Below are 56830 nucleotides of genomic sequence, written 5' to 3' on the forward strand. Positions count from 1 at the left end.
ACGACCATCGGAAATCGGAAATCGGTGCAGCGAGTCCGCCGCGCCGCGCGTGACAGTGGCGAGACCCGCCGACCATCGAGGATCACCATGACCGTACGGCACCGGACCGGGCCGCCCCGGGCCGCCGCGTCACCAGTGGACTTCACCGACTTCTACCAGGCGCACTTCCACCGCCTGGCGGTGCAGCTCTACGCGTATCTGGGGGACCACGCCGAGGCGCAGGACCTGACGCAGGAGGCGTTCTGCCGGCTGCTGGAGCGCTGGAACCGGATCAGCACGTACGACGACCCCTCCGCGTGGGTCCGCCGGGTCGCCTGGAACCTGGCCACCAGCCGGCTGCGCCGGGTCCGCACCGTCGTACGGCACCTGGCCCGGCAGCGGGAGGAACACGTGCCCGGCCCGGAACCGGACCGGGTGGCGCTGAGCCGGGCGCTGGCCTGTCTGCCCACGAGTCAGCGGCGGGCCGTCGTGCTGCGCCACCTGGCGCACCTGAGCATCGCGGAGATCGCCGACCAGATGGGCGCCCCCGAGGGCACCGTCCGCTCCTGGCTGTCCCGGGGGCGGGCGGCGCTGGCCACCTACTTCACCGAGCGGCAGGAGGCCCACGGTGCGTGAGAACGCCCTGGACGAGATGTTCGCCGAGTTCGAGGCCGACGCGAGGACCAGCTTCCGGCCGCCGGGCGTGCCGGCGGTCGAACGCCGGGTCCGCGACCGGCGACGACGTCGCGGGCGGCTGCTGGCGGGCCTGGGCGCGCTCCTCCTGGCCGGGCCGGCCGGGGCGTTCGCCGCCGGCCGGGGTGCCGACCCCGGCCCGCCGATCCCGACGCCCGCCCCCGCGGTGTCGCCGACACCCGCCGGCAAGCTCCCCGAACGGAAGGTCTCCCTGCCCGGCGCGCCCGGCCGGCTGACCGAACTGCGATTCGTCGACGCCCGGAACGGCTGGGTGCTCTTCGACACCTGTGGCACGCCCGATCCAGGCTCGACCGACTGCCGGCGAGCCGTCGGGCGGACCGTCGACGGCGGAGTGACCTGGCATTTGACGACACCGCTCCCCGACGCGAAGGGACCGGTGAACCTGTTGCCGGTCGACGAGCGGAGGCTCACGGTGCGAGTCGGTGACGGGTACCTCGTGACCAACGACGGCGGCGCGGCCTGGTCCCGCCACCCGTTCGACTCGCCGCCGCCGGTCACGCAGGCAAGCAGCGCCACCCGCAGCGGGTTCTTCGTCCGCTGCCCCGAGAGAGACGGACAGGGCGCGAGGGGCATGGAGTGCCCCCGAGGGGAGCTGGTGCGGATCGGCTCCGGTCCCGTCCGGCCGCAGCCCCCGGTGCCCCTGACCGGCGAGACCGACCACCGGGTCGTCGAGGGCGGCGACGGGCGGCTCTGGCTGACCGTACGCGACGGGGGCCGGCTGACTGTCCTGGTCAGCGACGACCAGGCGACCACCTGGCGGAAGCTGCCGACCGGTACGGGGGCGAAAGCCGGACGGCTCCTCGTCTCACCCGACGGTGCCGACGCCTGGTTGGTGACCGTAAGCGAGAGCGAGTTCAGCGTGACGGCGGCAACGCAGGTGTGGCGGTTGGTCGGGGGTCGGTGGGAGCAACGACCGGGCCTGCCCGACAGCACCTCCGACGTCGCCGCCACGAACGGCGGGGTCCTCGCCGTCATCGGGGCGTACGGCAACGCCGGCTTCTGGGCCGACGGACGCTACGTCGACGCGCCCTCGCTGGCCGCCGCGCTACGAACCGGCACCGACGAGAGCCCGTCCGTCGAGGTGCTGCGCGACGACACGGTCGTCGTAACCACGGCCTCCGTCCGTATCGTCGGCATCGGGTCCGGCATCACGCGCACGTGGACCCGGTTCTCCTGACGACGCACCGTCGACGGTCCGCCGACGCCGGCAGGTCTGTCGACGGCGCGGGCCGGGGCTTCAGGCGCGGCGGTGGGCGATCCGGCCGGCGACCACGGTCACCAGGCAGGTGCCATCGGCGTCGAGGACCGCCAGGTCGGCCCGACCGCCGGGTGCCAGCGTCGGCGGTGCGGCGGCGGGCAGCACCAGCAGGTCGCTGCGCTCCACGGCGGCCCGCAGCGCCGGATCGGTCAGGTGACCGGCCAGCACGGCGGTCACCCCGAGGCGCAGCAGCGCGTGCACCCGCTCGCGGGGAGTGTCGGCGGCCGGCAGCGGCCCGTCGTGCACCAGCCCCGGCCCGAGCGTGCCCGGCCAGCGGCGGATCCGGGCTCCGGCGTACGCCTCCGTCAGCTCGGCCAGCGGGCCGACCGCGAGGATCCGGTCGGCCCGGACCGCGACGGCGGCCCCGGCGGTGGGCGGGGCGTCGGGCGCGGTCCGCAGCAGCGGCGCGGTGTGCAGGGTGAGCACGTCTCAGTCGGCGATCGGGCCGAGCAACGGGCGCTTGGCGGTGACGGTGTCGCCGGAGGAGCGGCCGGTGAGCCGGCGCTTGATCCACGGCGCCAGGTGCCGCCCGGCCCAGCGCAGGTCGGCGGCGCGGGCGGCCAGCCAGGGCGTCGGCGCCGGGTGCGGCGGCACCATCAGCCATTCCTCGTCGCAGCCGACGCCCAGCGCGTTGAGCACCTGCGCGGCGACCCGCCGGTGCCCGGCGGCCGACAGGTGCAGCCGGTCGGTGCTCCAGAGCATCGGGTTGAGGTACGCGTCGTCGGCGTACAGGTCGACCAGGATGGCGCCGTGCCGCTCGGCGGTCTCGCCGACGGCCCGGTTGAGCAGTTGCACCCGGGGCGCGACGAGGCGCTGGCCGGGCAGCCGGGCCATCACGTCGGCGAACCGGAAGAGGACCACGTCGGCGCCGCCGGAGCGCAGCCTCCGCACGACGTCGTCGAAGCGGGTGACCAGGGCGTCCGGGTCGAAGGTGCGGCGGAGCACGTCGTTGCCGCCGGCCGCGAAGCTGATCAGGTCGGGCTTCATGGCGAGCGCGGCTGGCACCTGCTCGGCCACCACGCCCGGGAAGAGCCGACCCCGGATGGCCAGGTTCGCGTACCGGAAGTCGGGACCGGCCTCGGCGGCCAGCCGGGTGGCCACCAGGTCCGCCCAGCCCCGGTAGCTGCCGTCCGGGTACGCGTCGTCCATGCCCTCGGTGAAGCTGTCCCCGACCGCCACGAAACTGCGCCAGCGCACCTGATCATCCCTCCGACGTGCGGCAGGGAAGGGCGCCTCGTCGTCGCTTCCGGTGGAGGAAGGGTCCTTCCCGACGCGGGACAGTCTTCACCAGGAGGGCCGGTGCCGGGGGGCACCGACGGACAAACGTGGCGGAGGTCATCGTGGACCGCGGGGCCTGATCTTCGCTCCGCTCGGGATCAAGGAGTTCGATGGGGCTGCCGGCCATCCGTCGGAGCGTTCCATTTGCGGGGACTGCCGGCCGGCCGGCACGGTCCGGTCAGGTGGATGGCGGCGCCAGCAGGTGCGTCACGGCCCCCGGTGTGCGAGCCTCGTCCAGGCCGTCTTTACAAGGTCGTAACAATTGTCACCGTCGGGTCACCCTCTGCTGAGCAGACGGCGACGCCGCCCGTAAGTCCTGGGAGAAACACCGTGCCGAACCTCGACATGGCACTGAAGACCGCGATGAGCATCGACGGCGCGATCGGCGCCGCACTCGTCGACTACAACAGCGGGATGACGCTGGGCGTGGCCGGAGGAACCGGGGAGATCGACCTCACCGTCGCCGCCGCCGGCAACACGGATGTCGTCCGCGCCAAGCTGCGGACCATCGAGATGCTCAAGCTGAACGACGAGATCGAGGACATCCTCATCACGCTCGGCACCCAGTACCACCTGATCCGCCCGGTGACCAGCCGCACCGGCAAGGGGCTCTTCCTCTACCTGATGGTGAGCAAGAGCCGCGCCAACCTGGCGATGGCACGCCACCAGCTGCGCAGCATCGAGGAGAGCCTGGAGTTGTGAGCGGGATCGACGACACCGAGACTCCCCTTCCCCGCCGCAGCGCGCGTACGGGCACCCTGCCGCCACCCCGGCCGTTGCCCCCGTCGCTGGCCGGGAACACGTCGCTGCCGTACCCGGCGATCGGGCACGAGCTGTCGGAGCTGCGCCTCCAGATCCCGGGGGTGCACGGCTGCGTCCTCGGCGGCGTGGACGGCCTGCTCATCACCCACAACCTGCAGACCGACGTCGACCCGAACGACCTGGCGGCGCTCGCCGCCACCACGTACGGGCTGGGCCGGCAGGTCGGGCTGCGGCTGGGGCAGGGCGCCTTCCAGCAGTCCACCGTCCGCAACGCCGGCGGCTACCTGAGCGTCTACGCGGTCAGCTCGCAGGCGCTGCTAGCGGTGGTCGGCGAGGACAGCATCAACGTGGCCCGGCTGCACCTGCACGCCCCGCCGGTGGCCGAGCGGCTCGCCGCCCTGCTGGATCAGTCCGTCCACGCCGGCCAAGGGTCCTGAGGGCAGACCCTCTTCGGTGGCGCGCAGGGCTGCCGCCGTCGACGGTCGGGCGGAACGCGGGGCCGCCCCGCTCCGCCCGACCGGCTCCGGCAGATCTGCGCGGCGGCGCCCCCTCGGCCTGCTGCTCGGCCCGGGCGCCCTGGCCCACCGCCTGGATCGTCGGCCGGGGCGCACGCCGCTTCGACCGGTCAGGTCGCCGACGACCGCCGCCCGCCGCGCAGGCGGACGGCGAGCAGCGCCAGGGTGGCGCCGGCCAGCGCCGCTCCGGCCAGGAACGTGCCGCGTGTCGAGGTGGCCGCCTGGACCGACCCGAGCAGCAGTGGCGAGACGAACAGGCCGGCGAAGGTGGCGCTGGCCAGCAGCGCGGTGGCCTGACCGCGCCGGGCGGGCGGCGAGTGTTCGGCCACCAGCACGGTCAGCGCCGGCACGGCCAGCCCCATGCCGATTCCGAACACGGCCGGCGCGACGAGCATCAGCGCCGGCGAACCGGTCAGCCCGAGGGTGCCCAGCGCGACCGCGAAGACGGCGAGAGTGACCGCGAGCAGCCGCGCCTGGCCCAGGCGGGCCCGGGCCCGCGCGTAGCCGAGACCGACGACGCTCATGGCCAGCGACGGGGCCGCCGTGAACAGCGCCACGGCGGCCGTCTCGGTGATGCCGACCTCGGCCAGCCGCTGCGGCAGGAACACCAGCACCCCGTACAGCAGCAGGCTGGTCACCGCCTGCAGGCCGTAGATCCCGACGAGCGGGGGGTGCTGACGGAGCAGGTTCCACAGCGACCCCGACCGGCCCGGTGGCGCGCCGGACCCGACGGCGGCGCGCCGGGCCGGGAGGACCCGGAGCGTGACCAGGCCCAGGGGCACCCCGACCAGGTAGACGCCGAAGGGGGCGTGCCAGGAGAGCCCGCCCAACACGCCGCCGAGCAGCGGGAAGAGCACCCCGCCGAGGCTGATCGCGGTGGACCGCCAGCCCATCGCCCGGTCGCGTGCCACCCCCGCGTAGAGGTCGAGCAGCCCGAGCGTGGTCCCCGCGAAGACCAGCGCCGCGCCGACGCCGAACAGCAGGCGGGTGGCGATCAGCAGGGGGTAGCTGTCGGTGACCAGACACGCGCCGCCGGCGAGCCCGTACAGGACCAGCCCGAGGGCCAGGGGGGTGCGCACCCCCCATCGGTCGATGGCGCGGCCGACCAGCGGGCCGGCGAGGGCGAGGGAGAGTCCGTGCGCGGTGAGGACGAGCCCGGCGGCGGCGCCGGTGAGCCGGAGTTCGCCGCGGATCAGCTCGACCACCGGGGTCAGCACCGCGCCCGCGAGCACGGTCAGCAGGGAGCCGGCGAGCAGGACGACAGTCGCCGCCCGGCGACCGGCGACGGGGGCGGTGGCGGCGGGAGCCGCGGCGACGCCCGTCACGAGCGGGCCGCCTGTTCCGCCCCCAGCCGGGCGGCGTCGGCCGCCGGCGGCCGGGCCGGATTCACCGTCACCGGCGGGGCCGGGGCCTCCGCCGCCGGCCGGCGGATCGGGGCCAGGGCCGCCGCCCAGGTGAGCAGTTCGTCGAGCATCGCGGCCAGGCTGCGTTCCTGGTGCGCGGCGGGGTTCGGGCGCTCCCCGGTGAAGTCGGTGGGCAGGGACAGCCCGACGGCGGTACGGACTCCGGCGACCCGGACCTCCGCCAGCACCAGGCGCAGCGCCTCGACGGCCCGCCAGCCCCCGGTCACGCCGTACCCGACGAAGCCAGCCGCCTTGTGGTGCCACTCGGCGCACAGGTAGTCGATCGCGTTCTTGCAGGCGGCCGAGGTGGAGTGGTTGTACTCCGGGGTGACGAAGACGAACCCGTCGCACGGCTCGACGGCGGCGGCCCAGGCCCGGGTGTGCGGGTGGCGGTAGTCGCCGAACGCCGCCGGGACCGGCTCGTCCAGCAGGGGCAGGTTGAAGTCGGCGAGGTCGAGCATCCCGAACGCGACACCGGGGTGTCGCTCGCGGGCGAGGTGGTGCACCCAGTCGGCCACCGCCCTGCCCCGCCGTCCGGGCCGCGTCGACCCCACGACGATTCCGATCCGTATCGGCTCCATGGCGCGAGTCTTCAACCTCGACCATGGTCGAGGTCAAGCCGTTAGCATGCCGACATGGCGAGCCTCCCGCCCCACCACACCGAGCTGACCGTCGGCCAGGTCGCGGCCCGCACCGGCGTCGCCGTCACGGCACTGCACTTCTACGAGGCCAAGGGGCTGATCCACAGTCGACGCACCAGCGGCGGACAGCGCCGCTACCCCCGCGACGTGATCCGGCGGGTGTCCTTCATCCGGGTCGCCCAACGGGTCGGCATCCCGCTCCGGCTCGTCGCCGAGGCGTTGGCCGGTCTGCCGGACGGGCGTACCCCGACCCGGGAGGACTGGGCCCTGCTCTCCACCACCTGGCAGGCCAAACTCGACCAGCGCATCGCCCAGCTCCAGCACCTGCGCGACGACCTGACCGACTGCATCGGGTGCGGCTGCCTCTCCATCGACCGCTGCCTCCTGCGCAACGCGAACGACCACCTCGGCGAGACCGGTCAGGGCCCGCGCCGCCTGCTCGGCCCCGCCCCGGCGACGCCGCCCGGCCCGGAACCCGGCTGACCGCCCTACCCGAAATGGATCGTCGCCCCGCCGCCGGCCGCCGTACGCTGCGCCAATGCTGCTACGCATGTCGACCCTGCTGCTCCGGACCCTGCGCGAGGACCCGGCGGACGCGGAGGTGCCGAGCCACCGGCTCCTGCTACGCGCCGGCTACATCCGTCGCGCCGCACCGGGCGGCTACACCTGGCTGCCGCTGGGCAAGCTGGTGCTGGACCGGGTCACCGAGGTGGTCCGGCAGGAGATGACGGCGATCGGCGACCAGGAGGTGCACTTCCCGGCGCTGCTGCCGGCCGAGCCCTACCGGACCAGCGGCCGGTGGACGGAGTACGGCGACGACATCTTCACCCTCGCCGACCGGCGCGGCGCGGAGCACCTGCTCGCGCCCACCCACGAGGAACTGGCCGCGCTGCTGGTCAAGGACCTGTTCAGCTCGTACCGGGACTTCCCGGTGACGCTCTTCCAGATCCAGACGAAGTTCCGGGACGAGGCCCGGCCGCGCGCCGGACTGCTGCGCGGGCGCGAGTTCCTGATGAAGGACGCCTACTCGTTCGACCTCGACGAGGCGGGCCTCGCGGCGGCGTACGAGCGGCACCGCGGGGCGTACCGGCGGATCTTCGACCGGCTCGGGCTGGAGCACACCGTCGTGCGCGCGACCTCCGGGGCGATGGGCGGTTCGGCCTCGGAGGAGTTCCTGGCGGCGACGCCCGTCGGCGAGGACACCTTCGTCGGCTGCACCGCCTGCGACTACGCGGCCAACACCGAGGCGGTGACCACGCCCGCCCCGCCGGCCGGCGACCCGGACGCGCAGCCGGCGGCCGAGGTGCACGACACCCCCGAGACCCCGACCATCGCCAGCCTGGTCGAGCTGGCCAACGCCCGGCGCTTGGGCGGCCGGGACGACTGGACCGCCGCCGACACCCTGAAGAACGTGGTGCTCGCCCTGCGCCGTCCTGGGGCGGAGGAGACCGAGCTGCTGGTGGTCGGGCTGCCCGGCGACCGGGAGGTCGACCTGAAGCGACTCGGCGCGGCGGTCGCCCCGGCCGCCGTGGACGTCTTCGACGGCTGGGACACCCGGCCGGAGCTGGTCCGTGGTTACATCGGCCCGCAGGTCATGGCGAAGCTGGGCATCCGCTACCTGGCCGATCCCCGGGTGGTGCCGGGCAGCGCGTGGCTGACCGGCGCCAACGAGCCGGGCCGGCACGCGACGGGGGTGGTCTGCGGCCGGGACTTCGTGCCGGACGGCACGATCGAGGCGGCCGAGGTGCGGCCCGGTGACCCCTGCCCGGCCTGCGGCACGGGCGAGCTGACCTTGCGGCGGGGCATCGAGATCGGGCACATCTTCCAGCTCGGTCGCCGCTACACCGACGCCTTCGCCGTCGACGTGCTCGGCCCCGCCGGCAAGCCCGTCCGGCCCACCATGGGCTGCTACGGGATCGGGGTGTCCCGCGCGGTCGCCGCGATCGTCGAGCAGCACCACGACGATCGGGGACTGGTCTGGCCGGAGGCGGTCGCGCCCTGCGACGTACACCTGGTGGCTGCCGGGAAGGGGCCGCAGCTGGACGCGGCGCTGGAGCTCGGCGGGCGGCTCGCCGCCGCCGGCCTGCGGGTGCTGGTCGACGACCGGACGCACGTCTCCGCCGGGGTGAAGTTCACCGACGCCGAGCTGATCGGCATCCCGCGCGCCGTCGTGGTCGGCCGACGTCTCGCCGAGGGATACGTGGAACTGCGCGACCGGGCGTCCGGGGAGCGCGTCGAACTGCCGGTCGACGGGGTGGCGGACCGGCTCGTCGAACGGGTACACCGGGAGCGCGGGAACGTGGTGTAGCGAACGTGTCACGGGGTACCGCAGTCCGATCGACTGAATGCGTTCTGGAGGCTCTCATGACCGGTTACCGGGTCAGCGACGTGATGACGAAGCAGGTCATCTACCTGCCCGCCGAGACCACCCTGGATGAGGCGGCCAGGGTGATGAAGGAGGCGGACATCGGCGACGTGGTGGTCACCGACGGCGCCACCCTCGCCGGCATGCTCACCGACCGCGACATCGTCGTCCGGGCGGTGGCCGAGCGCAGCGACCCGGCCACCACCACGATCGGCTCGATCATCACCCGCGAGGTGGTGATGATCGAGCAGCATTCGACCGCGGCCGAGGCGGCGGCCCTGATGCGGGAGCGGGGCATCCGGCGGGTGCTGGTCTGCGACGCCGAGCGCAAGCTGGTCGGCATCGTCTCCCTCGGCGACCTCGCGATGCAGCTCGACCCCAACTCGGCGTTGAGCGAGATCAGCGAGCAGGCGCCCACCGTCTGAGGTACGCGGAAGGGCCCTTCCTGACGCCCGTGGCGCAGGAGGGGTCCCCTGCCGACGGCGGTAGCCTCGGAGTCATGTCATCCATGCCGGCCAGGCTTTCCGAGATCGTCGACGAGTTCGCCGCCGCGCCCCGCGACGTGGTGCTGGAGATGCTGCTGGAGTACGCCGACGTCATCCCGCCGCTGCCCGCCGACGCCGCCGACCGGGAGGGCATGGAGCAGGTGCCGGAGTGCCAGACGGCGTTCTTCCTGCGCGCCCGGGTGACCCTGGAGAAGACGGTGGAGACGCTCTTCGACTGCCCGCCGGAGGCGCCCACCACGCGTGCGTTCGCCGGCATCCTCGCCGAGGGGCTGGCCGGGGCGAGCGCGGACGAGGTGCTCGCCGTGCCCGACGACCTCTACCAGCGGATGGGGCTGGCGCAGGCGATCAGCCCGCTGCGGGTGCGCGGCGGCACGGCCATCCTGGCCCGGCTCAAGCGGCAGGTCCGGGAACAGACCAGCTAGACGGAGGGTTGTCACCCGACATGGAGATCGAGATCTACGCCGACGTCGTGTGCCCCTGGTGCTACATCGGCAAGCGTCGGCTGGAGCAGGCCCTGGAGTCGTACGACGGCGAGGTGACCGTCCGCTACCGGCCGTTCCAGCTCGATCCGTCGCCGGTGCCGGAGCCGCGCCCGCTGGTCGACGCGATGGCCGCGAAGTTCGGCGGGCCGGACCGCGTCCGGCAGATGTTCGGTCAGGTGACGGAGGTGGCGGGCCAGGTCGGCCTGAAGCTCGACTTCGACCGTGCGGTCGCGGCGAACACCTTCGACGCGCACCGCCTGGTCGCCTGGGCCACCGACCGGGGCCGCGCCGCCGAGATGGTCGACGCGCTCTACCGCGCCCACTTCACCGACGGCGTCGACGTCGGCTCCCGGGACGCGCTCGCCGCGCTCGCCGCCGAGGTGGGTCTGGACGCGGCCGAGGCGCGCCGCTTCCTCGACTCGGGCGAGCGGGCGGCGGAACTCTCCGAAGAGCTGGCCACCGCCCGGCAGATCGGGGTGACCAGCGTGCCCACCTTCGTGCTGGCCGGCAGGTACGCGGTCACCGGCGCCCAGGAGCCGGAGACGCTGCTCGCCGCCCTGGCCGAGGTGAACCGCCGCGAGGCCGAGGCCGACTGACCCGCCGACGGCGGTGAGGCCGACCTCCGACGGCAGACATCGATGGGCGTGATGTTTCACGTGCAACGACATCGACGTCCGTGATCAGTCAGGCCGGCCTGGCCAGCCCTTCCACCACGCGCGCGCCGGGCAGCGCGCCGAGCGCCGGCCCGGGCAGCGCGATCTTGCTGTGCCGTACGCCCGACCCGATGATCACGTGCGGGGCGGCGATCACCCGCGCGTCGACCAGGATCGGCCACTGCTCCGGCAGGCCGATCGGGGTGATGCCGCCGTACTCCATGCCGGTCAGCTCCACCGCGTCGGCCATCGGCGCGAAGCTCGCCTTCCGCACGTCGAGCGCCCGGCGGGCCACCCCGTTGACATCCACGCGGGTGGTGGCGAGCACGACGCAGGCCGCGTAGCGCACGACCCCCTCACGCTTGCCGGCCACCACCACGCAGTTGGCCGACTCGTCCAGCCCCACCTCGTACGCGGCGCAGAAGGCGGCGGTGTCGGCGAGCTCGGCGTCGATCGGCGCCACCAGCACGTCGTCGACGTCCACCGGCGCCTCGGCGGGCCACTGCCCGACAGCGGCGGCGACCGGCGGAGCAAGCAGGTCGAGCCGGCTGCGGGCGGGTTCGGTCTTCAGCGTCCCCATCACGCCTGCGATCCTCGCACCCGCCTGCGCCCGGGGTTCCACCACACCAGCAGCGACCGGAACCGTCGCCGACAGGGGGTCACCCCTATCGATCCGCAGACGGGCCCCGGTGGCGTGTGGGAGCGGGTGATGCCGGGTACCGGAGATCGGCATGAGTGAACTTCCGCTGCACATCCTGACCGACGCAGGCTTCACCACCGACGAGGCGAACTCCATCGTGGATCACCTCCTCAAGGGTGTCGACACCCACGACGGGAGGGGCGAGACCGACCGGATCGACGTCGAGGCGCTCCCGGAGGAGAAGAAGGCGGCCATCGACAAGTTCAACCTGGCCGTGGCCGCCGACTTCTAGTCAACCCGGGCACCGACCCGTCCCGGAGCACCGGTTCCGTCCCCGGGACCGCCGGGGCGGGCCGGCCGGGACGGGAAGACCCGGGCCTGCCGGGACGGCACCGGTCAGTTGCCGGTGAGGAAGCCGTTGTCGCGGAGCAGCGCGCGGTCCCGGACGGAGGCCAGTTCCTCCGCCCGCTCGGCCTGGACCCGGCGCACCTCCATCTCCTCCAGGGCGTGGCGGATGGCGAGCCGGATCACGCCGTAGAGGAAGACGAAACCGGCGACGTACAGGATGACGGTGGCGACCATGGCGAACATGGCGTCACGGTAGGCCGGACGTGAATGCGCGGGCCGTTCATCTTGCGCCGGTTCCCCCGTACGTGTCGGCGAGGTGGTCGGCCCAGGTCCGGACGCCCTTCGGGGTCGCCCCGGTGACCAGGCCGCCCGAGCGCAGGGCGCGGCCGAGCCCGCCCGGTATCCGGACCGGGAGCAGCGGGCGGCGGGACCGCCGGGCGGCCGTCCACGCGCGGGCCGCGTCGTCGAAGCGGAGCACCTCCGGGCCGCCGTACTCCTCGACGTTGCGCAGCGGGCCGGCGGTGAGCCGCCGGACGAGGCGGTCCGCGACCTCGCCGGGGTCGACCGGCTGGGCGAGTACGGCCGGATCGCCGATCACCGGACCGAGGCGGCTCGCCCCGCGCAGCATCCCGTCGAGGAACTCCGGGAACTGGGTCGCCCGCAGCACCGTCCACGGCACCGTCCCGGCCGCCACGACCTGCTCGGCGGCGAGCTTGTGCCGGTAGTAGGGGATCGGCACCCGGTCCACCCCGACGATCGAGACGTAGACCAGGTGCCGTACGCCCGCCTGGCCGGCGGCGACGACCAGCCGGCGGGTGCCGAGCACGTCGACCCGGTGGGTCTGCCGCCCGCGGTTCGGTGCCGAGGCCAGGTGCAGTACGGCGTCCACGCCGTCCACCGCCTCGACCACCCCTTCCCCGGTGGCCAGGTCGGCGACCATCCACGGCACCGACGAGCCGGTACGCGCCCGCCGGCTCGTCGCCCGGACGTCCCAACCCTCGGCGCGCAGCCGGGGCAGCACCACCCGCCCGAGCCGACCGCCCGCCCCGGTGACCAGCACCCGCATGGTTCCCTCCCTCTCCGGCCGTCGCGCGCCCGCCGCGCGACAGTGGTGGTGACGGCGTCCGGCCCACGCGTGTGACCGGCTGCGCGTCGGCCCACCGCGACAGGCCGGCCCACCGGAGCAGGGCGGCCCACCCGCGACAGGCCGGCTCACCGGAGCAGGTCGACCGCCGTCAGCATCACGAAGAACCCGATGACGATCTCGCTGACCACCCAGGAGTGCCGTCCGGCCCAGTCCCGGATCCGGGGCAACACGGCCTCGGCCCGGTGACCGAGCAGCAGCAGCGCCAGCAGCGGCAGGGCCAGCAACGCCAGGGTGAGCAGGACGAACGGCAGCAGGTGCCACCAGGACAGGTCGTGCCGGGCGGCGCTCGCCCCGACGGTGAGCATGGTGAGGTCGTCCGTCGGCATGGCCAGGAAGAGCAGCACGCCGAGCCGCAGCGCGTACGTCGGGCTCGCCCGCTGGAGGCCGCTCATCCACTTCGGCGGGCCGGCGGTGTGGCGACGCAGGAGGACGACCACCGCCAGGACGACCAGCAGCGCCAGTACGACCACGTCGATCCGGCTCTCGACCGCGCGCCGCCCGAGCCCGGCACCGACGTCGACCTTGACGGCCCGGGTGACCAGCCAGCTCGCCGTCACTCCGCCCGCCACCACGAGCCCCGCCCCGCTCAGGTAGCCCAGCGACGCGGCACGCGGCCGGTCCGCCGAGGCGAGGAAGACCGCCGCGACCAGCTGCGTCCCGGCGACCATCACCACGGCCATCGGCAGGATGGTCAGGAAGTTCATCGCCCGCCCATCCTCCCGGGCCGGCGGTCGCCACCGGACCGGATCGGGCACATCGCCGCCGGCCGGACCGGGTCGGGAACGTGGCGGGCGGTCGACCGGATCGGGCCCGGCGAACGGTCAGCCGGATCGGTACCCGGGCGGGCGGTCAGCCGGCGCGCATCCCGGCCGCGCCGGGCACCACCCGGCCGGCGAGCACCACACCCAGCAGGGCCAGCCCGCAGGCCACCGCGAGCGTGCCGGCGTAGCTGGCCGGTCCCGGGGCCGCACCGGCCGCGAGCACCGCGCCGGTGAGCGCCAGCACCGTCGCCGCGAAGAGCGAGTCGCCCAGTTGCAGCGAGGAGCTGTTGCGGCCCTGCTCGCCGGGGGCGGACAGCTCCAGCGTGAGCACCGACAACGAGGGGTAGAGCAGCCCCATGCCAAGGCCCGCGCCGGCCCAGCCCAGCACGCCGACCCAGACCGGCACCGCCGGCGCGACCGCGAGCGTGACCACGGCCGTACCGGCGGCGATGCAGGTCAGCCCCGCCCTCGGCAGGGTGGCCCGGGAGCGCGGCGCGGGCATCCGCCCCTGCAACCAGGAGCCCGCCGACCAGGCGAGCGCGCCCGTGGTCAGGACCAGGCCGGCGGCGGTCGGCGACAGTCCCCGCTCCCGGGAGAGCATCAGCGGGATCACCACCTCCGCGCCGACGAACGCGGCCGAGGCGAGACCGCGCAGCCCGATCACGGTGGGCAGGCCCCGGCCGGCACGCAGGAACCCGGCGGGCAGCAGCCGGGGCGCGCAGACCAGCAGCCCGACCAGCGCCAGGGCCACCAGCCCGACGGCGGCGGCGCCGCGCTGCTGCCCCCCGATGTGCAACAGTGCGGCGCTCACCCCCGCCCCGCAGGCCCAGCCGATCCGGGCCGCCGCGCCGGACGGCAACCTGGTCACCGTGGCCGCGCCGATCGTCCGCAGGCCGGGGTGGATCAGCAGCACCGCCGGCACCGCCACGGCCGGCACCGCCAGGAAGACCCAGCGCCAGCCGAGGTGTTCCACGATCAGGCCGGCCAACGCCGGCCCGACCAGCGACGGTACGACCCACGCGGCGGCGAACGCCGCGAAGATCCGCCGGTGCAGCGCCTCCGGGTACGCCTGCCCGACGATCACGTAGAGCGCCACCGAGAGCAGGCCGGAGCCGAGGCCCTGCACGATCCGGCCCGCGACCAGGACGCCCATGGTGGTGGCGCCGCCGGCGAGCACCAGCCCCAGCACGAACCAGCCGAGCCCGTGCCACATCGGCGCGCGGGGGCCCCGGGAGTCGCACCAGATGCCGGAGGCGACCATGGCCAGCACGCCGGCGGCGAACGGGCCCCCGAAGGCGATTCCGTAGAGGGCCAGCCCGTCGAGGCTGCGGGCGACGGTCGGCATGGCGGTGCCCACCGCCAGCGCCTCGAAGGCGAGCAGCGAGATCAGCGCGACGCTGCCCACCGTCATCGCGCGCAGCCGCGGCCCGAAGAGCCCGGCCTCGTCGGCGACCGGGGCGGCCGGCGCCGCCGTCCCGGTCACCTCCGGCCCACCGGGCGCGGCAGCCACAACGGCCGGTGGCCGAGGCGGGCCCGTGGGTCGGACGGACCCGCCTCGTGGCGGAGCAGTTCGATCGGCATGCGACCAGCCTCGGACCTCAACCCGGATTGAGGTCAAGGGTGAGCCGACTCTCTCCGGCCCACCCGGGGAACTTCCGCCGCTCGGAGGGCATGACGGACGATCAACCGGGAAGGCAGGCCGCCGGAGCGCGAGGCGTGGGAGGCGAGATGGCGTACGGCGGCAGCAGCGGCAGCGAGGGGCCCGACGGGCGCCTGTCCGGTCGTACGCCTCGATGATCTCGCTGGTCCGCACGGCCGGCCGACTCCTTCCGCCGGTCACGGTGCCGCCGGTCGTCGGCGAGGCGTCCCGGAACGTCGGTGCCGCCGCGGCCCGGCTGGTGCGGGCGGCCGGGCTGAGCCGCCGTCGGGTCTGGTCCCGCCCCGGCCGGCACCACATCGAGGTGCTCGGGGTCTGCCAGGACGGCGGCGACGTCCTCGCGCGTCAGGTCGAGGCGGCGCTGGAGCGGATGCCCGGCGTCCAGTGGGCACGGGTCAACGCCCCGTCCGGTCGGGTGGTCGTCGCCGTCGGTACGCCGGAGCCCGCCCTGCGGGACCTCATCGCGACCGTCGCCCGCACCGAACGCACCTGCCCGCACGAGCCGGACCCGCAGATCCCGCCGCCGCACCCGCCCGAGGAGGGACCGCGCACGCCGCGCACCCTCGGCGCGCTGGCCTCCGACGCTCTCGGCCTGACCCTCTCCGCCGCCACCCGGATCCTGCCGTTCACGCCGGTGCCCGGGGAGGTCGCCGGGCTGCTCGGCGCGGTCGACCTGCACCCGAAGCTGCACGCGCTGGCGGACCGGGGGCTACGCGCCGACCCCCGCGCCGATCTGCTCTTCCCGCTCGCCGAGGCGGTGGTGCAGGGCCTGACGGGCAGTTGGACCGGGCTCGTGCTCGACGGCGCGCACCGGGTGGTGCAGTGGGGCGAGGCGCGCGCCCAGCTCCGCGCGTGGGCACAGGCCGAACCCCGGCTGACCGGGCATCCGGAGCGGGCCGCCGCCCCCGCGCCGAAGATCGAGCGCCCCCGGCCGAAGCCGGACGGCCCCGTCGAGAAGTACGTGTCCCGGACGCTCGACGCGGGCGCCGTCGCGGTGGCCGCCGCGACGCCGGTCGTGGGTTGGAAGCGGGCCGCCGCGCTGGGCCTCTCCACGCTGCCGAAGGCCCCCGGCAGCGGACGCGAGGGGTACGCCGCGCAGCTCGGCCGGATCCTCGCCCGGCGGGGGGTGATCGCGATGGACCGCAACGTGCTGCGCGAACTCGACCGGATCGACACCCTGGTGCTGGACGCCGCCGTGCTCGGCTCCGACCGGGGCGTGCTGGCGGACCTGGCGCCGCTGGCCGGTGCGGACACCGGGCGGGTGGCGGCGCGCGCGTTCGCCCTCTTCGACCCCGCCGCGCCCCGAGAGCCGCGGCACGCCGACGGCTGGCGGCTCGGGCCGCTGGACGCGCTGAACGTCGAGGACCCGGGCGACACCGCCGACAGCCGGCGGCTGCGCGACGCGGGCGGCCCCCTGCTCGGCCTGTCCGACGGCGGCACCCTCCTCGCCGTACTGCGGGTCGAGCCGGAGCCGGCGCCGGGCGTCGACGCCCTGCCGGCCGCCGCCCGCCAGGCCGGCCTGCGGCTGGTCGTGGCCGGCGACGACGAGCGGCGGTACGACTTCGCCGACGCCCACCTGCCCGGGCGCGACCGGCTGGCCGAGTCCGTGCGGGAGCTGCAACGCGACGGGGCCGTGGTGATGGTGGTCTCCGGCGACCGCGCCGCGCTCGGGGCCGCCGACTGCGGGCTGGGGCTCTCCGCCGACGAGGACCTGCCGCCCTGGGGCGCGCACCTGCTGGTCGGCGCCGACCTGCGGGTGGCCGCGCTGGTGGTCGAGGCGGCCGGGGTGGCCCGCCGGATGGCACGGCAGAACATCGGCCTGGCCATGGCCGGCACCGGCCTCGGCGTCCTGGGGGCGCTCACCGCCTCGCCCGCACGGCTGCCCGGCCGCGCCGTCGCGGCCGTCAACGGGGCGGCGGCGCTGGCCTTCGCCCACGGGGTCCTGCGGGCGCACCGGCTGCCCGGCCCGGCGGACTCCCCGGCGCCGGCCACCACCGCGTGGCACCTGATGCCGTCCTCGACCGTGCTGGACCAGCTCGACACCGGCCCGGACGGGCTCCCCACCGACGAGGCCGAGCGCCGCCGGGGCGACGGGAGCGCACGGCCGTCGGGGCCGACGGGGCTGCTCCACGCCTTCGTCGACGAGCTGACCAACCCGCTCACCCCGGTGCTGGCCGCCGGGGCGGTGCTCTCCGCCACCCTCGGCTCGCCCGTTGACGCCGCCCTGGTCGGCGGCGTGGTCGGCGGGTCGGCGCTGCTCGGTGCGGTGCACCAGCACAACACCGAGCGGTCGCTGGCCGAGCTGCTGTCCCGCTCGGCGGTGACCGCCCGGGTACGCCGGGATGGCGCGGAGCGGATCCTGTCGGCCGAGGACCTGGTGCCCGGGGACGTCGTCCTCCTCGAATCGGGGGACGCCGTCCCGGCCGACTGCCGGGTGCTGGAGTCGGCCGGGCTGGAGATGGACGAGTCCTCGCTCACCGGCGAGTCGCTGCCGGTCGGCAAGACCGACCAGCCGGTGGTCGCCGCCGCCGTCGCCGACCGGCGCTCGATGCTCTACGAGGGCACCAGCGTCGCCGCCGGCCACGGGACGGCGGTGGTGGTGGCGACCGGCGCGGGCACCGAGGCGGGGCGGAGCCTGGCGATGGCCCGGCAGGCCCCGCCGGCGAGCGGCGTGGAGGCGCGGCTGGGCCGGTTGACCCGGGCGGCGATCCCGCTGGCCGCCGGCTCGGCGGTGGCGGTGGCCGGCGCGGGGTTGCTGCGGGGCGTACCCCTGGCCCAGACCGCCGCGACCGCCGCGAACCTGGCCGTCGCGTCCGTGCCCGAAGGGCTGCCCTTCCTGGTCAGCGCCGCACAGCTCGCCGCCGCCCGGCGGCTGGCGGAGCACGGCGCGCTGGTCCGCAACCCGCGCACCATCGAGGCGCTCGGGCGGGTGGACGTGCTCTGCTTCGACAAGACCGGCACCCTCACCGAGGGGCAGCTGATGCTCGCCGGGGTCGGCGACGACGGCCGGTACGCACCGATGGACCGCCTCGACGACGGCCTTCGACTCACCCTCTCGGCCGCGCTGCGCGCCACTCCGGGCGCCGACGCCCTCCACGACCTGACCCAGCAGACCGACCGGGCGGTCCGGTCCGGCGCGCAGGCCGCCGGGGTGACCGAGCAGACCGGCGCCCAGGGGTGGCAGCCGGTGGGTGGGCTGCCGTTCGAGCCGTCCCGTGGCTACCACGCCACCGTCGGCCGGGCCGGGGACCGGCTGCTGCTCAGCGTGAAGGGAGCGCCGGAGTCGGTGCTGCCCCGGTGCTCGGGCTGGCGTACGCCGGGGGGACGCGACGAGCCGCTCGACGACTCGGGCCGCGACGGGCTGCACGCCATGCTCGCCGACCGGGCGGGGGCGGGACACCGGATCCTCGCCGTGGCCGAGTGCCGGGTCTCCTCGCCCGACGTCACCGACGATCAGGTGCACGACCTGACCTTCGTCGGCTTCCTGGCCCTCGCCGACGGGGTACGCGAGAGTGCAGCCCCCGCCGTGCGCCGGATCCGTCAGGCCGGCGTGCACACCATCATGATCACCGGTGACCATCCGGCGACCGCCGAGGCGATCGCGGCCACCATCAGCGACCACGAGGACCAGCGGGTGGTCACCGCGACGGAACTCGACCAGCTCGACGACGAGGCCCTCGCCGCGCGGCTCGCCGTCACGGACGTGGTGGCCCGGTGCACCCCGGCGCACAAGGTCCGGATCATCCAGGCGTTGCAGAGGTGTGGACGTACGGTGGCGATGACCGGCGACGGTGCCAACGACGCCGCGGCGATCCGGCTGGCCGACGTGGGCATCGCCCTCGGTCAGCGGGGCACCCCGGCGGCCCGGGCGGCGGCCGACCTGGTGGTCACCGACGACCGGCTGGAGACCATCATCGCCACCCTGGTCGAGGGCCGGGCGATGTGGTCCTCGGTACGCCACGCGCTCAGCATCCTGGTCGGCGGGAACCTCGGCGAGATCGCGTTCAGCGTGCTGACCGCCGCCGCTACCGGCCGCTCGGCGCTCACCGGCCGGCAACTGCTCCTGGTCAACCTGCTCACCGACCTGGCACCGGCGTTGGCGATCGCCGTCCGGCCGCCCGGCGCGGACCGTGCCGACGGCCTGCTCCGGGAGGGCCCCGACACCTCGCTGGGCGAGACGATGACCCGGGAGATCGGGCTGCGCGCCGCCGCCACGACGCTGGGCGCCACCGCCGGCTGGACCTTGGCCCGCTACACCGGGCGACGCAGGCGCGCGGGCACCGTCGCGCTGGTCTCGCTGGTCGGCACCCAGCTCGGACAGACGGTGCTGGCCGGCGGCACCAGCCCGGCCGTACTGGCCTCCACCGCCGCGTCGCTCGGGGTGCTGGTGATGGTCGTCCAGACGCCGGGGGTCAGCCACTTCTTCGGCTGTACGCCGCTCGGCCCGGTCGGCTGGACCATCGCGACGGGCTCCGCGCTCGGCGCCACCTTCGCGAACGGCGCGCTCACCCGCCTGGTGGAACGCCTGCCCCAGTCGGGATCCCCGCCGGCGGACCGCCCGGACCCCGACGGACGAACCTCGGCCGACGGGCCGGCGCGGGCGTGACCGCCGCCGATCGGCATGACCGTGCCGATCACGGGTACGGCTGCGAAGGGAGGTACGCATGTTGACGACGCAGCCGGAGGTCACGTTCGTCGGCACCGCCACCACGGTGCTGCGGATCGGCGGGTTCACCCTGCTCACCGACCCGAACTTCCTGCACCGGGGCCAACGCGCGTACCTGGGCAAAGGGCTCTGGTCGCGGCGGCGCACCGATCCCGCGTTGCGGATCGCCCAACTGCCGTCGCTGGACGCGGTCGTCCTCTCCCACCTGCACGGCGACCACTTCGACCGCGTGGCCCGCCGCGAACTCGACCGGGAGCTGCCGATCGTCACCACCCCCGCCGCCGAACGGAAGCTGCGCCGCTGGGGCTTCCGGGCCGCCGAAGGGCTGCCCACCTGGAACTCCCGGGAGCTGCGCCGCGACGGCGAGACGCTGCGGCTGACCTCGATGCCGGGCAGGCACGGGCCGGGCGCGCTGGACCTGCTGATGCCCGACGTGATGGGCACGATGATCGACCTGGAACGCGGGGGCAGCCGCCAGTTCCGCCTCTACGTCACCGGCGACACGCTGAACCGGCCGATGCTCGCCGACATCCCCGAGCGGTACCCGGACATCGACGCGATGCTGATCCACCTCGGCGGCACCCGGATCGCCGGCATCCTGCTCACCATGGACGCGCGGCAGGGCACCGACCTGGTCGAGCTGGTCCGGCCGAAGCTGACCGTGCCGATCCACTACGACGACTACCCGGTGTTCCGCTCGCCGCTGGCCCACTTCGTGGCGGAGGTACGGCGGCGCGGCCTCGCCGGGAGCGTCCGCACCATCGCCCGGGGCGAGACCGTCCCGCTGACCCCGCCGGACTGAGCCGCCACCCCGTCCGTTCCCCGCCGGACTGAGCCGCCACCCGTCCGGTCCCCGCCGGGCCGGCGGTGCCCGCGTACGCCGATCGCCGCCTCCGGCCGGGGCCGGAGGGCGGCGATCGGTCGTGACGTGCGGTCAGGCGCGCTCGGAGATGGCCTCGATGAGGTCGCCCACCGGGCGCTCGGGCAGGGAGCGGGCCACGTCGGCGACGGCCACGATGCCGACGAGCTCGTGCCCGTCGATCACCGGCAGCCGGCGCACCTTGTGCTGGCTCATGGTCCGCAGGATCTCCGCCGCGTCGTCGTCGGCGCCGATCGTCACCGCCTCGCCCTGGGCGAGTTCACCGGCGGTGACCCGGCCCGGGTCGCGGCCCTCGGCGAGGACCTTCACCACGATGTCGCGGTCGGTCAGCATTCCCTTGAGCCGGTTGTCGTCCCCGCAGATCGGCAGCGAGCCGACGCCCAGCTGGGCCATCTGCTTGGCGGCCGTCTTGAGGTCGTCCTGCTCACGGATGCAGGTCACATCGTTCGTCATGATCTCGCGTGCGGTCGGCATTGGCTGACACCTCACTTCCAGGGGGTCGTTGCCGTTTCTCCTACCCCCGTCCTCCCCGCCCATGCACGCGCAAGCTGGGACCGCCGACGCGCCGTCGCCGAGCGGGGCGGCGTCCGTCGCTGACTTATCCCGCCGGATGCCAGGTGGCGGCGGCTCGGCGCAGCCGGTCGTTGACCGCCCGGCCGACGCCCACCTCGGGGACCGGCTCGACGAGGATCTCGTCGACCCCCGTGGCGTCCAGCTCGTGCAGCGCGTCGAACAGCCGCGCGGCGGCCTCGGTCAGGTCACCGGCGGCGGAGAGCACCTCCACGGCCGCCCAGTCTCCCGCCGGTCGGTCCCGGAAGGCCAGGAAGCCGCGCCGGACCCCGTCGGCCGCCGGCGGCTCGCCGCCCGAGGCCAACCGCAGCGGCGTACGCGGGGCGTAGTGCGCCGCCAGCGTGCCGGGCGCGACGGGCTGCCCGGAGCTGCCCGGGCGTACGGTCACCGGGCCGGCCGCCTCCTCCAGCGCCTCGACCGGCAGCGCGCCGAGGCGCAGCACCACCGGCCGCCCGCCCCGGGCGTCCACGATGGTCGACTCGATGCCGCACCGCGTCGGCCCGCCGTCGAGCACCACGTCCACGGCGGCGCCCAGGCCCCGCACCACGTGCTCGGCCCGCGTCGGGCTGAGCTGGCCGAACCGGTTCGCGCTCGGCGCCGCCACCGGCACGCCGGCCTCGGCGATCAGCGCCCGCGCGTACGCGTTGTCCGGCACGCGGACCGCCATCGTCGCCAGTCCGGAGGTGACGATCGGCGGGATCGCCGCCGGCCGGTCCACGATCAGCGTGAGCGGTCCGGGCCAGAAGCGCCCGGCCAACGCCGCCACCGCCGCCGGCACCGTCCCCACCAGCTTCTCCAGCTCGGCCGCGTCCGCGAGGTGTGTGATCAGCGGGTCGAAGCTGGGCCGCGCCTTCGCCTCGAAGATCCGGGCGGCGGCCCGGGCGTCCAACGCGTTCGCGCCGAGCCCGTAGACGGTCTCGGTGGGAAAGGCCACCAACCCGCCGGTACGCAGGACGGAGGCCGCCTCGGCGATGCCGCTGTCGGCCGGTAGCACGCGTGGGGATCCGGTGGTCACACCTGCGACGCTAACCTGCCCGGGACGGCGTCGGCTCCGCGGTGGCCCGGTTCCGATCTGTGCGGCGCGGCCTAGGATCGGGCCATGTCCCTGACGGCGGACGACGTCGAGCGGTTCGAGGCCGCCAGGCCCCGCCTGGAAGCCATCGCCTACCGTCTCCTCGGCTCCGCCACCGAGGCCGAGGACGCCGTGCAGGAGACGTTCCTGCGCTGGCAGGCCGCCAACGTCGAGCGCATCGAGGTCCCCGAGGCCTGGCTGACGAAGGTCCTCACCAACCTGTGCCTCAACCAGCTCGCCTCCGCACGGGCTCGCCGGGAGACCTACCCGGGCCAGTGGCTTCCCGAGCCGCTGCTCGCCGGGGATCCGATGCTCGGCCCGGCCGAAACCGCCGAGCAGCGCGACTCGGTCTCGTTCGCGGTCCTCACCCTCCTGGAGCGTCTCTCCCCGGGCGAGCGGGCGGTGTACGTGCTGCGGGAGGCCTTCGACTACCCGCACCGCGACATCGCCGCGATCCTCGACATCACCGAGGCCGCCAGCCAGCAGATCCTCCACCGCGCCAAGAAGCACGTCGCGGACGGCAGGGCCCGTGCCGAGATCGACGAGGCCGCTGCCCGGCGGGTCGTCGAGGAGTTCCTGGCAGCCGCCACCGGCGGCCGGATGGAGCCGCTCCTGCGCCTGCTCACCGAGGACGTCGTCGCGATCGGCGACGGCGGCGGGAAGGTCCCGGCCCGCGCCAAGGCGTTCGAGGGCGCGGTCGCGGTCGCGAAGTTCCTGTGGGGCCTGTTCAGGCCCGGCAAGGCCAAGCGCGCCCTGGTCGGTGGCACGCCCGAGGTCTACGCCTGGACCGCCAACGGCGGCCCCGCCGTCGTGGCCGTCGTGGACGGCCGGGTCGTCGGCGTCATGTGCCTGGAGGTCACCGCCGACGGCATCGCCGCGTTCCGTAACCAGGGCAACCCGGACAAGCTCGCACGGGCGACCGTGCAGTGGGGTGCCACCGACCACGGCGAGCCCCTGTTCCACGCCTTCTGACCGTCATGTGACGTGCTTCACGAGCGGTTCCTGTCAGGAAACGGCGGGCCACCCGGTTCAAGTGGCAACCCGCACGAGACAGGAGCGTGGACATGCAGCACCGCATCATCGTCCTCGGAGCCGGATACACCGGAGCCATCGTCGCCGGCCGCCTCGCCAGACGCCTCCACCGTGAGGACGTCTCCATCACCGTCGTCAACGAAGGGGCCGACTTCGTCGAACGCGTCCGCATGCACCAACTGGCGGCCGGTCAGGACCTCAGGCCCCGGCCGTTGCGTGAGATGTTCGCGGGCACCGGCGTCGGGCTGCGGCTCGCGAGGGTCACCGGCGTCGACGTCGCCCGCAGGACCGTCGCCGTCGACGACGCGAACGGCGCCGAGGAAGTCGCCTACGACACGCTCGTCTACGCCCTCGGCAGCGGCTGGGACCCACGGGACGTCCCGGGGGCAGCCGAGTACGCCCACGAGATCTCCAGCCGCCCCGGAGCGCTCCGGCTACGCGAGCGCCTGGCCCGCCTCGACGCCGGGCAGACCGTGCTCGTCGTCGGGGGCGGCCTCACCGGCCTGGAGGCCGTGACCGAGATCGCCGAGGCCCGCCCGGACCTCGACGTCGCCCTCGCCGCCCGGGGCGGTCTCGGCGACTGGCTCTCCCCCAGGGGCCGTGAGCACCTGCGGAAGGTCTTCGACAAGCTCGGCATCACCGCGTACGAGCACACCACCGTCACCGGCGTCGAAGCCGACCGCGTCGCCACCGCCGACGGCAGGGCCATCCCGGCGGCGGTGGCCGTGTGGACCACCGGCTTCGCGGTCCACCCGATCGCGAGGGCGACCGCCCTGGAGGTCACCGGCTCCGGCCAGATCGTGGTCGACGGGACCATGCGGTCGGTCTCGCACCCGGACGTGTACGCCGTCGGCGACGCCGCCATGGTGACGGGTCCCGGGGACAAGCCGCTGCGGATGTCGTGCGCCTCGGGGGTGCCGACCGCCTGGCAGGCCGCCGACGCGATCGCGGCGCACCTGGCCGGGGGAAAGCTACCGAACAGCCGGATCCGCTACTTGAACCAGTGCATCTCGCTCGGCCGCAGCGAGGGCCTGATCCAGTACGTCACCGCCGACGACCGCGCCGTGCGGGCGGCCCTGACCGGACGCCTCGCGGCCGTCTACAAGGAGTTGGTCTGCAAGGGTGCCGCCTGGGGCGTCGCCAACCCGACGCTCGGGCTGCCCACCCGGCGCCGCCGCGTCACGCGGGCAACAGCGGGCTCGACCGTCGACGCGCTGGCGTAGGGACCGTTCCGGGCAGCCCGACCACGGCGAGGGGGATCCTGCGGTCACGCCCACCGGGCCGCGGGACCCCTCGTTTCCCGTCCCGGTGCGCGAGGATGGCGGCATGCTTCGTACCCCTCGGGCTCTTTTGCTGGACTTCGGCGGCGTCCTGGCCGACGCGCCACCCCAACCGCCGGCCCCGCCGGGGCTGGTGCGGCGCCTCGCCGAGCTCGTCGACGGCGCGGTGCCGGAGGAGCAGATCGCCCGGGACCTGGGCGAGGGCGCGCGGGCGTACGCCCTGTGGCGCGACGAGGTGGGCAGGACGGACGACCCGGTCGAGCTGCCGCACGGCCAGGTGTGGGCCGACTTCGTGACCCGGTCCTGGCCGCAGGAGGCCCGCGCCGCCGTCCAACGGGAGGCGACCCCACTGGCGTACGCCTGGACCTGGCGCCAGGAGTGGGCCGTGCGCCCCGGCATCCCCGAGGCCCTGCGGCACGCCGCCGACGCCGGCCTGCCGATGGCGGTCGTCAGCAACACGCTCTGCGGCGCCGCCCACCGGGACTTCCTCGCCGCCGCAGGGCTCTCCGGACTGTTCGGGGCCGAGTTCTACAGCGACGAGGCCGGGCCCCGGAAGCCGAACCCGGAACTGGCGCTGCTGGCGGCCCGCGCCATCGCGGTGCCGATTCGCGACTGCTGGTTCGTCGGCGACACCGTGAATCGCGACGTCGTCTGCGCCCGCCGCGCCGGCACCGCCGCCGCGGTCCTCATGCGCTCACCCCGCACCGACCGGGAGGCGGCGCTGCCGGGAGTCGAACCGGACGCGCGGATCGAGGACGGCCACGGGCTCCTCGCGCTGCTGCGGGAGCACGCCCGCCCGTGACCGTCAGGACCGACTGGCAGGCATGGCACGAGCCCTACGCCGACGCGAACTCCCCGCTGTCACGTCGGCTGCGGCTGGTGCAGCAGCACATCGCCTCGTGGCTCGACGAGCGCTCCGAGGAACGACTGACGGTGGTCAGCGCCTGCGCGGGGCAGGGCCACGACCTCATCGGCGTCCTGGCCGCACGGCCCGACGCCCGACGGCTGCGCGTGACCCTGCTCGAGTACGACGCCGGCAACGTGGCCACCGCGCGGGCCGCCGCCGACCGGGCCGGGCTCTCCCACCTCGTGATCAGGCAGGCGGACGCGGGCCAACTCTCCTCCTATGCCGGGGCGGTTCCGGCGGATCTGGTGCTCATGGTCGGAGTCTTCGGCAACATCTCGGACGCCGACGTGGAACGATCGGTCGCCGCCCTGCCTCAGTTCTGCGCGGCGGGTGCCACAGTGATCTGGACCCGGGCGCGGCGGACGCCGGACCTGACGCCGGCCGTACGGAGATGGCTTCGCGACGCCGCCTTCGTGGAGGAGGCGTTCCACGCTCCGGACGACGCCCGGTTCTCTGTCGGCGTCCACCGGTTCGCAGGCACACCGCGACCCCTGGACGCCACGGGAACGCTCTTCACCTTCCTACGCTGACCGGTTCCGCTGCTGCGTGCCGGAGCCGAGATCAACCGAAGGTGGTGCTGGTGGAGCCCAGGGGACTCGAACCCCTAACCCCTGCCTTGCAAAGGCAGTGCTCTGCCAGTTGAGCTAGGGCCCCCGGGGCGGACGACGCCGCCGGTGCCGGCAGTGCCAGCGGGATCAGCGCAGGTCGGGCGCGGTGGTCGCCTCGTGCCAGAGGGCGCGCTCGTCGTTGGAAGCCTTGACCTTCCTGGCCACCACGGCTGCCACACCGACGACGCCGGCCAGGATCAGAAGCTTCTTGAACATGGGGCCTACCCTCGCGCTCGACTGCCGTCGGACGATGTGCGGTGGGGCTAGCTGGAATCGAACCAGCGACCTCAGAGTTATCAGCTCTGCGCTCTAACCGACTGAGCTATAGCCCCGCGTGGCGACGAGCAAGGTTAACCCATCCGTCCGTCCGGCCCCAAATCGGGGGCCGCCGCGACATCCGGGCGTTGCCGTCGCCTCTGAACCTACCGGAGGCTCCGCACCCGGCCCACCCGATTACGCCGCCGTGCGGCCCCGGTGACGTGCCTCAAGATGCACGGAAGCCGGGGCTCCGCGCTCGGCGGTGCCCCGGCTTCTGAGGTGGTTCAGTCGCGCTCGGCCAGGGTCAGCTCGATGCCGCCGACCAGGTCCGCGCAGACGTTGTAGACGAACGCCCCGAGCGTGGCGAGCGCCGTGAACAGCACGACGTTGACCAGGCCGATCAACGCCGAGCTGAGGATCACGCCCTTGGCGGTGATCTGGAAGCCGCTGGTGCTCTGGCCGCCGCCCGCGCTGACCAGGTCGGTCAGGCTGTCGTTGACGCTGGTGAACACGCCCATCGCGTCGAGGGCCAGGTAGAGCACCGAGGTGGCTACCACCACGACGATGAAGAGCACCACCGAGACCGCGAACGCGAACTTCATGACGGACCAGGGGTCGATCCGCTTGAGGTTCAGCCGGGCCCGGCGCGGCCCGCGCGACGCGGCCGAGCTGACAGACGTACGCGCGGCGCGTACCGCGTCACCCACGCGGGCCGCCCCGACGGCTGCGGCGCCGCCGATCCCCGGCGGCAGGCCGCCCCCGTTGGCGGGGCGGCCGGCGGCGGTCGGGCGCGCGCCGTCCGACTGCGGCTTCGCGGTGCCCGTGACGCGGGGCTGGGTGCCGGTGGCGCCCGTGATCCGCGGCTGTGTCCCGGTGGTGCCGGTCGACTGGCCGGCACCGACCTTCAGCGGCTGCGTCGTCGTCGGTGTGGCGGCGGCCGGCTTGGCGGCGGGGGCCGGCTTGTCGACCCCCACCGCTTCGGTCCGCTCCGGCGCGTCCCCGTCCTCCGAGGGCTTGTCCGGAGGCGGTGTCATTCCGGGAGCCCGGGTGAATTTCGGGGCAGGCGCGTCGGCGGGGACGGTGGCCCGACCCACGGCCGCGCGGCCGGTCGCTGGTGTGCCGCTCTTCGCGGCCTCCTCGTCGACCGGGGTGGCCGAGGTCCCCGTGTTCCCCGACTTCGCCTGTGTCTCCGTCATTCAACTAGTCCTGTTCGTCAGGCTCGTCGGCATTGCGAGCAATCGCCACGATAGTCACGCCATCCGGAAGGTCCATCAGCTTGACCCCCATTGTGTTCCGGTCACGCGTACGGCGTACAGGCTTCACCGGAGTCCGGATGACACCACCGTTGCTGGTGATCGCGAACAGCTCGTCGTCCGGGTCGATCACCACCGCGCCGACCAGACCACCGCGCCGCTCGGTGATCTTCGCAGTCAGCACGCCCTTACCTCCCCGGCCCTGCACGGGGTATTCCTCGATCGGGGTGCGTTTCGCGAATCCCCCGTTCGTGGCCACCAGGACGTCCAGCCCTTCGCGGACCACCTCCATGGCCAGCAGGACGTCGTCCTCGCTGAAGCGCATGCCGATGACGCCCGAGGTGGCCCGCCCCATCGGGCGCAGCGCCTCGTCGCTCGCGTTGAACCGGATCGCCTGCGCGTTCTTCGAGACCAGCAGCAGATCCTCCTCCGGCGCGACCAGCGCCGCCCCGACCAGCTCGTCCTCGTCGCGCAGGTTGATCGCGATGATGCCGCCGGACCGGGGGGAGTCGAACTCCTCGAGCCGAGTCTTCTTCACCAGGCCGTTCTTCGTGGCAAGTACCAGGTAGGGGGCCACCTGGTAGTTCGGAATCTCGATGATCTGCGCAATCTGCTCGTCGGGCTGGAACGCGAGCAGGTTGGCCACGTGCTGACCCTTGGCCACCCTACTGGCCTCGGGAAGCTCGTACGCCTTCGCCCGGTAGACGCGCCCCTTGTTGGTGAAGAAGAGCATCCAGTCGTGCGTCGAGCATACGAAGAAGTGGCTGACGATGTCGTCCTGCCGGAGCGTCGCCCCGCTGACACCCTTGCCGCCGCGGCGCTGGGACCGGTAGAGGTCGACCTTGGTCCGCTTCGCGTAACCCGTACGGGTGATCGTGACCACCACGTCCTCGCGGGCGATGAGGTCCTCCATGGAGACCTCGCCCTCGAACGGCACAATCTTGGTGCGCCGCTCGTCGCCCCACTTGGCGACGATCTCGCCGAGCTCCTCCGAGACGATCCTGCGCTGCCGCTCGGGCTTGGCGAGGATGTCCTTGAGGTCGGCGATCTCCAGCTCCAGCTTGGCCAGGTCGTCGAGGATCCGCTGCCGCTCCAACGCGGCGAGCCGGCGCAGCTGCATGTCGAGGATCGCGGTCGCCTGGATCTCGTCGATCTCCAGCAGCCGGATCAGGCCCTGCCGGGCGTCCTCGACGGTGGGCGAGCGCCGGATCAGGGCGATCACCTCGTCGAGGGCGTCCAGGGCCTTGGACAGACCGCGCAGAATGTGCGCCCGCTCCTCCGCCTTGCGCAGCCGGAACGCCGTCCGCCGGCGGATCACGTCGATCTGGTGCTCGACGTAGTAGCGGATGAACTGGGCCAGGTTCAGCGTGCGCGGCACCCCGTCGACCAGCGCCAGCATGTTGGCGCCGAAGGTCTCCTGGAGCTGGGTGTGCTTGTAGAGGTTGTTCAGCACCACCTTGGCGACCGCGTCGCGCTTGAGCACGAGCACGATCCGCATGCCCGTACGCCCGGAGGACTCGTCGCGGATATCGGCGATGCCGGCGAGCTTGCCCTCCTTGATCAGCTCGGCGATCCGCTCGGCCAGGTTGTCCGGGTTCACCTGGTAGGGCAGCTCGCTGACGACCAGGCAGGGGCGGCCCCGCTTGTCCTCCTCGACCTCCACCACGGCCCGCATCCGGATCGACCCACGCCCGGTGCGGTACGCGTCCTGGATTGCCTGCGTGCCCACGATCAGGCCGTGGGTGGGGAAGTCGGGCCCCTTGACGATCTCCAGCAGCGCGTCGAGGGTGGTGGCCTCGTCCTCCTCCGGGTGCTCCAGGCACCACTGCACCGCCGTGCCGATCTCGCGCAGGTTGTGCGGCGGGATCTTGGTGGCCATGCCGACCGCGATGCCCTCGGAGCCGTTGACGAGGAGGTTCGGGATCCGCGACGGCAGGATGGTGGGCTCCTTGGCCCGGCCGTCGTAGTTGTCCTGAAGATCGACGGTGTCCTCGTCGATGTCCCGCAGCATCTCCATGGCCAGCGGGTCGAGCTTGCACTCGGTGTTGTGGCTGACGAAGCCGTCCGAGACGAACGAGTGGTCGTCGGTGTCCACCCGGATGCTGTAGACCGGCTGGACCCCGGCGTCGACGACGCTGGCGACCTCCGCGTAGTAGAACCGACCGTCGACCAGCGGCTCGACCACGTCGAGCACCTCGGTCTCGGTGATCCGCGCGGCGATCTCGTCGCGGTCCCGCTCCCAGCGCTCGATGCGGTCGACGTTGTGCCGGCGCAGCCAGTCCCGCTCGGTCCAGCGCGTCGCGCCGTGCTCCCGGATGAAGTCACCCACCAGCGGCACGTGGTCGCCGGAGAGCGCGGTGCTGGTTGCCGGGACCGACGCCAGCTCGGACTCCAGCTTGGCCTGCTTGCGGCCGAGGAAGCCGACGTGGGCGGCGAAGATCCGCGCGTCGCGGCGGTTGGTCACCACGACCTTGATCTCGCCGTTGTCGTACCGGCACTGCCGGCTGACCACGCCGAACTCCAGCAGCAGCTGCTGGACCTCGCGGGCCAGCCGCTCGCTGCGGGTCGAGTACGAGATCTGGATGGTGTTGCGCGGCAGCAGCGACGAGGAGCCGTCGCCCTCGAAGAGTGCCTGGAGGAAGGCCCGCTTGACCGCCGCCGGCCCCTGCCAGACGAACTCGGGCACGAACTTGGCAGCGCTGCGCGCCCCGACCAGCTCGCCGAGAAGGCTCTTCCGAAGGGCCGAGAGGTCCTGGACGTCGAGTTCGTGCAGCAGGCTGCCGGAGGCGATGGTGCGCTGGCTAACGTACCGCGGGCCGCCCACCGCCAGGTCGTAGGCCGCGAGGACCCGGACGAAGAACTCGCGGTCGACGTTGTTGAAGCCCGCCCGTCCCTCCGAGACCCAGCCTTCGCTGACGAAGGCGCCGGCCAGGACGGCCGCCTCGACGTGCTCCAGCATCGGGTAGCCGATCTCGTCGGGCACCGTGCGCTGGAGGACCACCCGGTCGCCCGGCGAGATCTCGGCGAGCAGCTTCCACAGCAGGGTCGGCACGCCGGCCACGTCCACCAGACAGAGCACCGGGTGGTTGTGGGTGCCGGTCAGCTCGTACCCCTCGCGGGTGCGCAGCTTCAGCGTCGGGTGCTCGCCGGAGTGGAAGAACTTCGAGGCGCGGACCAGGTCGCCGTTGCGGTCGCGGACCTTGAGGTCGATGTCCGTCTCGCTGCTCGGCGCCGCGCTCGACACGATCTCACCGATCCGGACCGAACCATCGGCGGTACGGATCCGCGCGTCCCCGGTGAGGCAGTAGCGCATCGCGGCAGCAGGATCGTTGCCCGGCGAGCCGAAGTTGCCGTTGCCGTCGACCAGCGGGTAGCGCAGCGACCAGGGCTGCGCCATCCGGACCAGCGCGTCGTAGATCGCCGAGTCGCCGTGCGGGTGGAACTGGCCCATCACGTCGCCGACCACGCGGGAGCACTTCACGTAGCCCCGGTCCGGCCGGTAGCCGGAGTCGAACATGGCGTAGAGGATCTTGCGGTGGACCGGCTTGAGCCCGTCCCGGACGTCCGGCAGCGCCCGCCCGACGATCACGCTCATCGCGTAGTCAAGGTAGGAGCGCTGCATCTCCACCTCGAGCCCGACCGGTTCGATGCGGTCGTGCGCGACGACGGCGGCGACGGTCTCGGGGAGCTCGGGCTCGTTGGGTGTGGACTCGGGGATATCGGTCACTGTTAACCCTTATCAGACTCAGAGTCGTTTTCGTGCTGTGGATAACGGCTGTGGATACCGGCCGCTCTGTGGATAACTCTGTGGATCGGCGGGCTGGCCGGTGGACGACCGGCCGGCTCGCCGGGACCCGTCAGATGTCCAGGAACCGGACGTCCTTGGCGTTGCGCTGGATGAACGAGCGGCGCGCCTCGACGTCCTCACCCATCAGCACGCTGAACAACTCGTCGGCGGTGGCCGCGTCGTCGAGCGTGACCTGACGCAGCGTACGCGTCGCCGGGTTCATCGTGGTCTCCCACAGTTCGGGGTAGTTCATCTCGCCGAGGCCCTTGAACCGCTGGATGTCGTCCGGCTTCGCGTTCGGCTTCTTCTGCTGGCGCAGCGCGATGAGACCGTCCCGCTCGCGGTCCGAGTACGCGTACTGCGCGTCGTCGCCGCGCTTGTTCCACTTGATCTTGTAGAGCGGCGGGGCGGCCAGGTAGACGTGCCCCATCTCGACCAGCGGGCGCATGAAGCGGAAGAGCAGCGTCAGCAGCAGCGTCTGGATGTGCTGGCCGTCGACGTCGGCGTCGGCCATCAGCACCACCTTGTGGTAGCGCAGCTTCTCCATGTCGAAGTCGTCGTGGATGCCGGTGCCCAGCGCGGTGATCAGCGCCTGGACCTCGTTGTTCTTCAGCACCCGGTCGATCCGGGCCTTCTCCACGTTGAGGATCTTGCCGCGGATCGGCAGGATCGCCTGGGTCCGGGGGTCGCGGCCCTGCTTGGCCGAGCCGCCGGCCGAGTCGCCCTCGACGATGAAGACCTCGGACTCGCGCGGGTCTGTGGACTGGCAGTCGGCCAGCTTGCCCGGCATCGAGCCGGACTCCAGCAGCGACTTGCGCCGGGCCAGCTTGCGCGCCTGCTGCGCGGCGATCCGGGCCCGGGCGGCCTGGGACGCCTTCTGGATGATGATCTTCGCCTCGGCCGGGTTGCGGTCGAACCAGTCGACCAGCCACTCGTTGCAGACCCGCTGCACGAAGCTCTTCACCGGGGTGTTACCCAGCTTGGTCTTGGTCTGGCCCTCGAACTGAGGGTTGGCCAGCTTGACCGAGATGATCGCGGCCAGGCCCTCGCGGATGTCCTCGCCGGAGAGCTTCTCGTCGCCCTTGAGCAGCTTCTTGTCGGTGCCGTACCGGTTGACGACGCTGGTCAGCGCAGCCCGGAAGCCCTCCTCGTGGGTGCCGCCCTCGTGCGTGTTGATGGTGTTGGCGAAGGTGTAGACCGACTCGCCGTACGACTCGTTCCACTGCATGGCGATCTCGACCGACATGCCCTCCTCCTCGGAGCCGAACTCGACCACCGTCTTGTGGATCGGGTTCTTCGAGGCGTTGAGGTGCCGGACGAAGTCGGCGATGCCGCCCTTGTAGCAGAAGGTGACCTCGCGCGGCTTGCCCTCCTCGCCCTCCGGGACGCGCTCGTCGAGCAGGTGGATGGTGAGGCCCCGGTTGAGGAAGGCCATCTCCTGGAGCCGCCGGTAGATGGTCTGGAAGTCGAAGTCGACCGTCTCGAACACGTCGGCGTCGGGCCAGAAGGCCACGGCGGAGCCGGTGCGGTCGGTGGACTCGCCCTTCTCCAGCGGGGTCGGCTTTGAGTTGTGGTACTCCTGCCGCCAGACGAAGCCGGACTTGTGGATCTCCACCGCCATCTTCGTGGAGAGGGCGTTCACCACGGAGACGCCGACGCCGTGCAGACCGCCGGAGACCGCGTACGCCTTGCCGTCGAACTTGCCGCCCGCGTGCAGCACGGTCAGCGCCACCTCGACACCCGGCTTCTTCAGCTTCGGGTGCAGGTCGACCGGGAAACCCCGGCCGTTGTCGGTGACCCGGACCCCGCCGTCGGCGAGCAGCACCACGTCGATGGTGTCGCAGTGGCCGGCCAGCGCCTCGTCCACCGCGTTGTCGACGACCTCCCACACCAGGTGGTGCAGACCGCGCTCACCGGTCGACCCGATGTACATACCGGGGCGCTTCCGGACCGCCTCCAGCCCTTCGAGAACGGTGATCGACCCGGCGCCGTACTCCTGCTTGTCCTGCGCTGCCACCCTCGGCCACTTTCTCGCGCCGTCCGCACCTGGTGGCGCGTCGGGCGCGGGTTCGGCGGACAGGACGCGACGTCGACGCGCAGACCGGCACCGGGGACAATTCCGGGGTACGGGTCGAACGCGCCGGTCGCCGCGGTTGCCCGCGGATCGCGATCGGCTCGACCCGACGTGGACAATGATCGCGGGCCCCGCTCCGGGCCCGTGTCTCGTCGCTCCGCACCGGGTCTTCGTCTCAGGGTCAATCTTACTGTGCGCGGACGACAGAACCACCACTCGGCACCCCTGCGAGGGGGCTGAGACCGACGTAGCCGGCCGAACCGCGCCGCCCGCGACTCCCCCTACACGCCAGGGGGCGATCGGGGTCGCCGCCGCCTGACGATCGGTGCCGGTCGGACGGCCGGGAACGCCACCGACGCCACGCCGTCGACCCGGCCTTGATCTTTTCGGGCCGGAACCGGACGATCGAGCCGATACGAACTACCCGTGCTCTCGAAGAGGTGACGCCAGATGGGGCTGGACAACGTCGCGGTGCAGTGGCCGCGGACCGGCCGCTTCTACGATCCGGTCGCGCCGGCCGAGTTCGTCGACTTCGGCGACATCGTCGACATGCCCCGCATCTCCGCGCCGACCGCGGCGCTCGCCGAGCTGATCGCCAAGACCGGCACCGTGCGGGCGACCGCGTACACCGAACTGGTCGACCTGCTGCTCGGCCTGGAGGGTGTGCTCTACGCCACGGACGCGGCGGCCGAGGACGAGGATCCGGTGATCGATCCGGACGGCTGCGCCTGGGTCGCCGGCGGCATCGAGCGGTTCGTGGCGGGCCACCGCCCGTACGGCGAGGCCGTCACCTTCGACTCGGTGAGCCAGGTGCTGCGGTCGCTGCTCGCCGACGGGCGGTTGGCCGAGCAGCAGCTGCGCTGGCTCGGCAGCCGCCTGGACGCGCTGCGCGACGAGAGCGGCGAGCCGCCGCAGTGGAACTTCACCTGCGCCGAGCTGGCGGTGCTGGCGGCCTTCTACCGGCGCTGCGCCGACCGCGGCTTCGCCGTCTACGCCGACGCCTGACCTCTTCCGGCGGCGGACCCGCCCGCGCGGTTGGCGGCGTCGATGACGCGGGTCAGCACGGCGTGCAGGTGGCGCAGATCCTCGACCGGCATGCCGAGCCGTTCGACGATCGCGGGCGGGATCTGCTCGGCCCGCTCCCGCAGGGCCCGACCGGCGGCGGTCAGCGTCACCGCGAGGCTCCGCTCGTCGGCGGGGTCGCGCTCGCGCCGGACGTAGCCGGCCGCCTCCAGCCGCTTGAGCAGGGGCGACAGTGTGCCCGGGTCGAGCTGGAGCAGGCGGCTGAGGTCGCGTACGGACAGCGGCGCGTGCTGCCAGAGCGCGAGCATCACCAGGTACTGCGGGTGGGTGAGCCCCATCGGCTCCAGCAGCGGCCGGTAGACGGCGACGACGCCGCGCGCGGCGACGGAGAGCGCGAAGCACACCTGCTGTTCCAGCGCCAGGGGATCCCCGTCGAGCTGGTCGGTCACGGTCGGGCCTCCTCGTCGTCGTTGCGAGCGTACCAATAATTGGTGTACCAATGATTTGTACGCCAAACGTTCCCGTCGCACCGGAGGCCAGGCGATGACCGACGAGAAGCCCACCCCGAAGGCCCCGGGTGAGGGCGGCCGCCTGATGGCCTGGGCGTTCCGGCGCTTCGCGGGCCCGCCGGAGGTCCAGGGCGCGGTGCAGGGCGGCTCGAACCACGCCCGGGAGGCGTGGAAGCGGGACCTGGAGCGGCGCAAGCAGTGGAGCCGCGAGCAGCGGGAACGCAAGCGCGCCGAGCGGGAGGCCCGGCGCGAGGGTCGCTGACCGTCAGCCGTAGGTGTCCCGCGGGCCGCGGCCGCGGACCCGGCGCGGGCCCTTCGACCAGGAGGGCGCGGCGGGGCCGTGGATGTGCAGCTTGCGCACCACGTTGTGGCCGACCTCGCTGGCGATCTGCTTGAGCAGCGAGCCGGCAAGCAGCCGCAGCTGGGTGGCCCACGCGGTCGAGCGGGCCTCCACGGTCAGCTCGCCGTCCTCCAGCTTCACCGGCCGGCTGTGCTGGGCCACCTCCGGGCCCACCACCCGCTCCCAGGCGCCGAACACCGTCGCCTCGGCCGCCGGCTGCTGCCAGCCGCGCGCCTTGACGAGCCGGTTGAGCACCGCGCCGAGCGGCTGCGGGTCGCGCGGGTCCGGCCCGGGGCCGGAGTATCCGCGCAGGCGCCGCTGGCCGCCCTCGCCGTCGCCGCCACCCCCGCCGGGCGTACGCCGACGCGTCCGGGCCGCCGACTCCCGGCGGGCCCGCGCCGCGTCCAGCACGGCCCGCGCCAGCTCGGGGCCGCTCGCCGCGTCGCCACCCGCCGCGCTGCCAGAGTCGCCGCCGGTCGTTCCGCCGCCACGGCCCGGGCCGAGCCGGGCCGGCGGAAGCTGCTCATCCGACACGTCGCACCGTCCCCTCGGCCACGGCGTACCGGGTGCCACGCAGGGACACCGGGACGTCCTCGTCGACCGCGCAGGTCACCAGCAGCTGGCTCGCCCCGCCGACCAGCTCCGCCAGCCGCTCCCGCCGCCCGGCGTCCAGCTCGGCGAAGACGTCGTCGAGCACCAGCACGGGCTCGATGCCGTCGGAACGCAGCAGGTCGTAGCCGGCGAGCCGCAGCGCCAGGGCGTACGACCAGGACTCGCCGTGGCTCGCGTACCCCTTGGCGGGCAGCGGGCCCAGCGTGAGCGCCAGCTCGTCGCGGTGCGGGCCGACCAGGGTGGTGCCCCGCTCCACCTCGGCGGCGCGGGACTCGACGAGTGCGGCGGTCAGCGCCGCCGCCAGTGTCTCCCGGTCGGTGGTGGGCTCCGCCAGCTCCACCGACGGCCGGTACGCGATCCCGGCGGCCCCCCGTCCCGCCGCCACCGCGTCGTACGCCTTCGTCACGTGCGGGCCCAGCGCCGCGACCAGTTCCAGCCGGCCGGCGAGCAGTTCGGCGCCGTGTCGGGCCAGATGCGTGTCCCAGACCGCCAGGGTCGACAGGTCCCCGCCCCGCGACCCGCCCATCTTGCGGGCCAGGTACGCGGTGCGCAGCAACGCGTTGCGCTGCTTGACCACCCGCTCGTAGTCGGCCCGCACCCCGGCGTACCGGGGCTGGCGGCTGACCAGCAGGTCGTCGAGGTAGCGGCGGCGCTCGGCCGGGTCGCCCCGGACGAGTTCCAGGTCCTCCGGGGCGAACAGCACGAGCCGCAGCGCGCCGAGCACGTCCCGCGCCCGGCGGGCCGGCGACCGCCCCAGGCGGGCCCGGTTGGCCTTGCCCGGCACGATCTCCAGCTCGATCAGCAGCTCGCGCCCCTCGTGCACGACCGCGCAGCGGATCACCGCAGAGGAGGCGCCCATCCGGACGAGGGGGGCGTCCGTGGCGACCCGGTGCGAATCCAGGGTCGCCACGTAGCCCAGCGCCTCGACCAGGTTCGTCTTGCCGACGCCGTTGGCGCCGGTCAGGACGTTCGCCCCCGGCTCCAGGTCCACGCCGACCCGCTCGTACGAGCGGAAGTCGACCAGTTCGAGCCGGCGGACGTACACAGGCGCGTGGATTCCGGTCAGCGCTTGCGGACGGCGTGCCCGCCGAACTGCTGGCGCAGCGCGGCGACGGCCTTCATGGCGGGCGAGTCGTCCTGGCGGGAGGCGAAGCGGGCGAAGAGCGAGGCGGTGATCACGTTCAGCGGCACGGCCAGCCGGACCGCCTCGTCGACCGTCCACCGGCCCTCGCCCGTGTCCTCCGTGTAGCCGCTCAGCTCGGCCAGCTCCGGGTCCTCGTCGAGGGCCCGGTCCAGCAGGTCGAGCAGCCAGGAACGGACCACGGTGCCCTCGCGCCAGGACTTGAACACCCCCGGCACGTTGGTGACCAGCTCGGACTTGGCCATCAGCTCGTAGCCCTCGGCGTAGGCGTGCATCAGGCCGTACTCGATGCCGTTGTGCACCATCTTGGCGTAGTGCCCGGCGCCGACCGGCCCGGCGTGCACGAAGCCGAACTCACCCTCCGGCTTCAGCGACTCGAAGATCGGCATGAGCCGGTCGACGTGGTCCTGGGCGCCGCCGACCATCAGCGCGTAGCCGTTCTGCCGGCCCCAGACGCCGCCGGAGACGCCGGCGTCGAGGTAGCCGATGCCGCGCTCGTTGAGCCGCTCGGCGCGGGGCGCGTCGTCGCTGAAGCGGGAGTTGCCACCGTCGATGATGATGTCGCCCTCGCCGAGGACGTCGGCGAGCTCGTCGATGGTCGCGTCGGTGACGCCGGCGGGGACCATGACCCAGATCGCGCGGGGCGACTCCAGCTTCTCCGCCAGCTCCGCCAGGGTCGCGACATCGCTCAGCTCCGCGTTGTGGTCGAAGCCGACCACCTCGTGCCCGGCGGCGCGCAACCGCTCGCGCATGTTGCCGCCCATCCGGCCGAGCCCTACCAGGCCGAGCTGCATGTGTTCCTACCTCCGTGCGTCGGGGTCTTCTCGGGGTGCGATCAGCGGGAGACGCGGATCGGCATGATGAGGTACCGGTACCCGGGGATGACCTCGCCATCCTCACCGGCGGGCGAAATCACCGCGGGCTTGAAGGCATCGACGAACGAGAGCACGGCGAACTGGGCCCCCAGGTTGGTCAGGCCGTCGATCAGGTACTGGGGGTTGAAGCCGATGGTCAGCGGGTCGCCGGTGAAGGTGGCCTCCATGGCCTCGCTGGCCCGTGCCTCCTCGGTGCCCCCGGCCTCGACCACCAGGCCGTCGGTGCTGAAGCTGAGCAGCACCGGGGTGGTCCGCTCGGCCACCAGGGCGACCCGCTTCACGACCTCGATCAGGGTGCTGACGGGCACCCGCGCCTCGGCGTTGTGGCTGGCCGGGAAGAGCGAGCGCACCGGCGGGTAGTTGGCGCCGTCGAGCAGGCGGCTGGTGGTGCGCCGGGTGCCGCCGGCGAAGCCGATCATTCCTTCGCCGGCCGCGCCCTGGGAGAGCGCCATGATGACCTGGCCACCGATCGGGCCGAGGGCCTTGGCGGTGTCGTGCAGGGTCCGGGCCGGCACGAGGGCGTTGACGCTCACCTCGGGGTCGTCCGGGTTCCACTCCATCTCGCGCAGGGCCAGCCGGTAGCGGTCGGTGGCGAGCATGGCCAGCGTGCCGCCGGAGAGCTCGATGCGTACGCCGGTCATCATCGGCAGCGTCTCGTCGCGCCCGGCGGCGACGGCGACCTGCGCGACCGCGGCGGCGAAGGCGGCGGCGTCGACGGTGCCGGTGCTCTCCGGCATCTCCGGCAGGGACGGGTAGTCCTCGACCGGCATGGTGGGCAGGGTGAACCGGGCGCTGCCGCAGACCAGCTCGAGGTGGGCGCCGACGGCGGCGATGTCCACCGGCTTGGCGGGCAGCGCCTTGGTGATCTCGGCCAGCAGCCGGCCGGAGACGAGGGCGGCGCCGTCGGCGTCCCCCTGCACCTCGACGGTCACCTGGCTGGAGACCTCGTAGTCGAAGCCCGAAACCTGCAGGTTGCCGTCGGTGACGCGCAGCATCACGCCGGCGAGCACCGGTACGGACGGCCGGTTGGGCAGGCTCTTCGCGGTCCAGGCCACGGCCTCGGCGAGCGCGTCGCGCTCCACTCGGAACTTCATCAATGCCTCCGCGTCGACGTCAGCGACAACTCTCTCATGCCGACCGCTGCCTACCGACCCGCCTGTCCGTGCGGGTACCCATCGCACCTTATGGCGCGCGGGCATCGGCCGTGCGTCCGACCCCGTGGATCCAGGTGCCGGGGCGACCGCCGACGGCGGCGCACGGCCCGATCCACAGGAAGTCCAACGGTGATGATTGGTTTTTGTTCTCTTAGAAGAGATAACTCGTCATCTTCATCGCACCTGTGCAAACTGTGGAGAACCCGCGTCTGCGCAGCTCAGACACGTTATCCACCGGTGGTTTACCTGTGGAGAACCCGGGGTACAACTTGCCTCCCGGTCCACAGGCGGCCGGCGCCCCCAGGTTGTCCACCGTTGTCCACCGGTTATCCACCGGTAATCCACCGACTTTCTCCCCTGACCTGTGGACAGGCGGAAGCCGTGCGGACAGCGTCATCCCCAGAACCTTCAACAGGTTCCCCACAGGTCGACCGTCGTCGGTGGACAACCACCGGGTTGTCCCCAGGCGTCCACAGGCTCGTCCCCAGGGTTTGTCCACAACCTGTGGGTAACCGGGAGGTGGGCGGACGGTAGTTTTCCACAGGCGGTGGACAACGAGATGTGGACAACGATCCGGGCGGTGGACGGTCACGGCTCAGATGCTGTGGCCTGGACCATGTCGAGGGTCAAGCCGGGCCGGCTGTGGAGAACGAAAAAGCGCCCGACCGGTGGTCCGGTCGGGCGCGTCCGTCGTCCGTGTCCGCGTGGTGTGTCGGGCGGACAAGACGGCTTCGGCTCGGCGCGTACGACGCCGCGCTGCGAGCTGAGGCCGTCGCTCAGGTGTTCTGCTTGATCCGGTTGGTCAGCTCCGCGATCTGGTTGTAGAGCGACCGGCGCTCGGCCATCTGTTGGCGGATCTTGCGGTCGGCGTGCATCACGGTCGTGTGGTCACGCCCACCGAATGCCTGCCCGATCCGGGGCAGCGACAGGTCGGTCAGCTCCCGGCACAGGTACATGGCCACCTGGCGGGCGTTCACCAGCACCCGGGAGCGGGAGTGCCCGCGCAGGTCCTCCAGGCTCACCCCGAAGTAGTCGGCGGTGGAGACCATGATCTGGTCGGCGGTGATCTCCGGCCCGGCGCCGTCCGGGATGAAGTCCCGCAGCACCTCCTCGGCCAGCGCCAGCTCGACCGTGGAGCGGGTCAGGCTGGCGAACGCCGTAACCCGGATCAGCGCGCCCTCCAGCTCCCGGATCGAGTTCGACACCCGCGAGGCGATGAACTCCAGTACGTCCGGCGGGGCGTAGAGGCGCTCCTGCGCCGCCTTCTTCTGCAGGATCGCGATGCGGGTCTCCAGGTCCGGCGGCTGGATGTCGGCGAGCAGTCCCCACTCGAAGCGGGTACGCAGCCGGTCCTCCAGGGTCGCGAGCTGCTTCGGTGACCGGTCGGAGGTGATGACGATCTGCTTGTTGGCGTTGTGCAGGGTGTTGAACGTGTGGAAGAACTCCTCCTGCGTACGCTCGCGGTTCTCCAGGAACTGGATGTCGTCGATCAGCAGGATGTCGACGTCGCGGTAGCGCCGCTGGAACGCACTGGTCTTGTCGTCCCGGAGCGAGTTGATGAAGTCGTTGGTGAACTCCTCGGTCGAGACGTACCGGACCGAGCGCGCGTTGCCGAGCGTCGTGGCGTAGTGCCCGATGGCGTGCAGCAGGTGCGTCTTGCCCAGCCCCGAGCTGCCGTAGATGAACAGCGGGTTGTACGCCTTCGCCGGCGACTCGGCGACCGCGACGCTCGCGGCGTGGGCGAAGCGGTTGGACGAGCCGATGACGAACGTCTCGAACATGTACTTCGGGTTGAGCCGGTTGCCGCCGCCGTCGGCGCCGGGCATGCGGCGGTCGTCCCGGCCACCGGGCCGGTGATCCGCGCCACTTCGTCCGGGCCCGTTGTCGGTGCCGGTGTCGCGGGGCAGGGCCCGGATCACGTGCTGGTCCCGGGGGGAGACGGCGTCCTCGCGGTAGCGCGGCTCGTACCCCCGGGTGTCGGCGGCGGGCGGGTCCAGCCGGGCGGCCTGCTCGTCGTAGCCCCGGCGCTCGGACGGGTGCCGCGGCGGCGCCGACCGGTCGGGGCGCGGCGGCTCGGCGAAGGCGGTGCTGAACAGGGCCTCCTGCCCGCCACGGTCGCCCGGCCGGTGCCCGTCGTCGCCGGGCGGGGGCGACGACGCGTCGAGCCGGCGCTGGGGGTGCGCCTGCTCGGGGATGAGCGGCGGCTGCCCGGCGTCGTGGGGCCCGCCGTCCCGCTGCCCGGCCATCCCGTCGTAGTCGGCGTCGGCGTAGCCGCGCGGTCCGCCGTCGTGGTCGGCCGGCCCCGGCTCGGGAACACTGCGGTAGACGGTCCCCGCCGGGCGGCCGGAGCCGTCCTCGGGCAGGCGTACGGTCACCGCGACCTGGATCGGCCGGCCCAGCCGGCGGGTGAGCGCATCCGTGATCGCCGGGCGCAGGCGGGACTCGATCACGTCCCGGGTGAAGGCGTCCGGGACGGAGAGCAGCGCCGTGTCCTCGACGATGGCCCGCAGCCGGGTCAGCCGCAGGTACGCCCGCTGCTGCGCGGAGATGATCTCGTCGGCGAGTTCGTCGGTCGTCGCTGTCCACACCGCGGCAAGGTCGGTCGTACCGGTCACCGTCGTGCCACCCCCTCGCCTCTGCTCCGCCGACGCCGCCGTCTTCTCCGGTCGGCCGTCCCGGGCCCGCCGCGTACGCGCGGGTGGAACGACACCCACCGGACGGCCGACCGGTCCTCGTCCACAAGTTATCCACAGCCTGTGTACGCACCGATTGTGGCCGCCCGCCGGACGCGGGTCGGACCTGCCCCCTGCCTGAACGGGCGCTGAAGCGGGTTCACCGTGCCGAACGATTCACTACCTTGTCCGGTCTTGCCCGCCGGCGACGACCGGACCTTTCGACGCTGACCGCAATCGGGCACGGTAACAGCGTTGTCGGCGCGCCATCAACCGCCGACGCGCGGCGGCCCTTGCCGACATCAGCGAAAACCGTCGCTTCGGTCGCCGGGAAGGCCCGGTGTCCGCCCTGCTGAGGGTGTTTGACGGTGGTTGCCGCCCTGCGTAGGCTGGAATGGCTGCTCTCTCGCCCTCTGCTAGGGTGTTAGGTGCTTGCTGTCCGCGGTCGCTTCCCCGCATCGCCGAGGTCCCGCGCCGCCGGGCAGCACCGATCGGGGGCCACCGCCGAGGTGGCCTGGACCACCACACGATCCCGGCGACCCCTCGCCCGGGGCGTACGAAAACGGAGAGCCTGACGTGAGCAAGCGCACCTACCAGCCGAACAACCGCCGGCGCGCGAAGACCCACGGCTTCCGGCTGCGCATGCGCACCCGTGCCGGCCGCGCCATCCTTTCGACCCGTCGCTCCAAGGGCCGTGCCCGCCTGTCGGCCTGAGGCCGACCGGTCAGGTCCGGGGGACGTGGGCAGTCGTGCTGGCGGCCGCACAGCGACTGCGGCGCAGCACTGACTTCGCCGCAGCGGTCCGGGGTGGTCGACGCGCCGGCCGTGGCGCGGTCGTCGTCCACCTGAGCCTGCCGACAACCCCCGACGCCCCGACAGCAACCTCGCCGGAGCCGGCGCGGAGCAGCGGTACGGAGCAACCCTCCGCACCTGCCCGCGCCGGCTTCGTCGTGTCCAAGGCCGTCGGGAACGCCGTGGTCCGCAACCGGGTCCGGCGTCGCCTGCGACACCTGGTTCGCGAGCGGCTGGCCGGTCTGCCCCCGGGAAGCACCCTGGTCGTACGCGCGCAGCCCGCCGCGGCCGACGCCTCGTACCCGCGACTCGGCGCCGACCTGGACGCGGCGATCGTCGCCGCGAAGGCGCCCCGCGGGCGGCGGTCCCGGTGACCACCGGACCGGCCGGGCCACGGCCGACGACGATCGGTGCCCGAGTGCTGAGCGGGCCCGTCATCGCGTACCGTCGGTGGATAAGTCCGGCTCTGCCGGCCCGCTGTCGGTTCTACCCGTCGTGCAGCGCCTACGCCCTGGAGGCGGTGGCGGTGCACGGCGCGATCCGGGGAGCTGGCCTGACGGCCCGGCGGCTGTTGCGCTGCCACCCCTTTCACCCAGGTGGACACGACCCGGTGCCGAAGCCGGGCGGCCGCCGCCGCGCCGATGTGACTGGAGCCTGAGAATTGAGTCTGGACTGGATCTACTACGCGATTTCGTGGATCCTGCTGGTCTGGCACGGGGCCTGGGACTTCGTCGGGGTGCCGGATCCGGCGGTGATCGGCACCAACTGGGCCTGGATCCTCGCCATCATCTTCCTGGTGGTCACCGTCCGGGTGATCCTCTTCCCCGTCTTCGTCAAGCAGATCAAGTCGCAGCGGGCGATGCAGGCGCTCCAGCCGCAGGTGAAGGCCCTGCAGGAGAAGCACAAGGGTGACCGGGAGACGCTCCAGAAAGAGATGATGGAGCTCTACCGGAAGGAAAAGGCCAACCCGCTCATGGGCTGCCTTCCGATGTTCCTCCAGATCCCCGTCTTCCTGGGCCTCTTCCACGTGCTCCGTCGGCTCAACCCGGACAAGAGCGAGGCCGGGAAGACCCTCTACGGCTGGACCATCAGCCAGTTCGAGAGCGCCTCGTCCGCGAAGCTCTTCACCGCCCCGATCGCCGGCAAGTTCGGCTCCACCGCCGAGGAACTGGCGCGGCTCGGCGCCAACGGCACCACCGTGAAGATCATCGCCGGCATCCTCGTCCTGGTGATGATGGGCACCACCTACCTCACCAGCCGCCAGATGATCCTGAAGACCGGCTGGGCCGAGGACCCGCAGCAGCGGATGATCCAGAAGCTGATGCTCTACGGCATCCCGCTGTCGCTGCTCATCTCCGGTGCCATCTTCCCCATCGGTGTGATCATCTACTGGGTCACGAACAACCTCTTCACCCTCGCGCAGCAGCAGTGGGTGCTGCGGAAGTTCCCGCCGCCGCCCACCATGAGCAAGCCGGGCACCTCGGCCCGCAACCCGGTGCAGCCGGCGAAGACGGGCGGCCTGCTGGGTCGCGCCAAGTCGGCCCCCCCGGCCCCGGCCAAGCCGGCCGCGCCGAAGGTCGCCGGCCCCAAGCCGGGCGCCAAGCCGGTCAACCCCAAGAAGGGCCCCGCCAAGCGGCAGGGCTGAGGACATCCGGGCCGCCGTCGGGAAGACCGGCGGCGGCCCGTTCCGCACCGCGCAGCCGCCGTACGGCCGGCGCCGGGCGGAACCGCCGCGCGCGGCGCGGCCCACGGGTGAGACTGCCCGTACGACAGACGTGCCCGTGGGCACCGGCGACCTCCCGCCGGCCCCGGGAAACCAGCGGACCCGACGGTCCGGCCGAGCGAGTACGGAGATGAGACCGTGACCGACACCAGCACCCCCCGCGCCGACGAGTCCCTGGACGAGGAGGGGACCGAGCCGACCGCGGTGAACGGCGAGACCGAGGAGACCGACGAGGAGTCGGGCACCCGGGAGAAGAAGGCCGTCGGCGAGAGCGAGCTGTTCCGGCAGAGCGAGATCGCGGCCGACTACGTCGAGGGCCTGCTCGACATCCTCGACTACGACGGCGACATCGACGAGCTGGTCTCCGGCGGTCGCCCCGTCGTCGAGGTGGTCGGCGGCCGGCTGCAGAACCTCGTCGGCCAGCGCGGCGCCACCCTGGAGGCGCTCCAGGAGCTCGCCCGGCTGGCCGTCTTCCGGCAGACCGGCACCCCGAGCCGGCTGCTGCTCGACGTCGGCGGCTACCGGGCGACCCGTCGCAAGGAACTCGCCGCCGTCGCCAAGAACGCCGTGGAGAAGGTCAAGGAGTACGGCGAGCCCGTGCGTCTGGAGCCGATGTCCGCGTTCGAGCGCAAGTGCGTGCACGACGTGGTCAACGCGATGAGCGGCGTGGAGAGCGAGTCCGAGGGCGTCGAGCCGAACCGGCGCATCATCGTCCGCCCGGCGGACTGACCGCGTGACCCACGACGACACCACGGCCGGTGCCGTGGACGGCCCGGGTGGCACGCCGCCCGGGCCGTCGCCTGTCCGGCCCGAGCCGACCGTGACTCCCGACACCGCGCCGCCCACCGACGCTTCCGAGGGTGCGCCGCCCTCGGCCGTCGCCCCTGAGGACGCGCCGTCACCGACCGACGCTTCCGAGGGTGCGCCGCCCTCGGCCGTCGCCCCTGAGGGCGCGTCTGCGACCGTGGCGGTACTGCCGCCGGAGTTGGCCGGTGCGGCGCGCACCCTCTTCGGCGACCGCATCGACCTGGCCGCCGCGTACGCCGAGCTGCTCGCCACCGACGGCGTGGTCCGCGGCCTGATCGGCCCGCGCGAGGCGCCCCGGATCTGGGATCGCCACCTGCTCAACTGCGCGGCGGTGGCCGAGCGCATCCCGGAGGGCGCGACGGTGCTCGACGTCGGTTCCGGGGCCGGGCTGCCCGGCCTGGTGCTGGCCATCGCCCGACCCGACCTGACGGTGACCCTGATCGAACCGCTCTCCCGGCGCACCTCCTTCCTCATCGAGGCGGTACAGCACCTCGGGCTGGCGAAGATGGTCCGGGTGTTCCGGGGGCGCGCCGACGAGGCGGCGACCGGGGCGACGGGCATCGGTCCGTTGAGCGGGGACGTGGTCACCGCGCGCGCCGTCGCACCGCTGGACCGGCTCTCGACGTGGTGCCTGCCGCTGGCCGTGCCCGGCGGCCGGCTGATCGCCCTCAAGGGGGCGTCCGCCGCCGAGGAGATTGCCGAGCACGCGCAGACCGTGGCCCGACTCGGTGGCGGTGAGCCCGAGGTGCACCGCTGCGGCGAGGGAGTGATCGATCCGCCGACGACGGTCGTGGAGATCGTGCGGGAGCGGATGGTCGGGCCGGCCCGGCCGAAGGCCGCGAAGAGGTCGCGCGGCGGCCGGTCCCGGCGGCGTTGAGTCCCTCTCGACACCGCGCGGGATGTCCGCCTACCGGCTTCCCGGCCGGCGGTTGGTTCGTTGAACCGGTACGGGTGGACGGAAGGATGAGAACCCGACGTGGACCGGCTGCGCCCGTGAGCCGTAGGCTGGCTGCGCGTCGATAGTGTGGAGCGGGCGGCAACGGACGTTCACCGGTCCCGCCGCTCCCGCCGGGCCGTACGCTCCGCGGTGCGATCGCGTACGGCCAGTTGACGGGGTGCGGACCGACCATCCGAAGCGGGCAGGGATGACAGGTGCATGACGACGGAAGGTACGACGATCCACGCGTGACCGGGTCAGCGGGCGACCCCGTTTCACGTGAAACTGACTACCCGAGCTGGTCGCCCGAAGGGCCGTCGATCCGGCCGCCGGACCGGGACGCGGCGGCCGGGCCGGGCGGCGTCGAGCCGGTCCTGCCGGAGCCTCCGGCGGCCCGCGCCGCACCCGACGTGCCGCGGGCCGGCAATTCGGCCGGCGGTCGGGTGATCCCCATCCGGCGCAACGCCTCGGCCTCGGCCCGGTTCGAGTCCGCCGTACCGCAGCAGCCCACCCCGGACTCCGTGCCGGATGCGACTCCCGAACCCGTTCCCGTCACCGACCCGTCCGCGCCCTTGGTCGGCTCCCCCGGAGCCACTGCCGCCGAGGCCGCGTACGTTTCACGTGAAACCCCGACGCGCGAAGAGGATGACCCACCGTTGGCTATGGAGGCGATGCGCGCCGTGCAGATCCTTAATCCGAGTGGCGAGGTGACGATGCCTCGGCCGGAACGGACCCGGGTCATGTGCGTCGCGAACCAGAAGGGCGGCGTGGGAAAGACCACGACCACGGTGAACCTTGCGGTGGCGCTCGCCCTGCACGGCAACCGGGTGCTGGTGGTCGACCTGGACCCGCAGGGAAACGCCTCCACCGGGCTGAACGTCCCGCACCACACCGGTGTGCCGGACGTCTACGACTGCCTCATCAACAGCGTGCCGCTGGAGGAGGTCGCCCAGGGCGTCGAGGGCATCCCCAACCTCTGGTGCGTACCGGCGACGATCGACCTCGCCGGCGCGGAGATCGAGTTGGTCTCGGTGGTCGCCCGCGAGTCCCGGCTGGCCCGGGCGATCGCCGCCTACCCCGGCCACTTCGACTACGTCTTCATCGACTGCCCGCCCTCGCTCGGCCTGCTCACGGTCAACGCGCTCGTGGCCGCGCAGGAGGTGCTCATTCCGATCCAGTGCGAGTACTACGCGCTGGAGGGGCTGAACCAGCTGATCAACAACATCAACCTGGTCCGCCAGCACCTGAACCCGAAGCTCGACGTCTCCACCATCCTGCTCACCATGTACGACCGGCGCACCCGGCTGGCCGACGCCGTCGAGCAGGACGTGCGGAACCACTTCGGCGACAAGGTGCTCCAGGCGGTCATCCCCCGCAACGTCCGCGTCTCGGAGGCACCCAGCTACGGCCAGTCGGTGATGACCTACGATCCGGGATCGCGGGGGGCGACGAGCTACTTCGAAGCCGCCCAGGAGATCGCCGAGCGTGGCGTCAAGGAGCCGGTGGGCCGGAATGCGTAGTGCGGAACAGTCGCTGGGAGGCGTGGCATGAAGAACCGTCCTCGGGGCGGTCTGGGACGAGGCCTGGGGGCGCTCATCCCGACCGGGCCGGCGCCGACCGCCGCAGTTGAGCCGACCACGGCCGCCGAGCCGGTGGTGACGGCAGAGACAAAGACCTCGACCGGTGCCACCGCCGGTACGCCGACGGAGGCTCTGCCCGCCGCGGCGACTCCGCCCGTGGCGGCGCAGCCCGAGCCGCAGCTCGAACTCAGCCCCGTGCCGGGGGCCCGGTTCGCCGAGATCCCGGTCGACGCGATCGTGCCGAACCCCAAGCAGCCGCGCCAGGTCTTCGACGAGGACGCCCTGGAGGAGCTGAAGACCTCGATCCAGGAGGTCGGCTTCCTCCAGCCGATCGTCGTACGGCAGCTCGACGAGGAAAAGTACGAGCTGGTGATGGGCGAGCGGCGCTGGCGGGCCGCGCAGGCCGTCGGGCGGGAAAGCATCCCGGCGATCGTCCGGGACACCCGGGACGACGCCATGCTGCGCGACGCGCTGCTGGAGAACATCCACCGGGCGAACCTGAACCCGCTGGAAGAGGCAGCCGCGTACCAGCAGTTGCTCGACGAGTTCGGCGCCACCCACGAGGAACTCGCCCGGCGCATCGGGCGGAGCCGGCCGCAGATCTCGAACACCATCCGGCTGCTCAACCTGCCCGCGCCGGTGCAGAAGCGGGTCGCGGCCGGCGTTCTCTCCGCCGGGCACGCCCGGGCGCTGCTGAGCCTCGACGAGCCCGAGGCGCAGGAGCAGCTCGCACTCCGGATCGTCGCCGAGGGCCTGTCGGTCCGCGCGACCGAGGAGATCGTCGCGCTGGCCCTGAGCGACGGTACGAGCAAGAAGGAAGCCGCCAAGCGCCGTCCGAAGCCGCATGCCCCCGCTCTCACGGACCTGGCCGACCGGCTCTCCGACCGGTTCGACACCCGAGTGAAGGTGGACATCGGCCGGAGCAAGGGCAAGATCACCATTGAGTTCGCGACGGTCGACGACCTGGAGCGGATCGTCGGCCTCATCGGCGTCGGCCAGGAGGAGGAACCGGAGGCCTGACCCCGTCGGCACGGCTCGGTCTCCACGGCCGGGTCCCGCGCCGCCGCGTACGGCACCAACGCCGGCCGCGTGATCCCGGATCACGCGGCCGTTGCATGTGCTGCGGGATCGAGGCGTCGGCCGCTACCCCGGACCAGCGCGCTCAAGCACTTGACGCGAGCGGCGACGTTTCACGTGAAACCCGGAGTTGGTCGGCGCGGTTCTTGAGCCCTCTCGGACGGTTTCACGTGAAACCCGGCCGGTCCCTGCGATCTGCGATGCGATGGAGGTCGGCACGGATGAGGGCGGAACCCCGAGGCCCGAGGAGCCTGATCGGGTCCGACCCTTGCCGCGCCCTTCGGTGAACGAGGCCGGTGGCGGAAGCCCCGGCCGGAGGGAACCCCCACCCGCCTCGTCAACGCCCTCAGCGCGCGTTGAGGGCTCCGGCGGTGCGAGCGGTACCGCTGGGGTGGGATGCGCCAAGCGGGCCCGCTCAGCACCGCGAGAGGCCCCGGCTTGCCACACCGGCGCTAGCGTGCCCGGCACGCCGCTACTCACCGACAAGACGCTGCGCCCAGTGTCTCCACGCCTCACCGATGGCCTGATGTCTTGTCGCCTTGGCCGACCCGTCGCCCTGACCGTCTTATTCTTCGACCGTCTTTCGGCCGGCCGTTCCGTTGTCTCGGCCGTTCTCTGCCTCGACGGTTCTCTGCCTCGGTCGTTCTTTCCTCGGCCTCCTCTGTCTCGGCCTCCTCTGTCGGCCAGGCCGGGGTGTCCGGGCTCGTTTGAGGTGGGCGCCGATCTCGGCGAGGCGGGCTCGAAGTGCAAGGTGTAGCCGACGCCGATGCCGGGCAGCGGCACGTTCCGTTGTCTCGGCCGTTCCGTTGTCTCGGCCGTTCTGTGGTCTCGGCCGTTCTGCGGTCGGGCGCGACGCAGCACGACGCACAGGGGGGTCGGTGGTGTCGAGCGCGAAGGCGATGGACGTCCCCGGTTGTTCGCGGCGACGACGTGGAACGGCGGAGTTCGGTCTTGGAGCCGACGGCGATTCCCGCCGATGGCGATGCCGACCACTGCCATTCCGGTGACGATGCGGACGGTCGCGGCGGCGACGGGGAGGCGGCCCTGGGAAGAAGCATGAGTGGCCCTCGGCGATGACGCCTGCGGGCCTGTCCGTCGTTCTCGCGTCCGGCGGGGTTCTCCAACTCTCGATCCCAGCGGTGGCTCCAGCCCTCGACGGTTCCGACCTTCGGCGGCTCGCGAGCGGTCGGAGGAGTCCAGCGGCGGTCGACGAGCCAGGACGGAACCGTCCGACGCCGCCTCCCGGTTTCACGTGGAACCGGCGACTCCACCTCGGCGTAAGAATCCAGGACTGTGCCCGAAAGTTATCCACAGCGGTTATCCACAGGCAGCCCCGTTTCACGTGAAACCCCGCGTGGAATGGGGTGCCAGCCTGTGGATGACGGGGTGTGTCCGGCGTCTCATCAGCCTGTGGACGACTGTGGATACCTGTGGACAGAGCCGCTCCCGGCTCTCCCGTTACGGCCGGAGTGAGACCGCCTGGTCGATCGTTCGGGTAGGGACAGCGGTGCCGGAACCGGTTAGTGTCAGCGTCGTGCACGACACCCCTCCCTCCGTTCCGGACTTCACCCAGTGGCCGTCCTTTCCCTTCGAGGGCGACCTTCGTGTCAAGCAACTCGATGATCCGGTCCCGGTCGAGCCGCCGCGTAAGGGCGAGGGACACCGGGAATGCACCGCCTGCAACGCCCCCGACGACGCCTACATCTGGGTGGGTGAGCGATGGCGGGTACGCGCCATGGACCGCCCCACCGGGCTGCCGATGGTGCTGATTCTGGAATCCCGCTCGCATCTGGACCTGGGCGACCTGCCGAACCTGCTCGCCGCCGAACTGGGGGTGATGACCGTACGGCTGGAGCGGGCCATCCGGTCCCTCGACGGGGTCGCCCGAGTGCACGTCAACCGCTGGGGCGACGGCTCGGCGCACCTGCACATGTGGTTCCTGGCCCGGCCCTACGGGCAGCTCCAGTTGCGGGGGACCTTCCTCTCCCTGTGGGATTCGATCCTGCCGCCCATCTCCGAGGCGCGGTGGCGGGAGAACCTCGCCATGGTCGCCGCCTGGCTGGCGGAGTTCGGAGGCCGCCCGCTGGCCGAGCCCCCGCGTATCCAGTGGCAGGCGCCGTCCAGCTTCACGGGGCAGGCCCCGGCGGAGGCCGACCCGACGGAGGGCGAGGCGGTGTCCGTGATCGAGTCCGCCGAGGAAACCCCGCCGGCACAGGAGCCGGAGAGCGAGACGTCCGCCACGGACGCCGGGCGGTCGGGCACCTAGGGCGTGTCCTGCCGATCAGGAGCCCTGCGGATCGTCGGGGGCAGCGCGACGTGTGACCGGATGCCATAGTGCCGCCATGAAGGCAGACCTGCACAGCTACCTGAAGGGCGGCCGCGACGCGCTGCTGTGGAAGCTCGACGGGCTCAGCGAGTACGACATCCGGCGCCCGCTGACCCCGACCGGGACCAACCTGCTCGGTCTGGTGAAGCACTCGGCGGTCTGTGAGTCCCTCTACTTCGGCGTCGTGTTCGGCCGGCCGTTCGAGCAGGAGCTGCCGTACGTCGGCGACGGAGCCGAGACCAATGCCGACATGTGGGCGACCGCGGATGAGACCCGCGAGGAGATCGTCGGACTGTACCGTCGCGTGATCGCCCACGCCGACGCCACCATCGAAGCCCTCGCACTGGATGAGGTCGGCCGCGTGTCGTGGTGGGGCGACGCAGCGGTCACGTTGCACCACGTCCTGGTCCACGTCACCGCGGAAACACAACGGCACGCCGGCCACGCTGACATCGTGCGTGAACTCATCGACGGCGCGGCCGGGCTGCTGCCCAGGAACGACAACCTGCCCCCCGCCGACGAGTCGTGGTGGCGGAACCACCGCCAGCGGGTCGAGCAGGCCGCCCTCGACGCCGGAAGACGCGGCAACTAGGTTCTCTGCCGATCGATGGAAGCCAGATGGCGGGCGCCCGCATCACCGGCCCGCGGAGCGGTCGGTCAGGGGCGTCGGGTCGCGGCGCGGGCCACCAGGGTGCCGACCATCCTGCCGAAGTCCAGGCCGGCGGCCTGGACCGCGAGCGGCAGCAGCGAGGTCTCGGTCATCCCCGGCGAGACGTTGACCTCCAGCACGTGCGGACGCCCGGCGGAGTCCACGATCAGGTCGACACGGCTCAGGTCGCGCAGCCCAAGCGCGGTGTGTGCGGCCAGCGCGACGTCGGCCACCGCGCCGGCCACCTCCGGCTCCAGCCGGGCGGGGGTGTGCCAGGTCGTGCGGCCGGCGGTGTAGCGGGCGGCGTAGTCGTAGACCCCGTTGCGGGGCACGATCTCCACGGCGGGCAGGGCGCGCGGCCCGTCGCCCAGGTCGACCACCGAGACCGCCACGTCCATGCCGGGCACGTACCGCTCGACCAGCGCCGTCGGGTCGTACGCGAAGCAGCCGACCATCGCGGCCGGCAGGGACGCGGCGTCCCGGACCACGGCGGCGCCCAGCCCCGAACCGCCCTGGGCCGGCTTCACCATGAGCGGCAGCCCCAACCGCTCGACGATCCGGTCCAGCACCGCCACGGCGCCCAGCTCGGAGAAGCGGTCGTGCGGAAGGGCGACCCAGTCCGGGGTCGGGATGCCCGCCTCGCGGAGCACCGCCTTGGCCGACGGCTTGTCCCAGGCGAGCCGGGACGCGCGCGCGTCGCACCCCACGTACGGGATGCCGCAGAGGTCCAGCACGCCGCGCAGCGAGCCGTCCTCACCCGTGGCGCCGTGCAGGGCGATCACGACGGCGTCCGGCGGGTCGGCGCTCAGGGCCGGCAGCAGCGCCACGTCGGCGTCCCGCAGCTCGGCGTCCATCCCGACCGCGCGCAGCGCGTCGAGCACCCGGCGCCCGGACCGCAGCGAGACGTCACGTTCGTAGGAGAGCCCGCCGGCGAGCACCAGCACCCGCAGGTCGGCGGTGACGGCGGAGTCGGTCACGACGGAACGGTCGGCAGCGGTGGGAACCATGCCGGAATCATGCCAAGTCGGGTCCCGGCGTGTCCGAGCCGGCCTGCCCGCGCCGCGCTCCGGGGCGGCCGACCGTGCCGAAGACCCGCCGCATGGCGATGTCCTGCTCCATCACGCCGGCCAGCCGGCGCACGCCCTCGCGGATCCGCTCCGGGGACGGGAACGAGAAGTTGAGCCGCATGTTTCCGGTGCCGGTGCCGTCGGCGTAGAAGCCGGTGCCCGGGACGTACGCCACCCGGGCGGCGATGGCCCGGGGCATCATCGCCTTGGAGTCGAGGCCGTCGGGCAGGGTCGCCCAGACGAAGAGGCCGCCGGCCGGCGTCGTCCACGTCGTGCCGGCGGGCATCAGGTCGTCCAGCGCGGCGAGCATCGCGTCGCGCCGTTCCCGGTAGACCTCGCGGTAGACCTTGAGCTGCTCCCGCCAGGGCATGGTGCCGAGGTAGGTGGAGACGGCGGCCTGCGCGTAGCCGCTCGGGCAGAGGATCTGCGCCTCGCTGGCGATGACCAGCTTGTCGCGGACGGCGTGCGGCGCGAGGATCCAGCCGACCCGCAGGCCGGGGGCGAAGGTCTTGGAGAAGGTGCTGAGGTAGAAGACCCCGTCGCGGCGCCGCGCGCGCAGCGGCGCCGGCGCGTCCCCCTCGAAACCCAGCTGACCGTACGGGTCGTCCTCGACCACCAGCAGGCCGGCGCGCTCGCAGATGTCGAGCACCCGCTCCCGCCGCTGTTCGGTCAGCGTCACGCCGGTCGGATTCTGGTAGGTCGGGATGGTGTAGAGGAACTTGACCCGCCGGCCGGCCCGCGCCTGCTCGGCGATGACCGCCTCCAGCGCCTCCGGGATCAGCCCGTCGTCGTCCATCGGCACGTGCACGACCTGCGCCTGGGCGGCCTGGAACACCCCGAGCGCGCCGACGTAGGTCGGGCCCTCGGCGAGCACCACGTCCCCGGGGTCGAGGAAGAGCCGGGCCACCAGGTCGAGGGCCTGCTGCCCGCCCACGGTGACCACCACGTCGTCCGGGGAGGCGCCGCAGGCGGCGTCGATGCCGGAGAGCGTCATCACCTCGCAGATCCGCTCGCGCAGCTCCAGGGTGCCCTGGCCGATGCCGTACTGGAGGGTGGTGGCGCCGTGCTCGGCGCCGAGCCGGCCGAGCATCTCGCCGACCGCGTCGAGCGGCAGCGCCGCGATGTAGGGGGCGCCACCGGCGAGCGAGACCACCTCCGGCCGACTGGCCACCGCGAAGAGCGCGCGGATCTCGGAGGCGGTCATGCCCCGTACGCGGCGGGCGTACCGGTCGGTGTAGTCGTCGAGCGTCGTGCCGGTCATGACATCACCTCGATGGCTGCTCGGGTGGCTCCCGCCCCGGCGTACCCGGGACACCTGCGACCATGGCGACGCGGGACGCCGAGTGTCGATCCTAGTCGCCGTCTTCCAGGGGCGTAACCGCGACGTGAGCGGCGTCCACATCGCGGACCCCGGCCGGCGCCCCGGAAGGAGGGGCATTCGCGCGTCCCCTCCCGCGGCGTCCGTTTGCGGCGTACGATCGCTCGTCGGGGGCAGGAAGGCGGCGTTGTCGTTCCGTGCCGGTCTCACTCCCGAGCCTAGTGTGGGGATGCACCAATGTCGCGACGTCTGGTCAGCTTGACCCTCGACACCCTGGAGGACCTGCCCCGTCCGTGCCGGCAGTGCGTCTACTGGGAGCTTGATCCGGTATCGGCGGACCGGGCCTGCGCCGCGGGCGACCCGGGGCTGGAGAAGGAGGCCTGGGTCTCGCAGACGCTGCTGGAGTGGGGCTCCTGCGGCAAGCTCGTCTACGTCGACGGCATGGCGGCCGGCTTCGTCCTGTACGCCCCGCCGGCCTACGTGCCCCGCTCGATGGCCTTCCCCACCTCCCCGGTCTCCGCCGACGCCGCGCTGCTGATGACGGCCAACGTGGTGCCCGCCTTCGCCGGCGGCGGGCTGGGCCGGATGCTGGTCCAGGGCGTCGCCCGGGACCTCACCAAGCGCGGCATCAAGGCGATCGAGGCATTCGGCGACGCCAAGTTCGGCGACGCGGCCGACCCCGCCGGCACCTGCGTCGCCCCGGCCGACTTCTTCCTCTCCGTGGGCTTCAAGACGGTCCGCCCGCACCCGCGCTTCCCCCGCCTGCGGCTGGAGCTGCGTACGGCGTTGAGCTGGAAGTCCGACGTCGAGTACGCGCTGGAGAAGCTGCTCGGCTCGATGAGCCCCGAGACGCTGCTCCGCCCGGTCCGTCCGGCCCCGGCCACCCGCTCGACCGCCGGCTGACCCCACGCCGGGCGACTCCGGTCGACAGGCAGCGGGATCAGTCCACCACCGTGCCGGCGGCCACCACCGCCCGCAGGGCGCTCACGTCGATCGAGCCGGTGGGGACGTCCCGCTCGACGGGGAAGTACATGCGCTGCACGGCGGCGACGACGGCCTCCACCACCCTGTCCCGGAACCGGGGGTCGACCAGTCGGGCCCGGTCGGCGGGAGAGGTGAGGTAACCGACCTCGACGCGTACGGCCGGCATCCGGGTGAGCCGGAGCAGGTCCCACGCCTTCGCGTGCGTGCGGCAGTCGCGCAGCCCGGTGCGGGCGACGATCTCCCGCTGCACCAGCCCGGCCAGCCGCTCCCCGGTCGCCGAGGTCACCCCGTTGTCGGTGCCGTAGTGGTAGGTCGCCACCCCCTCGGCCTCCGGGTTGACGTGCTCGTCGACGTGCAGCGAGATGAACACGTCGGCGCCGAGCGAGTTGGCCAGCTCCGCCCGCCCGACGTCGGGCAGGCAGTCCTCGGGGGACGGCCCGCGGGTGAGCTGCACCCGGACGCCGGCGGCGGCGAGCCTGCCCTCCAACCGGCTGGCCAGGTCGTGCACGAGATCCGCCTCGGTCCACCGCAGCGACCCGTCCGGCACCACCACGCCCGGGTCGGTGCCCCCGTGCCCGGGATCGATGACGACGGTCCGGCCCACCAGCGTCGGGCCGGACTGCCGGATGGCGTCGGACTCGCGCAGCCACTGCGGTCGGCCGCCGACGACCTTGCGGCCGAGCCGGCGCAGCGCGTTCATGGTGTGCGGACCGCACGAGCCGTCGGGCGTGAGCCCGACCTCGCGCTGGAACTGGGCGACCGCCCGCGAGGTCCGTACGCCGTAGATGGCGTCCGCGCGCCCGACGTCGTACCCCATCTCCAGCAGCCGCTCCTGGAGCGAGCGGACGTCCTCACCGGTGAGCGGCTCCGGCACGGCGTGGTAGAGCGTGCGGGCGCCGAGCCGCCAGCGTGCGGCGTCCAGGGCCCGCCAGGTCTCCGCACCGACCCGGCCGTCCACGCTGAGCCCACGCGACTGCTGGAAGGCCCGCACGGCCCGTTCGGTGTGCGTGTCGAACTCGTCGGCGCCGGGGGCCGTCGGGGCGAGCAGGTCGAGGCCGGTCAGCACCGTACGGATCTCGGTGACGGCGGGTCCACGGTCACCGGGTCGGATCGGACGCACGCACGACCCCCTCTGCACGGACGGTTGCTGGCCGGGCGGCCCCGGCTTGAGGTTATGCGCTCCGGGGGCTCCGGGTGCCCCACGTCGGGAAAAACGCGTCGACCCCGTGCCCGGCGGACCGGGTACGGGGTCGACGCGTGTCCGTGCTGCTCAGAGCGCCGATTCGATGAGCTTGACGAGCTCGCCCTTCGGCTTCGCGCCGGCGATCGACTGCACCGGCTCGCCGTTCTTGAAGACGGTGAGGGTGGGGACCGACATCACCCGGTAGGTGCGGGCGGTCTCCGGGTTCTCGTCGATGTTGAGCTTGACGATGGTGACCTGATCGCCCATCTCGCCGGCGATCTCCTCCAGCAGCGGCGACACCTTGCGGCACGGGCCGCACCACTCGGCCCAGAAGTCCACCAGAACCGGCTTGTCGGACTTCAGCACGTCGGCGGCGAAACTCGCGTCGGTGACCGACTTCGTTGCTCCCACTATGACCCTCCTCCGGGATGTGTTTCGGTTGTTCAGCCCTGCAGCGTGGCGATGAAGCGCTCGGCGTCCAGCGCGGCGGCACAGCCCGTGCCGGCGGCGGTGATCGCCTGCCGGTACGTGTGGTCCACCAGGTCGCCGGCGGCGAAGACGCCGG

Annotated in this window: 53 protein-coding genes, 2 tRNA genes and 2 pseudogenes (1 of these 57 only partly in view); 29 read left to right on the top strand and 28 right to left on the bottom strand. The window is 73.0% G+C overall.

The features are described from left to right. The first annotated feature begins 87 nt into the window (after nt 1-87). Together DER29_RS11650 and DER29_RS11655 are read left to right on the top strand one after the other, a co-directional pair. Nucleotides 88-615 (top strand): SigE family RNA polymerase sigma factor, encoded by a 528-nt coding sequence (locus tag DER29_RS11650; RefSeq protein ID WP_121397364.1) that lies wholly within the window; start codon nt 88-90, stop codon nt 613-615. Continuing rightward, the gene (locus DER29_RS11655) at nt 608-1870 is read left to right on the top strand and encodes a hypothetical protein (RefSeq protein WP_121397365.1); all 1263 of its coding nucleotides are present in this window, start codon (nt 608-610) and stop codon (nt 1868-1870) included. The genes DER29_RS11650 and DER29_RS11655 overlap by 8 nt, the downstream gene beginning before the upstream one ends. Nucleotides 1871-1930: 60 nt before the next feature. Here the strand turns inward: DER29_RS11655 and DER29_RS11660 are convergent, their stop codons facing one another. After that, nucleotides 1931-2377, bottom strand: a complete 447-nt coding sequence (locus DER29_RS11660) for a hypothetical protein (RefSeq protein WP_121397366.1) — start codon at nt 2375-2377, stop codon at nt 1931-1933. Nucleotides 2378-2380: 3 nt separating this feature from the next. Beyond that, on the bottom strand, nt 2381-3148 hold the full coding sequence (locus DER29_RS11665; protein WP_121397367.1) for an SGNH/GDSL hydrolase family protein: 768 nt from the start codon (nt 3146-3148) through the stop codon (nt 2381-2383). A 411-nt stretch (nt 3149-3559) separates the two neighbouring features. On the opposite strand from DER29_RS11665, the gene DER29_RS11670 reads away from it, so the two are divergent. After that, entirely contained in the window at nt 3560-3931 is a 372-nt protein-coding gene (locus DER29_RS11670) for a hypothetical protein (protein WP_121397368.1), read from the top strand. Then, nucleotides 3928-4428: a roadblock/LC7 domain-containing protein gene (locus DER29_RS11675; protein WP_121397369.1), complete on the top strand. Its 501-nt coding sequence runs from the start codon at nt 3928-3930 to the stop codon at nt 4426-4428. The genes DER29_RS11670 and DER29_RS11675 overlap by 4 nt, the downstream gene beginning before the upstream one ends. A gap of 188 nt (nt 4429-4616) precedes the next feature. Here DER29_RS11675 and DER29_RS11680 read toward each other — a convergent pair whose 3' ends face one another. Next, the gene (locus DER29_RS11680; protein ID WP_121397370.1) at nt 4617-5831 is read right to left on the bottom strand and encodes an MFS transporter; all 1215 of its coding nucleotides are present in this window, start codon (nt 5829-5831) and stop codon (nt 4617-4619) included. Between the two features lie 98 nt (nt 5832-5929). Next, nucleotides 5930-6490: pseudogene (locus DER29_RS11685) on the bottom strand (NADPH-dependent FMN reductase); the annotation flags it as partial. A 54-nt stretch (nt 6491-6544) separates the two neighbouring features. Between DER29_RS11685 and soxR the strand changes: the two are divergent. The 5 genes from soxR (at nt 6545) to DER29_RS11710 (ending at nt 10499) form a co-directional block, all read left to right on the top strand. Further along, nucleotides 6545-7033: a redox-sensitive transcriptional activator SoxR gene (gene soxR, locus DER29_RS11690; RefSeq protein WP_121397372.1), complete on the top strand. Its 489-nt coding sequence runs from the start codon at nt 6545-6547 to the stop codon at nt 7031-7033. 55 nt (nt 7034-7088) lie between these two features. Beyond that, entirely contained in the window at nt 7089-8858 is a 1770-nt protein-coding gene (locus tag DER29_RS11695; RefSeq protein ID WP_121397373.1) for a proline--tRNA ligase, read from the top strand. Between the two features lie 56 nt (nt 8859-8914). Next, a complete protein-coding gene (locus DER29_RS11700; protein WP_121397374.1) occupies nt 8915-9340 on the top strand; it encodes a CBS domain-containing protein in 426 nt (141 codons plus the stop codon). Between the two features lie 74 nt (nt 9341-9414). Further along, a complete protein-coding gene (locus DER29_RS11705; RefSeq protein ID WP_121397375.1) occupies nt 9415-9843 on the top strand; it encodes a SufE family protein in 429 nt (142 codons plus the stop codon). Between the two features lie 20 nt (nt 9844-9863). Further along, nucleotides 9864-10499, top strand: a complete 636-nt coding sequence (locus DER29_RS11710) for a DsbA family protein (protein WP_121397376.1) — start codon at nt 9864-9866, stop codon at nt 10497-10499. Nucleotides 10500-10587: 88 nt separating this feature from the next. On the opposite strand, the gene DER29_RS11715 is transcribed toward DER29_RS11710, so the two are convergent. Then, complete coding sequence (locus tag DER29_RS11715) at nt 10588-11136, bottom strand: YbaK/EbsC family protein (protein ID WP_121397377.1); 549 nt, start codon at nt 11134-11136, stop codon at nt 10588-10590. Between the two features lie 151 nt (nt 11137-11287). Between DER29_RS11715 and DER29_RS11720 the strand changes: the two genes are divergently transcribed. After that, the gene (locus tag DER29_RS11720; RefSeq protein ID WP_121397378.1) at nt 11288-11488 is read left to right on the top strand and encodes a hypothetical protein; all 201 of its coding nucleotides are present in this window, start codon (nt 11288-11290) and stop codon (nt 11486-11488) included. Nucleotides 11489-11592: 104 nt separating this feature from the next. Here DER29_RS11720 and DER29_RS11725 read toward each other — a convergent pair whose 3' ends face one another. The 4 genes from DER29_RS11725 to DER29_RS11740 form a co-directional block, all read right to left on the bottom strand. Further along, entirely contained in the window at nt 11593-11787 is a 195-nt protein-coding gene (locus DER29_RS11725) for a hypothetical protein (RefSeq protein ID WP_121397379.1), read from the bottom strand. A 37-nt stretch (nt 11788-11824) separates the two neighbouring features. After that, nucleotides 11825-12610, bottom strand: a complete 786-nt coding sequence (locus tag DER29_RS11730) for an SDR family oxidoreductase (RefSeq protein WP_121397380.1) — start codon at nt 12608-12610, stop codon at nt 11825-11827. A 146-nt stretch (nt 12611-12756) separates the two neighbouring features. Further along, nucleotides 12757-13395, bottom strand: coding sequence for a GAP family protein (locus DER29_RS11735; protein WP_121397381.1), 639 nt, complete (start codon nt 13393-13395; stop codon nt 12757-12759). Between the two features lie 145 nt (nt 13396-13540). After that, nucleotides 13541-14863 (bottom strand): MFS transporter, encoded by a 1323-nt coding sequence (locus DER29_RS11740; RefSeq protein WP_121399155.1) that lies wholly within the window; start codon nt 14861-14863, stop codon nt 13541-13543. 382 nt (nt 14864-15245) lie between these two features. Here DER29_RS11740 and DER29_RS11745 point away from each other — a divergent pair, with 382 nt between their 5' ends. Both DER29_RS11745 and DER29_RS11750 read left to right on the top strand, forming a co-directional pair. After that, nucleotides 15246-19715: an HAD-IC family P-type ATPase gene (locus tag DER29_RS11745; RefSeq protein WP_121397382.1), complete on the top strand. Its 4470-nt coding sequence runs from the start codon at nt 15246-15248 to the stop codon at nt 19713-19715. A gap of 58 nt (nt 19716-19773) precedes the next feature. Continuing rightward, entirely contained in the window at nt 19774-20577 is an 804-nt protein-coding gene (locus DER29_RS11750) for an MBL fold metallo-hydrolase (RefSeq protein WP_121397383.1), read from the top strand. Nucleotides 20578-20709: 132 nt separating this feature from the next. Here the strand turns inward: DER29_RS11750 and DER29_RS11755 are convergent, their stop codons facing one another. Further along, complete coding sequence (locus DER29_RS11755; RefSeq protein ID WP_121397384.1) at nt 20710-21129, bottom strand: CBS domain-containing protein; 420 nt, start codon at nt 21127-21129, stop codon at nt 20710-20712. Nucleotides 21130-21253: 124 nt separating this feature from the next. Continuing rightward, nucleotides 21254-22240, bottom strand: a complete 987-nt coding sequence (locus tag DER29_RS11760; RefSeq protein ID WP_121397385.1) for an L-threonylcarbamoyladenylate synthase — start codon at nt 22238-22240, stop codon at nt 21254-21256. Nucleotides 22241-22324: 84 nt separating this feature from the next. On the opposite strand from DER29_RS11760, the gene sigJ reads away from it, so the two are divergent. From sigJ to DER29_RS11780, 4 genes are all read left to right on the top strand, one after another. Next, on the top strand, nt 22325-23269 hold the full coding sequence (gene sigJ, locus DER29_RS11765) for an RNA polymerase sigma factor SigJ (RefSeq protein WP_121397386.1): 945 nt from the start codon (nt 22325-22327) through the stop codon (nt 23267-23269). 92 nt (nt 23270-23361) lie between these two features. Beyond that, nucleotides 23362-24552, top strand: a complete 1191-nt coding sequence (locus DER29_RS11770) for an NAD(P)/FAD-dependent oxidoreductase (RefSeq protein ID WP_121397387.1) — start codon at nt 23362-23364, stop codon at nt 24550-24552. A 103-nt stretch (nt 24553-24655) separates the two neighbouring features. Continuing rightward, a complete protein-coding gene (locus DER29_RS11775) occupies nt 24656-25411 on the top strand; it encodes an HAD family hydrolase (protein WP_121397388.1) in 756 nt (251 codons plus the stop codon). Then, a complete protein-coding gene (locus DER29_RS11780; protein ID WP_121397389.1) occupies nt 25408-26046 on the top strand; it encodes a class I SAM-dependent methyltransferase family protein in 639 nt (212 codons plus the stop codon). The genes DER29_RS11775 and DER29_RS11780 overlap by 4 nt, the downstream gene beginning before the upstream one ends. Nucleotides 26047-26094: 48 nt before the next feature. Here the strand turns inward: DER29_RS11780 and DER29_RS11785 are convergent. From DER29_RS11785 to gyrB, 6 genes are all read right to left on the bottom strand, one after another. After that, nucleotides 26095-26170 (bottom strand) — tRNA-Ala (locus DER29_RS11785). A gap of 41 nt (nt 26171-26211) precedes the next feature. Beyond that, a complete protein-coding gene (locus DER29_RS35180) occupies nt 26212-26340 on the bottom strand; it encodes a DLW-39 family protein (protein ID WP_210834795.1) in 129 nt (42 codons plus the stop codon). Nucleotides 26341-26382: 42 nt separating this feature from the next. Further along, a tRNA-Ile gene (locus DER29_RS11790) sits at nt 26383-26456 on the bottom strand. Between the two features lie 210 nt (nt 26457-26666). Next, nucleotides 26667-27578 (bottom strand): DUF3566 domain-containing protein, encoded by a 912-nt coding sequence (locus DER29_RS11795; protein ID WP_121397390.1) that lies wholly within the window; start codon nt 27576-27578, stop codon nt 26667-26669. Nucleotides 27579-27582: 4 nt separating this feature from the next. After that, entirely contained in the window at nt 27583-31257 is a 3675-nt protein-coding gene (gene gyrA, locus DER29_RS11800; RefSeq protein ID WP_370040280.1) for an intein-containing DNA gyrase subunit A, read from the bottom strand. Nucleotides 31258-31492: 235 nt separating this feature from the next. After that, entirely contained in the window at nt 31493-33439 is a 1947-nt protein-coding gene (gene gyrB / locus DER29_RS11805) for a DNA topoisomerase (ATP-hydrolyzing) subunit B (protein ID WP_121397392.1), read from the bottom strand. Between the two features lie 507 nt (nt 33440-33946). Here gyrB and DER29_RS11815 point away from each other — a divergent pair. Beyond that, complete coding sequence (locus DER29_RS11815) at nt 33947-34501, top strand: hypothetical protein (RefSeq protein ID WP_121397394.1); 555 nt, start codon at nt 33947-33949, stop codon at nt 34499-34501. Here the strand turns inward: DER29_RS11815 and DER29_RS11820 are convergent. Further along, nucleotides 34486-34968, bottom strand: a complete 483-nt coding sequence (locus DER29_RS11820) for a MarR family winged helix-turn-helix transcriptional regulator (protein ID WP_121397395.1) — start codon at nt 34966-34968, stop codon at nt 34486-34488. The two genes, DER29_RS11815 and DER29_RS11820, sit on opposite strands and share 16 nt — an antisense overlap. A 94-nt stretch (nt 34969-35062) precedes the next feature. On the opposite strand from DER29_RS11820, the gene DER29_RS11825 reads away from it, so the two are divergent. Further along, nucleotides 35063-35290, top strand: coding sequence for a hypothetical protein (locus DER29_RS11825; RefSeq protein ID WP_121397396.1), 228 nt, complete (start codon nt 35063-35065; stop codon nt 35288-35290). A gap of 3 nt (nt 35291-35293) precedes the next feature. Here the strand turns inward: DER29_RS11825 and DER29_RS11830 are convergent, their stop codons facing one another. The 5 genes from DER29_RS11830 to dnaA all read right to left on the bottom strand — a co-directional run bounded on the left by DER29_RS11830 (nt 35294) and on the right by dnaA (nt 41864). Next, complete coding sequence (locus tag DER29_RS11830; RefSeq protein WP_121397397.1) at nt 35294-35902, bottom strand: DUF721 domain-containing protein; 609 nt, start codon at nt 35900-35902, stop codon at nt 35294-35296. Then, nucleotides 35892-37025, bottom strand: coding sequence for a DNA replication/repair protein RecF (gene recF / locus DER29_RS11835; protein WP_121397398.1), 1134 nt, complete (start codon nt 37023-37025; stop codon nt 35892-35894). The genes DER29_RS11830 and recF overlap by 11 nt, the downstream gene beginning before the upstream one ends. A 17-nt stretch (nt 37026-37042) precedes the next feature. Next, entirely contained in the window at nt 37043-37915 is an 873-nt protein-coding gene (gene gnd, locus DER29_RS11840) for a phosphogluconate dehydrogenase (NAD(+)-dependent, decarboxylating) (RefSeq protein ID WP_121397399.1), read from the bottom strand. A 41-nt stretch (nt 37916-37956) separates the two neighbouring features. Next, the gene (dnaN, locus tag DER29_RS11845; RefSeq protein ID WP_121397400.1) at nt 37957-39090 is read right to left on the bottom strand and encodes a DNA polymerase III subunit beta; all 1134 of its coding nucleotides are present in this window, start codon (nt 39088-39090) and stop codon (nt 37957-37959) included. Between the two features lie 836 nt (nt 39091-39926). Beyond that, nucleotides 39927-41864 carry a chromosomal replication initiator protein DnaA gene (gene dnaA, locus DER29_RS11850; protein ID WP_370040061.1) on the bottom strand — a complete coding sequence of 646 codons (1938 nt, stop codon included), beginning with the start codon at nt 41862-41864 and terminating at the stop codon, nt 39927-39929. Between the two features lie 534 nt (nt 41865-42398). On the opposite strand from dnaA, the gene rpmH reads away from it, so the two are divergent. From rpmH to DER29_RS11900, 10 genes and pseudogenes are all read left to right on the top strand, one after another. Beyond that, nucleotides 42399-42536: a 50S ribosomal protein L34 gene (rpmH, locus tag DER29_RS11855; RefSeq protein WP_089002791.1), complete on the top strand. Its 138-nt coding sequence runs from the start codon at nt 42399-42401 to the stop codon at nt 42534-42536. Nucleotides 42537-42571: 35 nt separating this feature from the next. After that, entirely contained in the window at nt 42572-42988 is a 417-nt protein-coding gene (gene rnpA, locus DER29_RS11860) for a ribonuclease P protein component (RefSeq protein ID WP_121397402.1), read from the top strand. A 44-nt stretch (nt 42989-43032) separates the two neighbouring features. Then, complete coding sequence (yidD, locus tag DER29_RS11865; RefSeq protein WP_207914193.1) at nt 43033-43272, top strand: membrane protein insertion efficiency factor YidD; 240 nt, start codon at nt 43033-43035, stop codon at nt 43270-43272. Nucleotides 43273-43275: 3 nt separating this feature from the next. Then, nucleotides 43276-44259: a membrane protein insertase YidC gene (yidC, locus tag DER29_RS11870; RefSeq protein ID WP_121397404.1), complete on the top strand. Its 984-nt coding sequence runs from the start codon at nt 43276-43278 to the stop codon at nt 44257-44259. A gap of 216 nt (nt 44260-44475) precedes the next feature. Beyond that, on the top strand, nt 44476-45066 hold the full coding sequence (locus DER29_RS11875) for a R3H domain-containing nucleic acid-binding protein (protein ID WP_121397405.1): 591 nt from the start codon (nt 44476-44478) through the stop codon (nt 45064-45066). 235 nt (nt 45067-45301) lie between these two features. Further along, the gene (gene rsmG, locus DER29_RS11880) at nt 45302-46021 is read left to right on the top strand and encodes a 16S rRNA (guanine(527)-N(7))-methyltransferase RsmG (protein ID WP_121397406.1); all 720 of its coding nucleotides are present in this window, start codon (nt 45302-45304) and stop codon (nt 46019-46021) included. 275 nt (nt 46022-46296) lie between these two features. Then, entirely contained in the window at nt 46297-47601 is a 1305-nt protein-coding gene (locus DER29_RS34505) for a ParA family protein (RefSeq protein ID WP_121397407.1), read from the top strand. 27 nt (nt 47602-47628) lie between these two features. After that, nucleotides 47629-48681, top strand: coding sequence for a ParB/RepB/Spo0J family partition protein (locus tag DER29_RS11890; RefSeq protein ID WP_121397408.1), 1053 nt, complete (start codon nt 47629-47631; stop codon nt 48679-48681). A 1591-nt stretch (nt 48682-50272) separates the two neighbouring features. After that, a pseudogene (locus DER29_RS11895) lies at nt 50273-50986 on the top strand (hypothetical protein); the annotation flags it as partial. 94 nt (nt 50987-51080) lie between these two features. Further along, nucleotides 51081-51656 carry a DinB family protein gene (locus DER29_RS11900; RefSeq protein WP_121397409.1) on the top strand — a complete coding sequence of 192 codons (576 nt, stop codon included), beginning with the start codon at nt 51081-51083 and terminating at the stop codon, nt 51654-51656. Between the two features lie 65 nt (nt 51657-51721). On the opposite strand, the gene DER29_RS11905 is transcribed toward DER29_RS11900, so the two are convergent. Together DER29_RS11905 and DER29_RS11910 are read right to left on the bottom strand one after the other, a co-directional pair. Beyond that, complete coding sequence (locus DER29_RS11905) at nt 51722-52720, bottom strand: D-alanine--D-alanine ligase (RefSeq protein WP_121397410.1); 999 nt, start codon at nt 52718-52720, stop codon at nt 51722-51724. 7 nt (nt 52721-52727) lie between these two features. Then, nucleotides 52728-54041 (bottom strand): PLP-dependent aminotransferase family protein, encoded by a 1314-nt coding sequence (locus DER29_RS11910; RefSeq protein ID WP_121397411.1) that lies wholly within the window; start codon nt 54039-54041, stop codon nt 52728-52730. Nucleotides 54042-54335: 294 nt separating this feature from the next. On the opposite strand from DER29_RS11910, the gene DER29_RS11915 reads away from it, so the two are divergent. Then, a complete protein-coding gene (locus DER29_RS11915) occupies nt 54336-55001 on the top strand; it encodes a GNAT family N-acetyltransferase (RefSeq protein ID WP_121397412.1) in 666 nt (221 codons plus the stop codon). 37 nt (nt 55002-55038) lie between these two features. On the opposite strand, the gene DER29_RS11920 is transcribed toward DER29_RS11915, so the two are convergent. The 3 genes from DER29_RS11920 to trxB form a co-directional block, all read right to left on the bottom strand. Further along, the gene (locus DER29_RS11920) at nt 55039-56202 is read right to left on the bottom strand and encodes an N-acetylmuramoyl-L-alanine amidase (protein ID WP_121397413.1); all 1164 of its coding nucleotides are present in this window, start codon (nt 56200-56202) and stop codon (nt 55039-55041) included. 150 nt (nt 56203-56352) lie between these two features. Continuing rightward, nucleotides 56353-56676 (bottom strand): thioredoxin, encoded by a 324-nt coding sequence (gene trxA / locus DER29_RS11925; protein ID WP_088996685.1) that lies wholly within the window; start codon nt 56674-56676, stop codon nt 56353-56355. Between the two features lie 32 nt (nt 56677-56708). Then, nucleotides 56709-56830: the 3' end of a thioredoxin-disulfide reductase gene (gene trxB / locus DER29_RS11930; RefSeq protein WP_121397414.1), read on the bottom strand. Its footprint extends 832 nt past the window's final position; the window shows 122 of its 954 coding nt (coding positions 833-954); the start codon falls outside the window, past its right edge; it ends in the stop codon at nt 56709-56711.

Source organism: Micromonospora sp. M71_S20, assembly GCF_003664255.1.
Classification (GTDB): domain Bacteria; phylum Actinomycetota; class Actinomycetes; order Mycobacteriales; family Micromonosporaceae; genus Micromonospora.

What these genes read in the sequence shown, in the direction of transcription:
- DER29_RS11650 (WP_121397364.1), top strand. Translation starts at nt 88, where the DNA reads ATGACCGTACGGCACCGGACCGGGCCGCCCCGGGCCGCCGCGTCACCA.
- soxR (WP_121397372.1), top strand. Translation starts at nt 6,545, where the DNA reads ATGGCGAGCCTCCCGCCCCACCACACCGAGCTGACCGTCGGCCAGGTC.
- DER29_RS11695 (WP_121397373.1), top strand. Translation starts at nt 7,089, where the DNA reads ATGCTGCTACGCATGTCGACCCTGCTGCTCCGGACCCTGCGCGAGGAC.
- DER29_RS11700 (WP_121397374.1), top strand. Translation starts at nt 8,915, where the DNA reads ATGACCGGTTACCGGGTCAGCGACGTGATGACGAAGCAGGTCATCTAC.
- DER29_RS11705 (WP_121397375.1), top strand. Translation starts at nt 9,415, where the DNA reads ATGTCATCCATGCCGGCCAGGCTTTCCGAGATCGTCGACGAGTTCGCC.
- DER29_RS11710 (WP_121397376.1), top strand. Translation starts at nt 9,864, where the DNA reads ATGGAGATCGAGATCTACGCCGACGTCGTGTGCCCCTGGTGCTACATC.
- DER29_RS11715 (WP_121397377.1), bottom strand. Translation starts at nt 11,136, where the DNA reads ATGGGGACGCTGAAGACCGAACCCGCCCGCAGCCGGCTCGACCTGCTT.
- DER29_RS11720 (WP_121397378.1), top strand. Translation starts at nt 11,288, where the DNA reads ATGAGTGAACTTCCGCTGCACATCCTGACCGACGCAGGCTTCACCACC.
- DER29_RS11725 (WP_121397379.1), bottom strand. Translation starts at nt 11,787, where the DNA reads ATGTTCGCCATGGTCGCCACCGTCATCCTGTACGTCGCCGGTTTCGTC.
- DER29_RS11730 (WP_121397380.1), bottom strand. Translation starts at nt 12,610, where the DNA reads ATGCGGGTGCTGGTCACCGGGGCGGGCGGTCGGCTCGGGCGGGTGGTG.
- DER29_RS11735 (WP_121397381.1), bottom strand. Translation starts at nt 13,395, where the DNA reads ATGAACTTCCTGACCATCCTGCCGATGGCCGTGGTGATGGTCGCCGGG.
- DER29_RS11740 (WP_121399155.1), bottom strand. Translation starts at nt 14,863, where the DNA reads ATGACGGTGGGCAGCGTCGCGCTGATCTCGCTGCTCGCCTTCGAGGCG.
- DER29_RS11745 (WP_121397382.1), top strand. Translation starts at nt 15,246, where the DNA reads ATGATCTCGCTGGTCCGCACGGCCGGCCGACTCCTTCCGCCGGTCACG.
- DER29_RS11750 (WP_121397383.1), top strand. Translation starts at nt 19,774, where the DNA reads ATGTTGACGACGCAGCCGGAGGTCACGTTCGTCGGCACCGCCACCACG.
- DER29_RS11755 (WP_121397384.1), bottom strand. Translation starts at nt 21,129, where the DNA reads ATGCCGACCGCACGCGAGATCATGACGAACGATGTGACCTGCATCCGT.
- sigJ (WP_121397386.1), top strand. Translation starts at nt 22,325, where the DNA reads ATGTCCCTGACGGCGGACGACGTCGAGCGGTTCGAGGCCGCCAGGCCC.
- DER29_RS11770 (WP_121397387.1), top strand. Translation starts at nt 23,362, where the DNA reads ATGCAGCACCGCATCATCGTCCTCGGAGCCGGATACACCGGAGCCATC.
- DER29_RS11775 (WP_121397388.1), top strand. Translation starts at nt 24,656, where the DNA reads ATGCTTCGTACCCCTCGGGCTCTTTTGCTGGACTTCGGCGGCGTCCTG.
- DER29_RS35180 (WP_210834795.1), bottom strand. Translation starts at nt 26,340, where the DNA reads ATGTTCAAGAAGCTTCTGATCCTGGCCGGCGTCGTCGGTGTGGCAGCC.
- DER29_RS11795 (WP_121397390.1), bottom strand. Translation starts at nt 27,578, where the DNA reads ATGACGGAGACACAGGCGAAGTCGGGGAACACGGGGACCTCGGCCACC.
- gyrA (WP_370040280.1), bottom strand. Translation starts at nt 31,257, where the DNA reads ATGCAGCGCTCCTACCTTGACTACGCGATGAGCGTGATCGTCGGGCGG.
- DER29_RS11815 (WP_121397394.1), top strand. Translation starts at nt 33,947, where the DNA reads ATGGGGCTGGACAACGTCGCGGTGCAGTGGCCGCGGACCGGCCGCTTC.
- DER29_RS11825 (WP_121397396.1), top strand. Translation starts at nt 35,063, where the DNA reads ATGACCGACGAGAAGCCCACCCCGAAGGCCCCGGGTGAGGGCGGCCGC.
- gnd (WP_121397399.1), bottom strand. Translation starts at nt 37,915, where the DNA reads ATGCAGCTCGGCCTGGTAGGGCTCGGCCGGATGGGCGGCAACATGCGC.
- dnaN (WP_121397400.1), bottom strand. Translation starts at nt 39,090, where the DNA reads ATGAAGTTCCGAGTGGAGCGCGACGCGCTCGCCGAGGCCGTGGCCTGG.
- DER29_RS11890 (WP_121397408.1), top strand. Translation starts at nt 47,629, where the DNA reads ATGAAGAACCGTCCTCGGGGCGGTCTGGGACGAGGCCTGGGGGCGCTC.
- DER29_RS11900 (WP_121397409.1), top strand. Translation starts at nt 51,081, where the DNA reads ATGAAGGCAGACCTGCACAGCTACCTGAAGGGCGGCCGCGACGCGCTG.
- DER29_RS11905 (WP_121397410.1), bottom strand. Translation starts at nt 52,720, where the DNA reads ATGGTTCCCACCGCTGCCGACCGTTCCGTCGTGACCGACTCCGCCGTC.
- DER29_RS11910 (WP_121397411.1), bottom strand. Translation starts at nt 54,041, where the DNA reads ATGACCGGCACGACGCTCGACGACTACACCGACCGGTACGCCCGCCGC.
- DER29_RS11915 (WP_121397412.1), top strand. Translation starts at nt 54,336, where the DNA reads ATGTCGCGACGTCTGGTCAGCTTGACCCTCGACACCCTGGAGGACCTG.